This is a genomic window from Edaphobacter modestus (genome assembly GCF_004217555.1).
GTDB classification, from domain to species: Bacteria; Acidobacteriota; Terriglobia; order Terriglobales; family Acidobacteriaceae; genus Edaphobacter; species Edaphobacter modestus.
Window position 1 is genome coordinate 403,701 of sequence record NZ_SHKW01000002.1, and the last position, 57,671, is coordinate 461,371.

At 56.2% G+C, this 57,671-nt stretch carries 46 protein-coding genes and 2 pseudogenes (2 of these 48 cut by a window edge); 33 read left to right on the forward strand and 15 right to left on the reverse strand.

Annotation, left to right across the window (positions count from 1 at the left end):
• The 7 genes from BDD14_RS27545 to BDD14_RS27580 all read right to left on the reverse strand — a co-directional run.
• Positions 1-166, reverse strand: partial view of a VOC family protein gene (locus BDD14_RS27545; RefSeq protein WP_242618331.1) — the 5' portion only. Its footprint begins 140 nt before the window's first position; the window shows 166 of its 306 coding nt (coding positions 1-166); its start codon is at positions 164-166; the stop codon falls past the left edge of the window.
• A 323-nt stretch (positions 167-489) separates the two neighbouring features.
• Complete coding sequence (locus BDD14_RS27550) at positions 490-888, reverse strand: single-stranded DNA-binding protein (protein WP_130424181.1); 399 nt, start codon at positions 886-888, stop codon at positions 490-492.
• Between the two features lie 311 nt (positions 889-1,199).
• Positions 1,200-2,054 (reverse strand): RepB family DNA primase, encoded by an 855-nt coding sequence (locus tag BDD14_RS27555; protein WP_130424183.1) that lies wholly within the window; start codon positions 2,052-2,054, stop codon positions 1,200-1,202.
• A 133-nt stretch (positions 2,055-2,187) separates the two neighbouring features.
• Positions 2,188-2,571, reverse strand: coding sequence for an ImmA/IrrE family metallo-endopeptidase (locus BDD14_RS27560; protein WP_130424185.1), 384 nt, complete (start codon positions 2,569-2,571; stop codon positions 2,188-2,190).
• Positions 2,572-2,577: 6 nt separating this feature from the next.
• The gene (locus tag BDD14_RS27565; RefSeq protein WP_130424187.1) at positions 2,578-3,051 is read right to left on the reverse strand and encodes an ArdC family protein; all 474 of its coding nucleotides are present in this window, start codon (positions 3,049-3,051) and stop codon (positions 2,578-2,580) included.
• Between the two features lie 1,007 nt (positions 3,052-4,058).
• Positions 4,059-6,782, reverse strand: coding sequence for an ADOP family duplicated permease (locus tag BDD14_RS27575; protein WP_130424189.1), 2,724 nt, complete (start codon positions 6,780-6,782; stop codon positions 4,059-4,061).
• Between the two features lie 11 nt (positions 6,783-6,793).
• Entirely contained in the window at positions 6,794-7,126 is a 333-nt protein-coding gene (locus BDD14_RS27580; protein WP_130424191.1) for a PadR family transcriptional regulator, read from the reverse strand.
• 369 nt (positions 7,127-7,495) lie between these two features.
• On the opposite strand from BDD14_RS27580, the gene BDD14_RS27585 reads away from it, so the two are divergent.
• From BDD14_RS27585 to BDD14_RS27600, 5 genes and pseudogenes are all read left to right on the forward strand, one after another.
• Positions 7,496-7,924 (forward strand): recombinase family protein, encoded by a 429-nt coding sequence (locus tag BDD14_RS27585; protein WP_479724025.1) that lies wholly within the window; start codon positions 7,496-7,498, stop codon positions 7,922-7,924.
• Between the two features lie 72 nt (positions 7,925-7,996).
• Positions 7,997-8,128, forward strand: a pseudogene (locus tag BDD14_RS35080) (helix-turn-helix domain-containing protein); the annotation flags it as partial.
• Between the two features lie 57 nt (positions 8,129-8,185).
• Positions 8,186-9,259 (forward strand): annotated as a pseudogene (locus BDD14_RS27590) (DUF4158 domain-containing protein); the annotation flags it as partial.
• 100 nt (positions 9,260-9,359) lie between these two features.
• On the forward strand, positions 9,360-9,929 hold the full coding sequence (locus tag BDD14_RS27595; RefSeq protein WP_130424193.1) for a hydrolase: 570 nt from the start codon (positions 9,360-9,362) through the stop codon (positions 9,927-9,929).
• 75 nt (positions 9,930-10,004) lie between these two features.
• A complete protein-coding gene (locus BDD14_RS27600; RefSeq protein WP_130424195.1) occupies positions 10,005-11,417 on the forward strand; it encodes an MFS transporter in 1,413 nt (470 codons plus the stop codon).
• A 441-nt stretch (positions 11,418-11,858) separates the two neighbouring features.
• Here the strand turns inward: BDD14_RS27600 and BDD14_RS27605 are convergent, their stop codons facing one another.
• Positions 11,859-13,469 (reverse strand): MFS transporter, encoded by a 1,611-nt coding sequence (locus BDD14_RS27605; protein WP_130424197.1) that lies wholly within the window; start codon positions 13,467-13,469, stop codon positions 11,859-11,861.
• Positions 13,470-13,947: 478 nt separating this feature from the next.
• Here BDD14_RS27605 and BDD14_RS27610 point away from each other — a divergent pair, with 478 nt between their 5' ends.
• The 7 genes from BDD14_RS27610 (at position 13,948) to BDD14_RS27640 (ending at position 21,462) form a co-directional block, all read left to right on the forward strand.
• Positions 13,948-14,160 carry a hypothetical protein gene (locus tag BDD14_RS27610; protein ID WP_130424199.1) on the forward strand — a complete coding sequence of 71 codons (213 nt, stop codon included), beginning with the start codon at positions 13,948-13,950 and terminating at the stop codon, positions 14,158-14,160.
• 82 nt (positions 14,161-14,242) lie between these two features.
• Positions 14,243-14,893, forward strand: a complete 651-nt coding sequence (locus BDD14_RS27615) for a YbhB/YbcL family Raf kinase inhibitor-like protein (RefSeq protein WP_130424201.1) — start codon at positions 14,243-14,245, stop codon at positions 14,891-14,893.
• 764 nt (positions 14,894-15,657) lie between these two features.
• Complete coding sequence (locus BDD14_RS27620; RefSeq protein WP_207231909.1) at positions 15,658-17,058, forward strand: CoA transferase; 1,401 nt, start codon at positions 15,658-15,660, stop codon at positions 17,056-17,058.
• Between the two features lie 141 nt (positions 17,059-17,199).
• A complete protein-coding gene (locus BDD14_RS27625; RefSeq protein WP_130424205.1) occupies positions 17,200-18,141 on the forward strand; it encodes a 3-hydroxyacyl-CoA dehydrogenase NAD-binding domain-containing protein in 942 nt (313 codons plus the stop codon).
• Positions 18,142-18,186: 45 nt separating this feature from the next.
• Positions 18,187-19,134, forward strand: a complete 948-nt coding sequence (locus BDD14_RS27630; protein WP_130424207.1) for a 3-hydroxyacyl-CoA dehydrogenase — start codon at positions 18,187-18,189, stop codon at positions 19,132-19,134.
• 134 nt (positions 19,135-19,268) lie between these two features.
• The gene (locus BDD14_RS27635; RefSeq protein WP_130424209.1) at positions 19,269-20,540 is read left to right on the forward strand and encodes an NAD(P)/FAD-dependent oxidoreductase; all 1,272 of its coding nucleotides are present in this window, start codon (positions 19,269-19,271) and stop codon (positions 20,538-20,540) included.
• A 274-nt stretch (positions 20,541-20,814) separates the two neighbouring features.
• A complete protein-coding gene (locus BDD14_RS27640) occupies positions 20,815-21,462 on the forward strand; it encodes a response regulator (RefSeq protein WP_130424211.1) in 648 nt (215 codons plus the stop codon).
• Between the two features lie 154 nt (positions 21,463-21,616).
• Here the strand turns inward: BDD14_RS27640 and BDD14_RS27645 are convergent, their stop codons facing one another.
• Positions 21,617-24,166: a PAS domain-containing protein gene (locus tag BDD14_RS27645; protein ID WP_130424213.1), complete on the reverse strand. Its 2,550-nt coding sequence runs from the start codon at positions 24,164-24,166 to the stop codon at positions 21,617-21,619.
• Positions 24,167-24,441: 275 nt separating this feature from the next.
• On the opposite strand from BDD14_RS27645, the gene BDD14_RS27650 reads away from it, so the two are divergent.
• The 9 genes from BDD14_RS27650 (at position 24,442) to BDD14_RS27690 (ending at position 34,119) form a co-directional block, all read left to right on the forward strand.
• Entirely contained in the window at positions 24,442-25,083 is a 642-nt protein-coding gene (locus BDD14_RS27650) for a TetR/AcrR family transcriptional regulator (protein ID WP_130424215.1), read from the forward strand.
• Positions 25,084-25,463: 380 nt separating this feature from the next.
• Positions 25,464-26,450: an NAD(P)H-quinone oxidoreductase gene (locus BDD14_RS27655; RefSeq protein WP_130424217.1), complete on the forward strand. Its 987-nt coding sequence runs from the start codon at positions 25,464-25,466 to the stop codon at positions 26,448-26,450.
• 51 nt (positions 26,451-26,501) lie between these two features.
• The gene (locus BDD14_RS27660) at positions 26,502-27,047 is read left to right on the forward strand and encodes a hypothetical protein (RefSeq protein WP_130424219.1); all 546 of its coding nucleotides are present in this window, start codon (positions 26,502-26,504) and stop codon (positions 27,045-27,047) included.
• A complete protein-coding gene (locus tag BDD14_RS27665) occupies positions 27,044-27,904 on the forward strand; it encodes an alpha/beta fold hydrolase (protein WP_207231910.1) in 861 nt (286 codons plus the stop codon). The genes BDD14_RS27660 and BDD14_RS27665 overlap by 4 nt, the downstream gene beginning before the upstream one ends.
• Positions 27,905-28,277: 373 nt before the next feature.
• The gene (locus tag BDD14_RS27670) at positions 28,278-28,781 is read left to right on the forward strand and encodes a MaoC family dehydratase (protein ID WP_130424221.1); all 504 of its coding nucleotides are present in this window, start codon (positions 28,278-28,280) and stop codon (positions 28,779-28,781) included.
• Positions 28,782-29,061: 280 nt separating this feature from the next.
• Positions 29,062-30,423: a TolC family protein gene (locus tag BDD14_RS27675; protein WP_165420345.1), complete on the forward strand. Its 1,362-nt coding sequence runs from the start codon at positions 29,062-29,064 to the stop codon at positions 30,421-30,423.
• Positions 30,420-30,677: a YtcA family lipoprotein gene (locus tag BDD14_RS27680; protein WP_130424225.1), complete on the forward strand. Its 258-nt coding sequence runs from the start codon at positions 30,420-30,422 to the stop codon at positions 30,675-30,677. The genes BDD14_RS27675 and BDD14_RS27680 overlap by 4 nt, the downstream gene beginning before the upstream one ends.
• A gap of 14 nt (positions 30,678-30,691) precedes the next feature.
• On the forward strand, positions 30,692-31,909 hold the full coding sequence (locus BDD14_RS27685; protein WP_130424227.1) for an efflux RND transporter periplasmic adaptor subunit: 1,218 nt from the start codon (positions 30,692-30,694) through the stop codon (positions 31,907-31,909).
• Positions 31,910-32,226: 317 nt separating this feature from the next.
• Positions 32,227-34,119, forward strand: a complete 1,893-nt coding sequence (locus BDD14_RS27690) for an FUSC family protein (protein ID WP_423201818.1) — start codon at positions 32,227-32,229, stop codon at positions 34,117-34,119.
• A gap of 267 nt (positions 34,120-34,386) precedes the next feature.
• Here the strand turns inward: BDD14_RS27690 and BDD14_RS27695 are convergent, their stop codons facing one another.
• Positions 34,387-34,866 carry a winged helix-turn-helix transcriptional regulator gene (locus BDD14_RS27695; RefSeq protein ID WP_130424231.1) on the reverse strand — a complete coding sequence of 160 codons (480 nt, stop codon included), beginning with the start codon at positions 34,864-34,866 and terminating at the stop codon, positions 34,387-34,389.
• Between the two features lie 237 nt (positions 34,867-35,103).
• Between BDD14_RS27695 and BDD14_RS27700 the strand changes: the two genes are divergently transcribed.
• A complete protein-coding gene (locus BDD14_RS27700; protein ID WP_207231911.1) occupies positions 35,104-36,246 on the forward strand; it encodes an MFS transporter in 1,143 nt (380 codons plus the stop codon).
• A gap of 140 nt (positions 36,247-36,386) precedes the next feature.
• Here the strand turns inward: BDD14_RS27700 and BDD14_RS27705 are convergent, their stop codons facing one another.
• The gene (locus tag BDD14_RS27705; protein ID WP_130424235.1) at positions 36,387-36,827 is read right to left on the reverse strand and encodes an ester cyclase; all 441 of its coding nucleotides are present in this window, start codon (positions 36,825-36,827) and stop codon (positions 36,387-36,389) included.
• Between the two features lie 472 nt (positions 36,828-37,299).
• Between BDD14_RS27705 and BDD14_RS27710 the strand changes: the two genes are divergently transcribed.
• Positions 37,300-38,958 carry an outer membrane protein assembly factor BamB family protein gene (locus BDD14_RS27710; protein ID WP_165420347.1) on the forward strand — a complete coding sequence of 553 codons (1,659 nt, stop codon included), beginning with the start codon at positions 37,300-37,302 and terminating at the stop codon, positions 38,956-38,958.
• A gap of 274 nt (positions 38,959-39,232) precedes the next feature.
• On the opposite strand, the gene BDD14_RS27715 is transcribed toward BDD14_RS27710, so the two are convergent.
• The gene (locus BDD14_RS27715) at positions 39,233-39,667 is read right to left on the reverse strand and encodes a hypothetical protein (protein ID WP_130424239.1); all 435 of its coding nucleotides are present in this window, start codon (positions 39,665-39,667) and stop codon (positions 39,233-39,235) included.
• A gap of 153 nt (positions 39,668-39,820) precedes the next feature.
• On the opposite strand from BDD14_RS27715, the gene BDD14_RS27720 reads away from it, so the two are divergent.
• The 3 genes from BDD14_RS27720 (at position 39,821) to BDD14_RS27730 (ending at position 44,470) form a co-directional block, all read left to right on the forward strand.
• Complete coding sequence (locus BDD14_RS27720; protein ID WP_130424241.1) at positions 39,821-40,852, forward strand: IS110 family RNA-guided transposase; 1,032 nt, start codon at positions 39,821-39,823, stop codon at positions 40,850-40,852.
• 455 nt (positions 40,853-41,307) lie between these two features.
• Complete coding sequence (locus BDD14_RS27725) at positions 41,308-42,336, forward strand: IS110 family RNA-guided transposase (RefSeq protein ID WP_130424243.1); 1,029 nt, start codon at positions 41,308-41,310, stop codon at positions 42,334-42,336.
• A 538-nt stretch (positions 42,337-42,874) separates the two neighbouring features.
• Entirely contained in the window at positions 42,875-44,470 is a 1,596-nt protein-coding gene (locus BDD14_RS27730; protein ID WP_130424245.1) for a serine hydrolase domain-containing protein, read from the forward strand.
• A 114-nt stretch (positions 44,471-44,584) separates the two neighbouring features.
• Here the strand turns inward: BDD14_RS27730 and BDD14_RS27735 are convergent, their stop codons facing one another.
• Positions 44,585-45,859, reverse strand: coding sequence for an IS110 family RNA-guided transposase (locus BDD14_RS27735; RefSeq protein ID WP_165420348.1), 1,275 nt, complete (start codon positions 45,857-45,859; stop codon positions 44,585-44,587).
• Between the two features lie 361 nt (positions 45,860-46,220).
• Between BDD14_RS27735 and BDD14_RS27740 the strand changes: the two genes are divergently transcribed.
• Positions 46,221-46,406, forward strand: a complete 186-nt coding sequence (locus BDD14_RS27740; protein ID WP_130424249.1) for a hypothetical protein — start codon at positions 46,221-46,223, stop codon at positions 46,404-46,406.
• Positions 46,407-46,888: 482 nt separating this feature from the next.
• On the opposite strand, the gene BDD14_RS27745 is transcribed toward BDD14_RS27740, so the two are convergent.
• On the reverse strand, positions 46,889-47,827 hold the full coding sequence (locus tag BDD14_RS27745; RefSeq protein ID WP_130424251.1) for a ligand-binding sensor domain-containing protein: 939 nt from the start codon (positions 47,825-47,827) through the stop codon (positions 46,889-46,891).
• A 1,700-nt stretch (positions 47,828-49,527) separates the two neighbouring features.
• Complete coding sequence (locus tag BDD14_RS27750) at positions 49,528-51,042, reverse strand: PAS domain S-box protein (protein WP_130424253.1); 1,515 nt, start codon at positions 51,040-51,042, stop codon at positions 49,528-49,530.
• A gap of 355 nt (positions 51,043-51,397) precedes the next feature.
• Between BDD14_RS27750 and BDD14_RS27755 the strand changes: the two genes are divergently transcribed.
• The 6 genes from BDD14_RS27755 to BDD14_RS27775 all read left to right on the forward strand — a co-directional run.
• The gene (locus BDD14_RS27755) at positions 51,398-53,029 is read left to right on the forward strand and encodes an FAD-dependent oxidoreductase (protein ID WP_130424255.1); all 1,632 of its coding nucleotides are present in this window, start codon (positions 51,398-51,400) and stop codon (positions 53,027-53,029) included.
• A gap of 10 nt (positions 53,030-53,039) precedes the next feature.
• Positions 53,040-53,129 (forward strand): cytochrome c, encoded by a 90-nt coding sequence (locus BDD14_RS33440; protein WP_165420350.1) that lies wholly within the window; start codon positions 53,040-53,042, stop codon positions 53,127-53,129.
• 77 nt (positions 53,130-53,206) lie between these two features.
• Positions 53,207-54,766, forward strand: coding sequence for a TolC family protein (locus tag BDD14_RS27760; RefSeq protein WP_242618333.1), 1,560 nt, complete (start codon positions 53,207-53,209; stop codon positions 54,764-54,766).
• Positions 54,763-55,026, forward strand: a complete 264-nt coding sequence (locus BDD14_RS27765; protein WP_130424257.1) for a YtcA family lipoprotein — start codon at positions 54,763-54,765, stop codon at positions 55,024-55,026. Before BDD14_RS27760 ends, BDD14_RS27765 begins: the two co-directional genes overlap by 4 nt.
• 10 nt (positions 55,027-55,036) lie before the next feature.
• Positions 55,037-56,236: an efflux RND transporter periplasmic adaptor subunit gene (locus BDD14_RS27770; RefSeq protein ID WP_130424259.1), complete on the forward strand. Its 1,200-nt coding sequence runs from the start codon at positions 55,037-55,039 to the stop codon at positions 56,234-56,236.
• Positions 56,237-56,241: 5 nt separating this feature from the next.
• A protein-coding gene (locus BDD14_RS27775; RefSeq protein ID WP_130424261.1) for an FUSC family protein crosses the window boundary here: on the forward strand, positions 56,242-57,671 show its 5' portion. It continues 637 nt past the right edge of the window; the window shows 1,430 of its 2,067 coding nt (coding positions 1-1,430); its start codon is at positions 56,242-56,244; its stop codon lies beyond the right edge, outside the window.

Genomic DNA, 57,671 nt, shown 5'->3' on the forward strand with positions numbered 1-57,671 from the left:
CCAGGTCGTCCACCTGGAGATTGATCATTGCTTTCTGTGCCGGAGGGAAGTATGCATCGTCTTGTTTGAAAAAGGCGAAGACGACCTGAGCGCGTTGCGTCGGGGCAGGAAACGCGAAAGATCCGTCGGACTTCACCAGATCGAGATGCCGCTCGTACCATTTCATACAGAGCTTTTGGATCATCCGCTCGCAAAAATATACCGCCAAAGCCAGTAATTGAAGCCATGCAGTCTCCTATGAGCAACATTTCTCCAGAGCTTACGCCTCAAGAATCATTGTGTACCGGACAGTTCGAATAGCACCGATGGAATAGTAACGCAAAACGCCGATGTCGCCAGGAACGATTCTCGGTTGATGCAATGGAGCAAACCCAGCAACGCTGACACACCCGAGACGATCTGAGCCTACTCGATCTCACAGCCAGCCTCTATCTTGACAACAAATTGTGGATGAGACCTTCTCTGTCTCATCCACCTGAAAGCCGGCGATTACTCGTCGCCGGCTCCGTCTGCTGGATCATCAGCGGCTTCGATCTTTGAAAGCCGCTTCATGCTGGTGGCGTGGATCTCAGCGATCCGGTGCTTGAACGTGGTGCCCTCAACCTCATCTTCGACCTCGCGATACCGCAAAGTGCCTTCGAGAGTGATGAGCTGCCCCTTCTGGAGCGTCTTGGCGAACTTCGAGAGATTCCTCCAGGCAAAGACGCGGTGCCATTCGGTGCGGGTTTCGTAGTCGTCTTTGTCGTTCTTCCAGCTTTCCTGGGTTGCGATGTTGAGGACGACGTACTCGCGGTTGTTCTGAGCGGTTTTGGCTTCTGCGTTCTGTCCGAGGCGGCCTGGCTCCGTTTCTTTTGGTTTGTCCGCTGTCTGCGGTACATGCTTGCCCAACGGGTGTGCCGTCGCGACCCACTCCCTCGGCGACTGGACAGAATCTGAGGAAGGGGACCCAAACTTGCTTTGGGGCAGGAGTCCGCACCTTGCAGAGGCGCGTAGCGGATTCTGGGAAGGAGAGCGTGCGTCCGAAGGGCGGGGGTGCTTTGAGCGCGGCACGCTGAACGCAGATAGAAAGGCAAACTAGAAGGGAGCCGCTCTGTTCAACGACCTCTCTCATGGCGCGAGTAGCAAAAGCCAGCTCAGAAACTAGAAGAGTCACTCACAAGCTGGGAGGAAGAATGACAAGGCGAATCGAAGCAATGATGCTATCGCTCGGCCCATCTCCTCGCCTTCTCCATAGTTCTCCGGATGTAGGTAGCTCGCTTTGAAGTGCTGGGATCGCGGGATAAATAGTCGTCTTCAAGGGCACGCTCGATACGGTCCTCGGTCATGCCATTGGCATAAGCGGCGACGCAGAACGCTATGTCTGCGGCGGCGGGTCGGTCCTGGTACTTGGTGGAGGTGCGGAAACGTTCAAGAGACAGATTAGATAACCTCGGTCCCCGTTGGGGAGAAAGAGAGGCCTGCAGGCGTCTCGCCTCGCGCTCCTGTTCGCGCTCTTCATAGAGTTTCGTGATTTCCTGCACGAAGACTTCGGCCATTGGGTACTGTTCGCCGCTGTTACTTTTGAGCCGAACGAAAGGGAAGAGACCATCGGGCTTGCGGTACTTGGGTTTGCAATTAGTGAAGCCAGGGAGCCGCTCGAACCGCCTCCAGTCCGCCGCGCTTGGATCGGCATCGTAGCGACTGGCAAGCGTCTGTGCGGCGAAAGATCCGATGAGCTTTGGAAACACAGCGGAGTGCTTCAGCCAGGCTTGGAAGTTGCCGGCACTTGTCTCAACGACGGCGCAAGGATTGAAGCCATCCGCCGCGAGTCGCGCGAGCGTGGCCTCGTTGAGGTCGTCAAGTACGGTGAAACGATGCTCACCTGAAGGACGGATATAGATATGGGAGCCGCGAACGTTGCGATACTTGAGTGGCGAAAGCCGGTCGAGCACCGCCGCGGCGGGGATGCTGTCGAGACTGGGAAGCATTCCCCGATCGCTCAGGACGCCGACATCGTAGAGCGGCGCTTCTACTGCTGTGAGCATGTTGCGAACTGTGGATTCGGTCTTGTCCATCGACGTCACCCTTCAAATGTATTTCACCGTGGGAGGGGTGCCGGGGAAGGAACGGCCCCGGCAAAAGGGGTTTGGGCGACCCTTTCCATTAGTGGGAAGGGTCGCCGCGTTTGCTCGCGGGCAGGGAGCGCGTCTAGGCGGGGATGACGAGCGGGGCGGGGGACTGTTCGCCCTCGCCCTCCTCGATCTGTTTGCCTGAGTTCTCTATCAGGCTGATAATCTTTTTCGCGGCGTTGCCGATCGACTGAAGGGAAGCGGTCAGCATCTCGGCGGTTACGTCATAAGTTGCAAGATAGAAGCGGCTTTCGGAGTGGATACCGAAGTGAGCGAGGACGGCATAGGATACGGACTCGGCCTCAAGCTCTCTCTGCTGGCGTGTGGTGCCTTCGCGGTTGGTTCGGTGCATCAATTCGTGGCCGATTTCATGGGCGATTACTCCGCAACGTGCGGGGGTGTCTAACGTCTCCTCGATCTCGATCAAACCGCCTTTGCTATAGCCTTCTGCGCTACCGGCGATGGCCTTTTAAACGAGCGTGATGTTGAGCTCGGCCGCTGCCCTCTCCAAAAGCGGGAGAAGGGTTTCGCCCCCTTCTGTGGCGTTGGTGTTCAGTTCGGGGAGTGGTTGTCCGTCCGTCTGTTCCTGAGCGAAGACCGACACGGAACGGAAACCAAAGGGCCGGGATAACTTCTCCGTGGTGCCGTCTTTCTCCTCGTCCACCTTACGAACAATGGGAGCAAGGATGCGGATGCCGGTCTCGCCCTTCTTCACAAATCGGCCTAATGATTTCCAAGTGTTGAACCCGGCAACGCGGGTTGCCTCTGGTGCTTGCGTCCAGATGAGGAGGCAATTGCCAAACGAATATTTATAAAAGCGGCTCACGGTGGAAAGCCATGCGAGATAAGTTTCTGACTGCTTCGCGGCGTCGGTCTCGGCGCATAGTGCGGTGATAGATTCGTTGATCCTTGCGGTGAGTTCCTGTGCTTTGTCGTTGCTCATGTTCAGTGCTCCTTGGCTTTGAATGGTTTGGCCGTGGCTGTTCTCACAGACACGCCTTGGCCCCCGGCCATCCGGGTGTGGGTAGCAAGCGCAAGGGGAGGGGAATCACCCACCCTTGTCGGCGGAGCAGAAGGCGGAGACGCAAGGGCAAGCGCAGCGAAGGTCTGCACAAGCGCAGCGCGGAAGACTGCGGGAAACCCCTTGCACGCGCGGGGAGCGAAGCTCCTGAGCGTACTTAGCACTTGCGTTACAAAACAGACCAAAGACATGCGTTACAGCGAAGAGAAACCCTGATGGTTCCTCAGCTTTGGTCTTACGCACGATGATGCGGTATGCCCTGGAAAGAGAGTCGGATCGTGGATCAACGCCTGCAGTTCCTTTCGAGTTACCAAAAGAAGGAGATGTCTCTATCGGATCTTTGCCGTGAGTTTGGGGTGTCACGGCCAACGGGGCTATCGTTGGATCAACGGCTACAAGGAAGTTGGTCCGGAGGGGCTTCTGGACAGGAGCCGTAAGCCAGACGGGTGACTCTCACGCAACTTCAGAGAACGCGATCCTAGCGCTTCGGAGCAAGCAACCGAGTTGGGGAGCACGGAAGCTAAAGGCACGCTTGGAGAAGGTTCAACCTCGTGTGAACTGGCCGGCAGCAAGCACCTTCGGCAACATCCGCACAGGGCCGGCCTAACTAATCCCAGGCAGAAGAAGCGCAGGACGACTCCTTGCTTGGAGCCCTTCTCTGAGGTCAACGCACCAAATCAGCTTTGGTGCATGGATTTCAAGGGCTACTTGGGGTTTGAGGCGCAGTGGAACGGAAAACCGGGTTAAGGTCTGTATGTTGCGCAATTACTGCAGTTTGCAGCAGTCCAGTAATTCCGGGGAGGATCGTGCCACGCTGGATTATTTCCTAAGCTTCGCATTAGCCACTTCCGTCAGTCGCCAAACGTGGTCTTCCTCTTTACCAATGAAGATACGCAACCCTGCATCCTCGCGGCGAGTCGCGCCACACCTCACTCCATCCGCAGCGCCTCCAGCGGCTCAATCGCCGAGGCCCGCCGCGCCGGAAAGTAACTCGCCAGCACCGCCGCCACCACCATCGCGCCGCACGCCGCAGCAAGCGCCGTCGCCGTACTCCACGACACCGCCGAGGCTCCCGCACCGGCCGTGTACATGCTGCTGTCCAGCAGAGAGCGCAGGAGCCGAGGCAGCATAAGGCTGGCTCCGGTGCCTACCACCAACCCCACCATCGTCAGTAACAATCCACGCCGCAGTACAAAGCCCAGAATCCTCGCGCGTGTAGCCCCCAGCGCAATTCGCACGCCGATCTCCCGCGTGCGCTCCGACACTTGGTAGCTCAGCAGGCCGAACAGCCCGATCACCGTCAGCACCAGCGCAAACCCCGCAAACACCGTCACCAGGGATGAGAAGAACTTCGGCCGCGCCAGCGAGTGGTCGATGATCGCCTGCATTGTCGTATAGCGCGAGATCGGAATCCCCGCATCCGCCTCGCGAATCGCAGCCTCAGCCCCGGCGGCCATATCGACATCGGCCGCGCTGCGTATCGCAAAGCTCGTGCGGAACCATCCGTTCAACGCCTTCATCGTCTTGTCCGGCTGCTGCTGAAACGCCTCGTAGATCAACAGCGCCGGCGGCTCCGCCAGCGAGTGCGAGCGCGCATCGCCCACCACCCCCACCACCACCGGCGAGCCCCCCACCGTGTCGCCCAGTCGGTCGATATGCTCGCCGATGGCGGACTTTCCTGGCCACAGCTTCTTCGCGAATGCCTCGCTCACCACCACCGCCATAGGGCCGCCCGCCTTGTCCGTCTCAGCAATATCGCGGCCCGCCAGCAGCAGCGTGCCCACGGCAGCAAAGTACCCCGGCGTCACCAGCCGAAGCTCTATGATGTACAGTTTCTGGTCCTTGCCCTTCGGCGGGATCGCGATATTCAACCCACGATCCAGGAGAAGCCCATTTATCGCGGCCACGTGCTTCACACCCGGCTCACGCTCCAGCCTTCCCAGCACCTTGTCGATAAACTGCGTCGTCGCCAGCGTCGAAGCATACCCCGCGCCCTTCAGGTTCACCTGCGCCACCGTCAGATGCTCCGGCTGCACTCCCGAAGGCGTTGCGCGCAGCCGCAGAAACACCGCCAGCAGCAGCGAAGCCGCCGACAGCAGCACCACTGCAATCGCCGTCTGCGAGACCAGCAACACTTTGCTCATACGCCCATCCGCCGCCGAAGCTCCCACGGTGTGCCCCGCCTTCAGATTCGCTGCCGTGTTGCGCCGCAGCACCATCCACGACGGAGCCAGCCCACACACCAGCGTCACCGCAAACACCAGCAGCGGCGTCAGCAACGCAGTCGCGGCTATGCTCGCACCCGCACGCAGAATCGGAACCGGCGAACTGGCCAACAGCACACGCAGCATCGGCACCGACGCCGCAATGCCCAGCACCGAGCCGCACATTGCCAGCAGAAAACTCTCTGCCAGCAGCAGCCGCACCACTGCACCCCGCGAAGCTCCCAGCGCGCTGCGCAGAGCCATCTCTCTCTGCCTCCGGCTCGCCCGCGCCGCATTCAACCCCGCAAGATTCAGGCACGCCACCAGCAACACCGCCACAACCGCGGCCGTCAGCGTAACGATGCTCGAGCGAACATTGCTCACCATCACCTCCCGCAGCGGCCGGACGACGAACACAGGCAACTCCTTCGAGACCGTCAGCCAATCCTTCAGATAAGGAAACCTCTCATAGAGCGGCTTATCCAGCGCGGATACCTCCTCCTGCGCCTGGGTCACCGTCACCCCATCACGCAGCCGCGCAATCATGTTGTAGTTCTTGCCCGGATATCCCGGGTTCTTCTCATCGAGCTTCAGCGGCTGCCACACATCGGCCACCGCACTCAGCGACCGCGGATCGTCGCTGCCGAACGCCATGCTCTCCGGCATCACGCCCGCAATCACGAAGCTCTCGCCGTTCAGGTGGACTACGCGGTCCACCACGCCGCGATCGCCGCCGAACATCCTCTGCCACAACCCATAGCTCAGGATGATCGCCTTCGGCCCGGTCGCGCGGTCCTCCTCCGCCGTAAAGTTCCTCCCCACCACCGGCACTACGCCAAGCGTCGGAAAGAAGTTGTGATCGACCGCCTGCACCGCGACCTGCACCGCACCCTGTGCGTTGTCATTACCCACCGCAAGGTTCGCGCCCGAGGTCGTATCGGCGTACACCGCAGTTGCCGCAAACGACCGCGCATGCTCGATCAGAAAGTCCGCCGTAGCGCCCGTCTGCTCATCGTTAGCCGGCTGCCCCGGCTGCGTAAACGCCACTCCCACCAGCCGGTCTTGCTGCGGATACGGCAACGGAGCCAGCAGCACCGTGCGTACAAGGCTCACCATCGTAATCGTCGCGCCGATCGCAAGCGCCAGCGTCACCAGCGCCGTCAGCGTGTACACCGGCGAGCGCCTCAACTGCCGCAGCGCAAAGCGCATGTCACGCACAACATCATCCACAAGCCGCACGCCGCGCCCATCGCGAACCTGCTGCCGCACCTGCTCCGCGCCGCCAAAAGATAAACGGGCACGACGCATCGCCTCAGCTTCAGGCACGCCCGCACGGCGATGCTTCTCCGCCTCACGCTCCAGGTGATACGCCAGCTCTTCGTCCAACTCGCCGTCGAACCTCTCGCGGCCCAGCAACACCCGCAGCCGATACAGCAGATCGTTACCCATGCGCCCGCTCCTTAAGTCGTGCGGAGAATCTCGCTCACCGCGACCGCCAACCGGTTCCAGTCGCTCGCCTCAAGCGCAAGCTGCTTGCTGCCCTTCGCCGTCAGCTCGTAGAACTTCGCCCTGCGGCTGTTCTCGCTGATCGCCCACTGTGCCTTGATCCATCCGCGCCGCTCCAGGCGGTGCAGCGCCGGATACAGCGACCCCTGCTGCACCTGGATCGCATCCCGCGACCTCTGCTGCAGCCGCTCCGAGATCCCCCACCCATGCATCGGTTGGAGCTCAAGCGTCTTCAGGATCAGCAGGTCCAGCGTCCCCTGCGGCAGCTCCAATCTCTTCTCGCCCATCACTCACATCTCCCCTGTTACTTCGACAACAGCAACCTAACAGAGCGTGCTGTCGAAGCGCAAGGGGGAAGAAATTGTGGAAGAAAGAGGGGGCCTTTGCCTTCTCGACCTAGGGCCGCAGTGCCTCGACCGCTTTAGATCCGTACTTGCGAACTTCAGCGATCGCACGTCCGACGGTTACTACTTTCTCCTGGACCATCACCTGGACCTGCTTGTGATCTCTGGTTTACTTGTGATCTTTTCAGGTTGAAAGACTGCAACCATCCTCGCAGCCAAGATGAATAGCCAAAATCGGGGTAGCCAAGTAGAGTTGGCATTCGCTCGTGTTGGCTAGATGGTTTAGAGTAGGTCGATTGATGTGTACCCATTTTGGCTAGCCTTTCCATTAAAGTCGCCCGCATCTACCTGCGCGTCAGCACGGAAGAGCAGGATCTCACTCGTCAGGCGGAGATTGAGCAGAGCACACGGGGTGCCGGCTACTACGTCGCCGGTGTATACCGGGAAAAGGCTTCAGGTGCTCGCTTCGACCGACCTGAGCTACTGCGAATGATCGGTGATCTGCAGCCCGGCGAAGTCGTTGTTGCTGAAAAGATCGACCGCATCAGCCGACTTCCCCTCCCGGAGGCGGAACAGTTGGTCCAGTCGATCCGGGCCAAGGGGGCGAAGCTGGCCGTTCCGGGTCTGGTCGATCTGTCCGACTTGGCAGCCGAGGCCGATGGTGTCGCAAAAATCGTATTGGAGTCGGTACAGGCGCTGCTTCTTAAGTTGGCACTGCAAATGGCCAGGGACGACTATTAGACGCGCCGCGAGCGGCAACGCCAAGGGGTCCAGCTCGCCAAAGCCGGAGGCAAATACGCCGGCCGGACACCTGACATCGCCAACCATCAACGAATCGTTGCGCTGCGCGGTGCCGGTCAAACCATCCAGCGAACTGCCGAGTTGACTGGTTCGAGCGCAAGTCAGGTCAAGCGAATCTGGGCAATTCATCTGGCCAAACCGTAAAGCGGTGCGTAGAGCTGTGTTTCCATCCAACTGGAAGCTAAGGAAAAGGAAAGCACGATGCCTGTTAGCTTCCTCTCGAACGAACAGCGCGAGAACTATGGCCGCTACACCGGAGTTCCTTCGCTTGACGACCTCGCCCGCTACTTTCATCTGGACGATGCCGATCATGCGGTGATCGCAAAAAAGCGCGGCGACCACAACCGGCTCGGCTTCGCCGTGCAACTCAGCACGGTCCGCTACCTCGGCACTTTTCTTGACGATCCGATGGCTGTGCCCGCGGTGGTACTTCACACGCTGGCTAAACAACTGTGCATGAACGTTGGGGAAGGCGGGTTGACTTACAGTGCCGGCGAACAGCGCTGGCTGCATGCAACGGAGATCCGCGTTGCTTACGGTTATGTAGAAATCACCGAGCAGAGGGCAGCCTTCCGTCTTACCCGCTGGCTTTATGCGTTGTGCTGGACAGGAACCGATCGGCCAAGTGTGCTGTTTGAGCGGGCGACTACATGGCTGGTGATGCACAAGGTGCTGCTACCAGGTTGTACGACCCTTGAACGTTATATCGCTCGCCTGCGCAGTCGGGTCGAGGAGAGGCTATGGCGTTCTCTCGCCGATGGCATTGGCAAGGAACAACAGACGAAACTTGAAGATTTACTGGCCGTGCCAGCGGGCAGCCGCGGTTCGCAACTCGACCGTCTGCGCACGGGACCGGTAACCGTGAGCGGTCCATCGTTGATTGAAGCCTTGCTGCGTCTGCGCTCGGTGCGCGAACTACGCATCAAATTGCCGCCGGCCACGCACATCCCGGCGGTTAGGATAGCAGCCTTGGCGCGTTTTGCCGGTGCCGCAAAGGCAAGTGCGGTTCTGCGCTTACCGAACCCACGCCGCTTGGCCACGCTGGTTGCCTTCGTGTATTGCCTGGAAGCGACCGCACTCGATGACGCGCTGGAGGTGCTCGAAGGCCTGCTGCGAGATTTGTTTGGTGATGCCGTCAAGGCCGACAAGAAATCACGCCTGCGTACGCTGAAGGATCTTGACCAGGCCGCGGCGACTCTGGCCATTGCCTGCCGCATGCTGATCGACCCTGAACTGCGGGATGCCGAGGTCCGCTGGCGGTTGTTTGAGGTGATCCATCATCGTTGCGGCTTCCCCGTACAGAATTTGACAAAATCGAGGGCATCTTCGTATTTTAGATATTAAGTCGAGGGTCTCCTCAATTTTTGGAGCTACGTTGAACTCATTGAATCTCGACTCAAAAAAAACCGCTCTCGTCATCATCGACCTGCAGAATGCTATCGTCGGCATGAATACTGCGCCCCATCCCGCCGCTCAGATCGTTGAAAATTCAAAAAAACTTGCCGAAGCCTTCCGCGCCAAGGGCGCATCGGTCGTTTATGTTCGCGTCGACCTGAATGATTTGCTAAAGTTTCAAGTCGACGAGCCGCACAACATGGGTGATAAGCCAATACCCGCTGTGGCCTCGGAGATCGCCGCTTCCGCGGGTTTCCAACCCAGCGACATCCTCATCACAAAGCGCCACTGGGGCGCCTTTGCCGGCACAGACCTTGAGCAACAGCTCAAGAGCCGTGGCGTCGACACAGTTGTCCTCACCGGTATCTCCAGTAACGTCGGCGTCGAATCCACCGCCCGCCAGGGCACCGGATTCGGCTTCGCCTTTGTGGTTGTCGAGGACGCCTGCTCTGCTCAGGACGCTGATCAGCACCGCTTCGCCTTCGAGAAGACCTTTCCGCGTCTGGCGAGGGTAAGGAAGACCGATGAGGTCATCGCTGCCCTTGCTTAAGGTGTCCAGTGAAATCGGAAGGGGGTATGCATCCCTCGTTTCCACCGTCGAATTGATCCGGCGTTTGGAGCCCTCGTGAGCCTCGATCCGGCTACCGACGTCGAGCAGGCAAATGAATCTTCTTCAAGGCATCACGCAGACTTCGGCTTTCGTTTCGTCACGCCGCTCGCGCTCGGGTCGACGCTAAATCCGATCAATTCGACGATGATTTCAACGGCGCTGGTAGCGATCGCGAGGGACTATCAGGCGAGCGTGACTCAGACCGGATGGCTCATCGCGGGCCTCTATCTAACCAGCGCCATTGCCCAGCCCGCGATGGGGCGCCTGGCGGACCTGTTTGGTCCGCGCCGAGTCTATCTTTTCTCGCTCTGTGTCGTGGCGGTCGCTGGCATGGCCGGGGCAATCGCTCCGTCATTGGGCACGCTGATCGCTGTCCGTGTCTTGCTCGGAATAGGAACCTCGGGGGCCTATCCGTCTGCGATGCGCATCTTCCGCACGCAGGCTGACCGTATTGGTGCGGACCCGCCGCGTCTCGCCATGGGCTTTATGTCGTTTGCCGGGGCCGCGACGACTGCCATCGGGCCTGTGCTTGGCGGGGTTCTGACCGGATACTTCGGGTGGCACTCGATCTTCACGGTGAACCTTCCCCTCTCGCTCCTCACCATCCTCCTCGTTCTACTGTGGGTTCCCAAAGATGAGCAACCCGCCGGCAGCTTTGTGCTCCTGTTGGAGGAACTTGATCTGATTGGCATCGCACTGTTCGCGGCCTTTCTGTTGAGCCTGATGCTGTTCCTGATGAATCTCGACCATCCCATGTGGCTGGTCTTGCCTGTTGCCGCCGTTTTTGGAGTCATGCTGGTCATTCACTCCTTGCGCCGAAAGCAGCCATTCATCGACGTGCGCATGCTGGTCCGCAACCGCCCTCTGACTGTGACTTATCTGCGTATTGCCGCGATCCTGCTGATCGTCTATTGCATCCTCTACGGCTTTGCTCAATGGCTTGAGGCCGGAGCTGGCTTCAGCAGTTCCAGAGCAGGCCTCGTCACACTGCCGATGTCCGTCCTAGCCGTTGTGGCGTCGCTCGCGGGCGCGCGCACCAAGGGAATCCGAACCCCCTTCATCGTGAGCACCGCAGCAGCCCTGATCGGCTGCTTGTGCCTGTTCCTTATCAACCACGAGACGCCTGTGTGGATGATCGCTGCGGCCGTCATGCTCTTCGGCCTGCCGACTGGTCTAGCATCCACCGCAACGCAGGCAGCGGTCTATATCCAGGCGCCGGTGAACGAGATCGGCACTGCCTCCGGCTTGCAACGAACGGCGACTTATATCGGCGCGATGACCTCGACCAGTCTTCTCGGTCTCATGTACGGTCGCCACGCGACCGACCACGGCCTCCATAACCTCGCCCTGGTTATGGGAGCGCTGAGCGTAGTTCTTCTCGTCGGAACTATCTTCGACAGAACGCTTCCGCGCGGTTACATCGGCTAACCGCTGGTGCACCGTGAGGTTTTCACTGAGCATTTTGATCGCTCTCTCAAGTCGGCCACAATGACGACATAAGGAGAGATTGCATCAACATGAAAGAATGTCTTCGCCGAATGCCAGAAACAAGAAGCATATGTGCCATCATTTCCGAGCGATGTAGATATCCATCTAAATTGGGACGATACCTATTTGAGACACTCTTCTCCCCAAACCCACTCACAGCAACCGCTCAAACCAGCCCTTAACGATTCAGCATCTTCCAAAGTTCGTTTGTACGCCAGGCTACCAAGTGGATGAACCTTGGTGAGGTGCCCGGAGTCATGCCGAAGGGTCTGAGTGTTCGCCGCTGCACAGTCTTGGTAAGGGACAGCGCGTACTGGTAATCGGGAGAGCGCCAACGCAGACCGAAGAACTCGCTCCGCCTCGGTTATATCGAGGCTCGATTCATTGCATCTTGCTAAGGTCATTGAAGGTGATCTTGCCTGGCCTTAGAAACAGCATTAGTAGGAGATAGGCAATCACCACCCACACGATGAGGACGAATCCATCTGACGTCGCCAGCGTGTAGGCCTGCGCCCGCACTTGCAGGCCAAGAATAGCGGCTGCACGTTGCTGTGCCTCTAGCCCATCCGTGGACCGCGACAGTACTCCGCCCGTCAGCATCCGTAACCGTTGATCGGTAAGCCAGCTCCCCCTTTGTACATAAAGTCCCAGCATGTTGGAGTGAAACTGCTCCCGCACGGCAATGAAGCGAGTCATAGCAGCTACGCCGATCTGGCCGCCGAAGAGTCTCATCAGGTGCATGAAGCCGGAGTATGTGGCGACGTTGGAGGCGCTTGTCAGCGCTCCCGATTCGAGCGCTTCTAAGACAATGCTACCGACCAAACCGATGTATGCGCCTGCCAATCCGAGAGACAGCAGAAGCTCCACTATTTCGAAGCTATTTCCTGACCACGAAGTATCCACGCGGGACCAAAGCCAACAGCATATCCCGCACATGGTAAGTCCCAGGACCAGGACCGGCCGCGAGTTCGTGTAGATGATGATTGTTGCCGCCACCCACACCATCGCGAACATCGGTAGGGCCACCCAGGCAAGCGCATGTCCGGTCTCCAGCGGCCGGTAGAGTTGAATGTTGGCGAGGAAGCCTGGTACAAGCACCATCGTGGCCAGGTGCATGAACTTGAACACGAAGATGGATGTGGCCAGGATGATGATGTTCCGGGTGTTCAGGAATTTTAGATTCACGATTGGATTGGGCTGGACGAGACGTCTCAGGATGGTTGCCCCAAACAGAAAGAGTCCTGCGACGAGCATGCCGACGATCGTAGCGGAGTTTAGCCAGTCCAGCCGCTGTCCTTGATCCAGAGCCCCGTATAAAAGAGCAAGGCTCAAGCTGAAGTAAGTGAATCCGCGCCAACTCGGCCTTGGTTCCGTATTGGTCCGATGTGGAATGCCGAAGTGGACACAGACCATCATCAATGGGGTGAATAGTGCGGCGGTCCAGAAGATCCAGCGCCAGGAAAGATAGTAGATGTACCATCCCTCCAGCAAAGATGCAAAGTTGCTGACGAAGACGATGTCCGCTGCATAGGCCGCAATCCCGAAGATGATCAGCCGCTTCGGAAGGTTGGTCAAGACGAAGGTCATCGTGAGGGAGTAGAAGGTGCCTGACGCGAGGCCTGCGACGATCACCGGCGCCAACATCACTTGGTAGTTCGGCGCAAAGGGGAGCAGAAAAGATGCTGCCGCGAAGATCCCAGCAGCGGGCAGGAGAATCCTACGCGGACCCCAGAAGGCGTTTACGAAGACGACAAATACGCCACTGAACATCGTCGCCATGTTGAATGCGGTTGGAAGCCAGGAGGCATCATCGAAACTTATGCCGAGGGCGCCTCGAAGATCGGGGAGACCGACGCTAAGTAATCGGCTGCTCAGTGTAGCGAGCCCCGCGCCCAAGAAGACCGCCAAAATTCCTACGTATGGGTTGGTGGTGGATTGGGGCTGAACCGGTTTTGAAGGGGGAGATTGACCTGGGGTCTCTGAGGTCGTCATTTAGAAAGGCCCTTTTCTTTGCACCTTCACGCGGTGGAAGTCGTAGGTTCGAATCCTGCTGTGCCCACATTCGAGCCCGGGCGGTCTTGTCTCACGGTGAAAGCCAGAGGGTGGATGAAGATGGTACATAGAACCGCGTCAGCACCCACGGTCAAAGGACTGACGACGGCGACTTGAAGAACCTCGGTCATCGATCTCTAGCTTGTCGTGATATTAGATACAGCGCAGCAACTGCGCCTATTACATAAAGCTGGTATCGCACGGCTAGGTTCTTGGTTATAGAGTTTTTTCAAGGACCAGTTTTAGGTGGTATCTGGCACTAGCGGTCGCATCTGCCGGGCAATGTGGATATTCCATGTTTCGATCGAGCAATCGAGTGTCCGCAGTATGAAAGCGTCTGATCGAGGTTTAGGGAACTCACTGCGGTTGGCATTTTGAAGTTTATAGGATTCGTACTTCTCGACGTGGAGCATCGTTCATGAAGCCGCAACCTGAAATCGGCGATACTCAGTTCTCGGGAGAAGAAAACAAACTTGCCGAACTTGAGCGTCAGAAAAGCATAATCGAGACTGAGGAACATCGCGGATTCGGCGATGCCATTCGCCTTATCCAGCTTAAGAGTGAGATGGAAGCTCTCGAAAAAAACATTATGCACGACGAGCGACGAGCCAAAGACAATCGTGCCGGATGAGAATAGTTATCCCGATACCGCTGGCCGAGTTTTAGTCTGACCGGTCCCGCCTCAACGGAAGTTACGAAAGGGAAAATTCTCCATGCAGCTAAGCAGTCAAAGCTTTCAAAACGGGAGTCCAATACCCGCCGAGTTCGCCTTCGGACGGATTGATCCGATCCACCACTTCGCGTTCAGCCAGAACCGCAATCCCCAACTCGAGTGGAAAGATGTTCCCGAGCCCACTAAATCCTTCGTCCTCATCTGCCATGACGTGGATGTCCCCAGCCGACCCGATGACGTAAACCAGGAGAGCCGCGAGGTTCCCGCTTCTCTTCCTCGTATTGAGTTCTTTCATTGGCTTCTCCTGGATATTCCCGTTGCGACTCGACAAATTGCTGCTGGCAGTTACAGCGACGGAGTAACGGCGCGCGGCAAGAAGGGCCCCGAGGCTCCTGACGGCCTGCGGCAAGGTATCAATGACTTTACAGGTTGGTTCGCGAACGACCCCAACATGAAGGGCACCTACTTTGGATACGACGGCCCCGCTCCCCCCTGGAACGACTCCGTCGTTCACCATTACATATTTACCCTTTACGCTATCGACGTGGCTAAGGTTGAAGTGAAGGGTGATCTCACAGGCACCAACGTCCGCGAAGCTCTGAATGGCCATATTCTGGCGCAGGCCAAGATCTCGGGCACCTATACGCTTACCCCCCGACTGGAAAGGTCTAAACACGACCTCTTGCAGTAAACTTCCCGACACGCACAGAAGGTTCGCATTTGATGAGACGTTCATGGAACGCCTCATCGAGTTCCTATGGGACCCTTCCGCGATTCATTGAGGACTGCTCGGATCGGCGAAAGCTCCACTGCTGGGAATGGTGCGCTGATCCTTTCGGCAGGTGACCAAGGAATCACAGCGTCCTCCTTTTCGTTACTTCGACAAGAGCAACCTCGCCGAAGTCGTCAAGAATTCTGACGCGTTGCATAGCGGTACGTGATGATGAGCGGTCTCCTTGCTTGGCTCATCTGGATATTGATCCACATACAGTCTCTGGCTGAGGGCAGCTTGCGGTTCAGCGTCTTTTTTCACTGGGTCGGGGACGTACCTCGGTGCAAGCCCGGCTGTCTTTGAAGTGCTCATAACTGCAAATCTGCGCCATCAGCTCAACATCATGCTTGCCATAAACATGTAATAGATCAAGGGTGTCCAGTGACATATTGTCTTATTCATAAAGTCGAGGTGGACCTCGATTATGGAGCTACGTTGAACTCATTGGATCTCGAACGACAAAAGACCGCCTTCGCATCCAACGGGCGTCCGGAACTGAGACGAGGCGTAGCGTTTCAGAAAAACACGTTGCACTCACATCATCCAGGAGTCTAGACATGCGATCTGTATCCGCGATTAAGGAAGAAACGCAAGCCTCATCTCATTTGACTGAGACTATCGTCGACAAATTAAGCAATCCCTCCACCTCTTCGGATTTTGATTTACATGCAGGAGTGAATCAAGTGCTTGCAGATGTGGGAATGTCAGCCGCGGACAGCGGTGGGCAACTAACTTTCTATGGCCAGGACCCGATCGTTCCCAGTCGGATCCGGTTTGCTACGACGGCAGGCATAGGACTTGCCGCAAAAACCATTGCTGCCGCGGCGATTTGGAGAGACCGAACCGGGCAGGGCCAGGACATTCATGTCGACATCCGAAAGGCGTATCGACGCTTCAGCGGCTTCTTCGATGGGATCTGGGAGACCATAAACGGGCGCTCTCCCGCAATGGGAGTCTTTGAAAATAGTCCCTTCTTAAAGTTTCCCCTCTTCCGTGAGACACGTGATGGCCGGCATATCACGTGTCTGAGTTTCTATCCTAAAGCGCATCAACGCGCACTCAAGTTCTTCCGTTGCAGCGACAGCCTCGAATCACTTCAGAATTCCATTCTGCAGTGGCGCGCCGATGACCTTGAGGTCGCTGCAGCGGAAGAGGGTTTGATCCTTGGCAAAGTTCGCACATTTGAAGAGTTCAGCAAAGAGCTGCAGTACACCGAAGTGCTTGCGAAGATGCCCCTGATCTCCGTCGAGAAGATCGGTGAAAGCGAGCCTGTTCCATTCAAGCCAGACGCCAAAGCACCACTTGACGGCATTCGGGCCTTCGGAATGGGCCATGTGATTGCTGGCGCTGGAATGGGGCGGGATCTGGCCTTCTATGGTGCCGACGTCCTGAATATCTGGAGGCCTGACAACGCCGAAGTAGAGGCCTTCTTCTGGGACGTTCAGGTTGGCATGCGTTCTACCATTCTGGACTCCTCTAAGGAAGATCGCGCCAAATTCGATACCTTGCTCAAGGATGCCGACATCTTCTTCGCAAACAAACGCCCTGGCTATTCGAAGTCCAACGGGCTGGATGCGGAAGAATTATGTGCGAAAAAGCCAGGACTGATCCACGCCAGCATCGTTCTTCACGGAGAAACAGGGCCGTGGTCGAACCGGCCTGGCTTTGACGAGACTGGTGCAACGGTGGCGGGTATTTTTGCTGCCGAAGGGTCTCTCGCCAGTCCGAAGCAGCCGCCTATTAAGCCCATCTGCGACAACGTTGTGGGCTGGCTCGGCACTGTGGGCATTCTCGCAGCGCTGCGCAGGCGCGCCGTGGAGGGAGGAAGCTACAAGGTTGTTGTCTCGCTCACTCGCACTGTGCTCTGGCAGCTGTCGCTCGGCCTCTTCGATAAAACTTTTGCGCAAACGGCGGCCGGCTCCACGGAAGAACGGACCAATGTCGCCCCGGATGTGTTCACCGCAGAGACTCCGCTCGGCACCTACCAGGGGCTCGACGAGCAGGTCTACCTGTCCAAATCACCCGGATCGTTTAGGACCGTGCTCGTTCCGCGAGGATCGAACAAACCTGAGTGGCGGAGTTGACTCGGATATTCGTATTCCATTTCGGACCGCCATCAGTCGGATTTGACAAGAGAGCGTGCAGGCAAAGGTAGGCGGTCAAGGGAACGCAATCGTAATTCTTGCGGCCCTCGCTGAGAAATTCAAACAACAAGGAGAATTATTATGGCAAAAATCGAAGAGATTCAGAATATAGCTATAGTCGGCACAGGAGTCATCGGTGCAAGCTGGGCGGCTTATTACCTGTCCCGCGGATTCAGCATAGTTGCAACCGACCCCGCGCCGAATGCGGAGGCTAATCTTCGCAAGTATGTTGACGAGGCCTGGACAATCCTCAGCAAAAGCGGCCTGTCCCCCAACGCTTCGCGTGCCCGGTTGAGCTTCGCGCCAAGCATGGCTCAGGCGCTCGCGAAAGCGGACTTTGTTCAGGAAAACGGACCCGAACGCCCTGACTTCAAGGTGAAGTTATTCGCAGAGATAGACGATGCCACCCCTGCTGGCTCGATCATCGCCTCAAGTTCCTCAGGCATCACGATGGATGTTATCCAGTCCGGGTGCAAGCGTCCCGAGAGGTGTGTGATCGGACATCCGTTCAATCCGCCTCACGTCATTCCGTTGGTTGAAGTGGTAGGCGGAGCCAAAACGTCGCCCGAAACGATCGAGAGGGCCATGGCGTTTTATAAGTCGATTGGGAAAAAGCCGATTCGTCTGTTTAAGGCGCTTCCCGGTCACGTCGCCAACCGGCTGCAGGCGGCTCTCTATAGAGAGGTGCTCTACCTAATTCAGCAGGGCGTACTGAGCGTCGCCGATGCCGACATCGCAGTGAGCTATGGGCCCGGACCTCGATGGGGCGTGATGGGACCTAGCCTCCAGTGGCACCTCGGCGGAGGGCAGGGCGGGATTCAGCATTTTATGGACCACATCATGGGTCCTATGGAGTCCTGGATGAAGGCTCTCGGCACCCCTGACATTACGCCGGAGTTGAAGCAGACCGTCATCGACGCCGTCCTGCAAATAGCGGGCAATCGCACGGTCGAGCAGCTGGCTGCAAAAGAGAACGAAGTCGTTACTGGGCTCCTCAGCAGTCGCACGAAGGCCGGTCTCTAGCCTTTGCTTCGAAGGACATTGAAAACACAACAAGGAGATTTGTACATGAATACGGTAACTTCAACACCAATCAACGCAGGAGCTGATAAGTCAACTGCGCCCGGGCGCCTCTTTTTCCTGGATAACGGAGCCGGCCGCGTGTTGACCGCAAACCCGGACGGTTCTGATTTGAGGACCCTCATCGACAAAGGCCCCAAAGGGCCGGACGGAGTGGTGGTCGACGCCGCCGCCGGACACATCTACTGGACCAACATGGGCAATTTTAAAGAGAATGATGGCGCCATCCTCCGCTCGGATCTCGATGGCAAAAACGTCATCACCATCGTTCCTCCAGGTGGCACATTCACGCCCAAGCAGATCAAACTCGAGAAGAAGAGCGGCAAGCTCTACTGGACAGACCGCGAAGGAATGCGGGTGATGCGAGCAAACCTGGATGGGTCGAAGATCGAAACTCTCGTGGACACGAGCCACGGGGATTTACGCCCCGGACAGGACGTGAGGAAATGGTGTGTCGGCATCGCCGTGGACGCTGAAGGCGGCAAGTTTTATTGGACCCAGAAAGGGCCTGCCAACGCCGGTGATGGCCGAATCTTTCGGGCTAACATCAGTATCCATAAAGGTCAGTCACCCTCGAATCGCACTGACATTGAACTTCTTTATGAAAAGCTGCCTGAGCCAATCGATCTCGACTTCGACCTCGCCAATCGGAACCTTTATTGGACCGACCGCGGTGATCCGCCGCGTGGCAACACGGTGAATCGTGCGCCCATGGACCCGCTTCCAGGAAATCGCAAGGAGCCTGAGATCCTTTTCACCCATTTAGAGGAAGGCATAGGGCTGGCTTTAGACCTGAAAGGCGGTCGCATGTTTATCACGGATTACGCCGGCTCGCTCTACAGCGCCAATCTCGACGGATCAAACCGGAAAACGTTGGCGTATGCGGAAGGCAACCTCACTGGCATCGCATATGTAGAGCTGCCGGCCTGGCACTAACCCAAAAGCCGGAGTTCACCCTAATCGACAGTACATGCTTACGAGCTCGTAATGCGGGACAAGCATTACGAGCCTGGAAGCAATCTTCCAAGGCAAAGTACTGTCTCAAAAACTAAAGATCTGAGAGCAAAGAGATGACAACGAAAGCTCCTCTTGTGGTAATTGTTGGCGGCGGATTTGGCGGACTAGCCGCAGCAAAGGGATTAAAGTGCTCTCCGGTCGAAGTGCTACTCATCGATCGCTCCAATCATCACGTCTTCCAGCCCCTTCTATATCAGGTGGCAACCTCGGTCTTGGCCCCGGGTCAGATCGCATCGCCCATCCGAAGCCTCCTGGCTGAGCAGGCAAATACATCGGTGATGTTGGGTGACGTGACCGGGGTCGATTCAGTTTCAAAGCAGGTGATCGTGGATGCCGACGACAAGGTCGGAATCAGGATCAGCTATGACTATCTGATTCTTGCGACTGGGGCGACTCACAGCTACTTCGGTCATGACGAGTTCGCCGCGTTCGCACCGGGACTCAAGAGCCTCGCGGATGCCGAATCTCTCCGGAACCATTTACTGGAGGTCTTTGAGAAAGCTGAGATCGAAGACGATCCGGCACGGCGCCAGGCTTTGATGACCTTTGTGATGGTCGGCGCAGGACCGACCGGGGTCGAGATGGCGAGCGCGATTGCAGTGATGACTCGAACCACACTACGAAAAGACTTCCGTCGAATCGATCCGAAGTCGGCCCACATCGTTCTTGCGGATATGGCATCCCGCCCTCTTGGCACCTTTTCGGAGAAGCTGTCTGAAGCCTCGAGGCAGCACCTGGTGTCGCTTGGTATCGATGTCCGTCTGGGAAAGCCGGTTAAGACAATCAACGAAGATGGCGTGGTGATTGGAGATGAGCGCATTCAGGCAAAAACAGTAGTATGGACGGCCGGTGTTGCTCCTTCGCCGGCGGGAAAATGGCTTGGGTGTGAAGTGGACCGTGCGGGGCGCGTTCGAATTCAGCCCGATCTTACAGTGCCCAACCATCCGGACGTCTTTGTCGTTGGAGACACAGCATCGCTCGATCAGGGCGGACGGCCGCTCCCCGGGGTCGCGCAGGTCGCGATGCAGCAAGGCAAATATGCAGCCTCTTCCATCTTCCGCATGGCGGCTGGCCAACCTCCACTGCCACCATTTCGTTATTTCGATAAGGGCAATCTTGCTGTTGTGGGCAAGAATTTCGCGGTGCTGCAGAGCGCCGGATTCCAGTTCAGCGGCTTTGTGGCATGGCTCGTATGGGCTCTCATCCACATTCAATTCCTGGCCGAGACCAGTTTGAGGTTCAGCGTCTTTCTGCAATGGGTGTGGACCTATCTGAGCGGTAAGCGCGGTGATCGGCTGATCATCCGACAGCGGTCAGGCAGTTGATGGACAATTGATCTAAAACTTGATCGTCCCGTAGAAATGGGGAAGAGGGAACGGCACCAGCCCTAAGCAATTATTTGCTAAAGGCTGCGCAGCCTGTTTCATAGGCGCCGTGAGAGTTGCTGCGGACTAGCGCCACATCCGGATACTGGAGAAGTTAGCAGTTGACTCAGCTGTCTCTTTTGACCCTCGCGCGGGAAGAACTGAAAATTCGGTATCTCCAGTCGCGGTAGGCGGACGGCAATCTTGAAGCGCGGAGCGATGTTAGGAGGAAACAGTGAGGAATGAAGTGACCGATATCCTGGTGGTCGACGATAACCCGCTGCTTGCTAACGTGATCTCGGAGATATTCAAAGAGTGCGGTTGTACAGCTCGAACGGCCTCAGATGGGTTTGCGGCACTCGCGACAATACGCGATCGTGTTCCGGATATTCTGATTTCGGATTTAAACATGCCTCGCATGTCGGGGTTTGAACTTTTATCAATTGTGCGACGGCGCTTTCCTGCGATTGCCGTAATCGCGATGAGCGGAGCTTATTCAGGCATGGCCATTCCTCAAGGAGTTGCAGCCGATGCGTTTTATGCCAAAGGCACAAGTAGCGTGGCTCAACTTTTCGAGATACTGAGTGCCATTAAGGATGAGGTGACGCGCCATTCCGTACGCGTCGCGGCACCAATCTGGATACCCGGTGTGCCGATCCACCGTGGCTGTCTTGCAACTATTGCGGTCGCATGCCCAGAGTGTTTTAGGACGTTTCCTCACCGCCTCCATGACGCGAAGTTGTTGGCCACCGAATGCTGTTGCCCCCACTGCCATCATGTGATGCAGCTAGCGATGGTCAGGCCGGCGGCCGATATGGATCAAACCGGCTTCGGAATACCAGCTAGGACAGTGCAGATCACCGTGCCTGCATATATACGCTGAGTATGTTGAGGTCACCATGCGAATCATAAAATCGGCACTGTCGCGCTGGCGAGCCGCGCCGTTGCTAGCAGAGCTCTTCGCAGAGATCGGCTATGAAGCTACAACGATGGAATGGTGTCGCCGAGCCAAGGGGATTTCTGCGCTCAACTACTGGTCAGCTTTCAAGGCGGGGCACTCGCCGCGCGCCACAGGGAAGTTTAACGCTGAACTTGGCTCCATAGTCTGGATTATTCTCAGCCCATAATTGTCCATCGTGCGCTTCAACAATAGATCGTGAAACGGCGAGACCTATCCCCATGCCCTTTTCTTTGGTAGTGACGAAGGCGTCAAAAATACTCTGAGTATCCTTCAGGCCTGATCCATTGTCTATAACTTCAATTAGAAGCTCGCTTTCATTGACGAGAGTGGCCCTAATCATGAGACGGGGCGGTCGGGCCCTGCTTTCCATCGCCTCGATTCCGTTCGAGATCAAGTTGATCAATACTTCCTGAATTTGAATTTGTTCAACTACGATTGGCGGAAGATTACCCGCAATTTGTACATCGATTGGAATCTCAGTTCTGTTCGCGTCCTCTTGAACAAATCGTATGGCTTCGCGGATGATCTGCGAAGGCCAGGCGTGCTTCTTCCTGAGCGGTTGCTGTTTGAACAATGCCCGAATGTGCTGCATCCTCTCGTCGGCAACGCGCCCGTCGCGCAGCACTCGTTCTATGGAAGTCATCGCTTCATTGAAATTCGGTGGACTGTTTGATAGCCACCGCCGGGATGCTTGCGCGTTTGCCATTACAGCAGTCAGAGGCTGGTTCAGTTCGTGCGCGATAGATGCGGACAACTCTGCTACAGTGGCGACGCGCGATGCTCGCGCCAGTTTGTCACGAGTTTCCCGTAAATGATCCTCCGTTCGTTTTCGCTCGTCGATATCAATGTCGAGCCCAAACCACTGTACGATCTGCCCGTCTTCGTCTCGCAGGGGTTCTCCGCGACATATATGCCATCGATAAATCCCGTCCGCTCGCCGGGTCCGATGTTCGATTCCGAAGGAGCTCCCGCTTGCAAGAGCTTTCTTAAATTCCTGGACAACGTATTCCCGCTCCTCCGGGTGAATGACTTGAATCCATCCCCAATCCTGGATCTGATCCACTGTTAATCCGATATAGTCTCGTGCCTTCTTGTTGATGAACACGGTTCTGCCATCAGGTGCCACCGACCATAAGATCGAAGGAACCGTGTCCATCATCCGTTGCATCTGCTGCTCAGATTCTTGGAGGGCAAGTTCTGCAGCCTTCTGGTCAGTCGTATCGAGCATGATTCCGTGAAACGCGATGGTCTTTCCGGTGTCATCGCGGTAAGCGGCAACGCTGGTGTGAAACCATCGGTATTGCCCGTCAGCGCCGATGAAGCGATTGACTGTATCATATCCAACGTTTTCTGTGAGCAATCGATTGCAAAGGTTTGAAGTTTCCTCAAAATCATCCGGATGGATCAGATCGGTCCAACCCTTCTGCTGTAGATCCTCAGCTGTTCTTCCGCAGTATTCGATCCCTTTTTGATTGATGTAGACGATCGACCCGTCCAGTGCCGCCTTAAACAGAACCGCAGGAAGATTCTCGGTAAGAAGATTCAGTTGTAGCTCTCTCTCCCTGAGCAACTCTCTTGAGCGGTAGAGCTCATCGATATCTGTCGCGACGCCGTACCAGCAATAGGACTTTCCATCCGCGCTTGGATATGGTTCTGCGATCGTCCGGAACCAGCGATACGCCCCATCCGCTCCTCGGAGCCGGTATAAGTGATCCATGGGTTCCACTTCTTCTGTTGAACGTGTCTGATTTGCCAACGTACGTTCGCGATCTTCAGGATGGATATACTTCTGCCAACCCGCACCTCGTAATTCTTCCTGTCCAACTCCGATGTAGTTGTGAATACGTTGATTTGTGTACGCAATACCTGCTGCAGTTCGAAGAGAAATCAATGCAGGCACACGTTCCAGTAATTCTCGCGCCTCATGCTCCGCGGCACGCAGCTCTTCCTCGGCCCGTTTGCGATCTTCGATGTCGGTGCCAATGCCGTACCACTTTAGAATCCGTCCCTGCTTGTCCCGGAACGGCTCGGCAGCAACAACAAACCAACGGAATTCCCCGTCGGCGCGACGGAGCCGTACCTCATCCTCAAAGGGCACGCCTGCAGCCGAGCACTTTAGGAAAGCGGCAAAATGCCGTTCAAGATCGTCGGGGTGAACTGCGGCCTGCCAGTTCAAACCGGTCGGGGAGAGACCCGCATACTCGATCCAACGCCTGCTTATAGATACCACCGAGCCGTCGGGAAGCGCGATGCACACCATTGCCGGAACGGTGTCAATTGCCTCGCGCAGCTCTTTCTCGCTTCGGCGAATGACCTCTTCGGCACTATCGCGTTCCTTTGCGATCGCGATGGTGATCCAGATACAAGCGATGGACAGGGCAGTTTCTGGGAACCCTCCATCGACTTTGAACTGAGAATGAGGTGCGAGTGCAAAGAGGACTGCCACAACGGTAAAGGTAGTCGCAGCTAGGTGCGCCTCGAATTTGCCAAAACGCTTGACAAGGACCGAGATGAAGAGAACAGCAACTACTCCGATTGCTTGAACAAACCAGCCGAACGTTGCTGCCAAGAGCATGATGAGTAGCGGTTTACCGAACTGTCTCAGTTTCCGGGAACTCGTGTTCATCACGGTTCGTCTTATTTCCTATCCACATTTCGTTTGGCGTTGGCTGATTCGCTTCCAGGAAGAACCACTAACGCGGCGGTGGCATTCTGGTCGCCCGCTGGATGCATTGTGATTCTTTTCGGTTCGAGATCCGACAAGTTCAGAAGCGAGGACATCCTCTACTTTATGTAGATAAACGATATGTCACTCGGCACCATTGGATCCATTACATGTTTATGTCAGCATGATGTTGAGCTGAGAGGAGATTTGCGGCTTTGTTCGCATAAAATGTGAGAATGCTCTCGACTGTCCCAAATTCTGTCCGAGTGGAGCCGCAGCAGGAGCGTTCAACACGGCGGCTTGCGAATTTTCTGGATGTTGCAGAGGTTCTCTTCGTAGAGATCGGCTATGAGGCCACAACGATGACTGCTATCGCCGAGCGTAGCGGTTCCGGGATTGGCACGCTTTATCACTATTTCCCAGACAAACAATCCATGGCCTTCGCTCTTTTCAACCAATACACACAGAAGGTCGAGGCTTATTGGAAGCCTTTGATAGAGCATGCAGAGACGCTGTCCCACACCGCCTTTGCGGAGACCTTCTTGGAACGAGTCGTTGAATTCCTAAGGGAACGTCCCGCTTATCTGCAGTTATTGGCAGCGCCGATCCGGTTTTCTCGTGATCCGGCTGCGCGCAGGGCTTTGCGCATTGCTATCGCTGACTCCTTTAGAGCGAAGGACCCATCGCTAACCAGCGAAAAGGCTATGTTGGCCGCAAACATCAGTCTCCAGATGGTCAAAGGGATGACAACTCTCTATGCGGAAGCTTCTTTGAGGGAGAAGCCTCTGATCATCGCAGAGTTTAAGAAAGCCCTGACGCTGTACCTGGGAAGCGTTTTGTCCGAAGACGAGCGGTCTTCAACAGAGAGACGACGGTAAGGTTGGCCGTTTCTCGACACAACACTGCTAGCGTTGAGGTGCTCGCAGTGGGGGAACCTTGCCGTATTCGTGGAGAATTTGCCTTGTGCAGTTCGCGAGCGTGATGATGAGCGTTGCGTGGCTTGGCTCATCTGGGTCTTGATATACCTACAGTTTCTGGCTGAAGACAGCTTGCGGTTCAGGGTCTTTTTCCAGTGGGGTCTGGACGTATCTCAGTGCAAAGCGCGGTTATCTTGGATGCGCTCCTAACGCAAATCTCCGCCATCCACTCCACATCAAGATGCCATAAATATGTAATAGATTGATGGGGCCAAGTGACATATTGTCTCATTCATAAAGTCGAGGATGTCCTCGAGTGCGGGGAGGTATGTTGAACTGGCATGCGGGCCATTCGTTTTGAAAACGCAGGCAATGCAGACGTGGTCAAGCTGGTGGAAGAACCAATTCCTCAAGTGCGACCACACGATCTTCTGATCCGCGTCCGCGCAGCCGGGCTGAATCGCGCCGACATTCTCCAGCGCCAGGGATTCTACGGAGAACGACCGGACTTCGGCGACTCTGTCATTCCCGGTCTGGAAATCGCCGGCGAGGTAGTTGATGTGGGCACTGCGACGACGGGCTTCCGGAACGGTGACCGCGTGATGGCCATCGTCGGCGGCGGAGCGCACGCGGAGTATGCCCGCGTTGACTCACGCATGGCCATGGCGGTTCCTGACCGGCTCGATTTTGCCGCCGCCGCCGCAATCCCCGAAGTCTTTGTCACGGCACACGAAGCACTAATCCATCTCGGAAAACTGACTTCGGGCGGATGGGCGCTTATCCATGCAGCAGCAGGCGGTGTTGGTTCCGCAGCAGTCATACTTGCGTACGCGCTTGGCGCAAAGACCGTTTTCACAGCTTCCGGTCAAAAACGCATCGAACGCGTCACCGAACTGGGCGGTACGGTCGGGGTGGACTACCGCAAACACAACTTCCTCGATGCTGCGCTTGATGCTACAGACCATCGAGGTGTTGATGTGGCTGTGGACTTCATCGGCGGCCCCTATCTGGACCGGAATCTGCGCGCTCTGGCGCCGGGTGGCAGGCTCATCCAGGTAGGAACGCTGCAAGGTGGTGAAGGCCAACTATCGCTGGATCTGCTGCTACACAACCATCTGCGGGTTATCGGCACAGTCATGAAATCACGCAGTTTTGATGAAAAGCTGGCTATGACGAATCGATTTCGCGAGCGTTGGCTTTCAGCCTTTGAGACAGGACAACTTGCACCGCTGATTGACCGCGTCTTCCCGCTGGCGCAGGCCGCAGAGGCTCATCGCTACATGGAAGCGTCGGGCAACCTGGGCAAGATTGTTCTCGCTATCGACTGATATCTCCTTGCTACTCCCACGTGAGACTCAATAACCGGAAAGAAGAACACTATGACCAGTGACCGCAGCCTCTCCAATTCAACTGTTACCGCCATCATGCACGTCCCCCTTGAGAAGGTGAACATTGCCGACTGGCTCTTGACTCTTCCCGACGCTGAGTACCAGCGCTGCTCCCATGCGCATATCGCCGCCGGCACTTCCACCACGGACGACGGCAGGATCATGTCCATCAATGTGGAGACTATTGGAGATGCGTTGATTGTGCAGCACTATGTGGCCGAAGTGAAAGAGCCTGCGCTCTGCCGCATGGTGTCGATATCGGATGCGATCAATAAGAAGGGACGCACTAAGGTGAAGGTGGAGTGGACGCTCAGTGCGCGGAGAATCGACGATCAGACGACCGAGTACACCAATTACATCCATGCCTCGGCCACGGACGAATTCATGGTCTTCATCCAGGAGCATGGAATCACACTTGAACAGGCTGCAGCGGCCCGCCAGATTGCATCCGATGCACACAACCGGGAAGAAACGCCCAACTTCGCAGCGAGCATCGAACGCTATGCGCTTAAGCAAAGCGCGGAGGGATCTCATTGAAAATCTCTAGTCGGGCAGTACACGCGAATGGGATACGCCAACATTACCTTGAGGCGGGTGATGGCCCTCCGGTTGTCTTATTGCACGGCTTTCCCGAAACGAGTTACGCATGGCGTTATCAGATTCCCGAACTTGCGAAGAAGTACCATGTGATCGCGCCCGATCTTCGCGGATACGGAGAGACTGACAAACCTTCATCAGGCTACGACAAGCGCACGATGGCAATGGACTTGCGCGAGTTGATGCTCGCATTGAATCTGCCGAAGATTTCGCTGGTGTCGCATGATCGTGGCTCTCGTGTCGCAACGCGCTTCGCCAAGGATCATCCGGAAGTTCTCGACCGTCTGGTCGTGATGGACAATGTACCGACCCGAATCGTTGGTCGAGAACTTGATGCGGCAAAAGCGAAGGGTTATTGGTTTTTTCTCTTTCACCTGGTTCCAGACCTTCCCGAGGCACTCATCACTGGCCGTGAGGACATCTGGTTGCGTCATTTCTTCTCCGACTGGTGCTTTGACCCACTGACAATTCGGGGCGAGGCGTTTGAGACGTATGTCAAAGCGTATCGGGCACCTGGCGCGATACGCGGCGCCATGGAGGATTATCGCGCCAACGCCTCCGATGTTGCCCAGGACAACGCCGATGCTTCAGTTAAGATCGCCTGCCCGGTAATGTCGCTTTGGGGGCGCGACTTTAAGTTAGTCGGCGAGATGTTCGACATGCCTCGTGTATGGGCGGAGATGGCAAGCGATCTTGTCACTCACGCCATTCCTGAATGCGGGCATCTCCCTCATGAGGAGAAGCCTGAAGAAATCAATCGTCTCCTGATCGACTTCCTCGCAGGCTGGAAAGGGTGACTGCAATGAGAAACCGCTGCATACAGGAACATGTGATTGTTTCGGCACGATGTGATTGCTACTCTCTGGCGGGAAGGTGCGCGCAGTATTGGTCACTTCGAGAAAGTCTAGGAAAGCAATCTACGAACGCTCAGCTTCACGGCCGGGCGCAACGGAGGAAATCGCTATGAACATACCAACGCAGACGAATGATGTGAAATCACGGATATCCCCGGACTCAGATCAAGAATCGAGCTGTTTATCCCGACGTAACGTGATTCTTGGCGCTGCAGCAGTTGTAGCAGCCATAAGTCTGCCGAAGAATAGCCCGGCATCAACGCCACTTTCAATGAAAGACCAGCCATTGAAGAACAACAATGAAAAGGATAGCAACATGAATTCGACAATAGACATACCGGAAACCGCGCAGACCTTTGACCCCACCAACTTCACCGTCGTACCTGCGCGAACGTTTGACGACCTGCGCGTCGGCGAAATCTTCCGCGCACCAAGCCGCACACTCACCGATGCGCATGCCACTGCTTTCCAAGCTGTTTCAGCTGACAATCATCCTATTCACTACGACGTAGAGTATGCGCAGCGTCATGGACACACAGCCCCGGTAGTACATGGCCTGCAGGTACTCGCGTTTACAGCTCCCGGTGCAACCCTCTTTCCTCAGTACATCGGAGACGTGTTCATCTCGTTTACCGAGGCGTCCTGCAAGTTTCTGAAGGAAGTACATGCCGGAGATACGCTCTATTCTGCTCTCGAAATCATTGCTCTCGCCCCGCAGGGAGATAGCGGTCAGGTAACGACCAGGGCCACAATCCATAACCAGCGCGGTGAACTCGTGCTCACTGGGGAACACAAGTATCTTCTACGCCGACACGCCTAATTAACTTCGAGCCCTTGTATGACGGCGCGCTTGCACTTGCTCAGGCGCCGATAGGAACAACCTGACGTTTTCGATGAATCTGAAGGCCTCTTTGAGAGGCGTCGACTTTGTCCAAGAAAACGGACCAGGGCGGTGGATCTCAAGCTCAGATAAGGAGAACACTCATATCTCTTTCCGGTCACAGTTGAGCTTCTGGAGGCCGCACCTTAGGCGGCTGTGTCTCGTAGTTGGGACACTGGTCATCTCCTGTCGCAGTCTGACGTGGTCCCAAACAGCCCCGATGTCACCGAACCTTCCCTGGCACCCGTGGCAGGAGAACTCCATACGCGACGAAGCAAAGCAGATTGCGTCTGAGAGGGTTACAGTAAACGCCTCGTCCACTTATTCTCTTGCCGAATTGATCGATTTGGCCGAATCGCACAATCCGGAGACGCGCGCCGCATGGGAAAGAGCCCGTTCGCTGGTGGATGCCTTCGGCGTCGCCCGCAGCGAGCTCTACCCAACGTTGGTTGCCGTGGCGCTCTCCCAAACAAGCCGTCAGCAAGCATTCCTCAATACGAGTTTTTTCCGGCAAGTCGTGCAATCCTCCGATCTGGCGTTCGACTTGAATTACACAATCTTCGATTTTGGGGGTCGGTCTGGTCGCATCGATCAGGCCAAGGCACGGCTACTTGCCTCTGACTTTGACTTCAACGATGTGCATCGGCGGGTGATTTATCAGACCCAAACGGCCTACTACCTATTGCTTAATGCTATCGGACAGGAGGAGGCAGCTCGTGCAAACCTGGCAAATGCGAATGCTGTACAACAAGCAGCCGAATCCTCCTTGAAGAATGGGCTCGCTACGCTGCCCGATGTCCTGGAGGCCAGAAGTGCCGTTGCCGAAGCAGTTTACAACGTGCAGGCGGCCATTGGTACCGAAGATGTGGATCGCGGAAATCTTGCAACCGCGCTGGGAACATCTCCGTTACAGCCGGTATCGGTGCAGTCGATGGATCAGATCTCAAATCCCGCAGAGATCGAGCCGTCTCTCGACTATGCTATCGATCGTGCGATACAACAGCGTCCTGATCTCTTGAAGGAAGTGGCCGAAATTCGCTCTGCGGACGCACGCGTGAAAGAAGCAAAATCTGCATACTTTCCTACTCTTCGCATGCATGCTTATCCCGACTTTCAGTCGCTCTATGGAATGCAACAGACACAGCCCTGGGGGCACACCGCAAGTCTCGATGGGCAAATCAACTTCAGTTTGGACTGGACGGTATTCGATGGAGGCGCCAGAAAACATGCCCTGGCGCAAGCCGAGCACGACGCACAAGCATTACGAGCACAGAGCATGGCCATGCGAGATCAGATTGAAAATAGCGTCTGGGCCGCTTACTCCGATCTGAAAACTGCCTTCCGCCAGCGGGAGGCAGCAAAGGCTCTCTTAGACGCAGCCACGCAGTCTTATGATGCCGCGTTCCAGTCCTATCACTATGGAGTCCGCAATCTGCTCGATGTAACCGAGGCACAAAAAACATTGGCGCGTGCAAGGTCGAAGGACATCCTTGCACGCACGCAGGTGCTGACCGCACTTGCAGACCTTTCCTTCCAAACCGCCGACTCCATTCAGTCAGTCAGTGGGAGTCGCCAACCATGATGCGCAAGACTGGAATTTCCGCAGCGATATCTTTTGTTCTGATGACGGTCATCGGTTGCTCACAGGCGCCGGCCGTCGACGTGATGGGATCGCTATTTCCGGCGTGGCTTTTGTGTATCGCCTTGGGGGCGATCTTCTCGACTGTTACGCACTGGATTCTGACGCGGCGCGTGATCAACCTCCCTTTCCCCTTTCTTACGTATCCCTGTCTTGGGGCCGTCTATGCCTTCACCATTTGGCTCGCTTTCTTCTGATCTAAGGAGTTGGGATGACAATATTCGATAATGCCGGTCCTACGCATCGTTCGCCAGAACATTGGGCGAGCGCTGGGATCATTGTGGCTGCCCTATTGCTAGGCGTCATCGTATTCTGGCGAGCAGAGCGTCATCCGCGTACCGACGATGCAGAAGTTTTTGCGAACTTGATTGGCATTGCACCTCAGGTCGAGGGCCCTATCGTTGAACTGAAAGTCCACGATAACCAGTTCGTCAGGAAAGGCGATCTCCTGTTCATGATCGATCCACGTCCATACCAGTACGCGCTGGAAAAGGCGGAATCTGTCCAATCGTCGCTGGAAGGTCAGATCTCGGATGAACAGCGCAGAATTGCAGCTCAGGTGAGCGAAGTGTCTGTCGCTAACGCCGGTATCGGCACAGCTCAAGCCGATGTGAGCCATTGGGCAGCAGGAATTGAGCAGGCGGAAGCCGACATCTCCAATGCCGAGCGCGGTGTAGATAAGGCAAAGGCTGAGTGGCAATACGCGAGCAACAATCGGCACCGTCTGGAGCCTTTGCTCGAAAAGCAATTTGTTACGGTGGATCAGGTTGACCGTGCACAGAGTTCAGAGGAGGCGGACGCCCAGTCGCTGAAGCAGGCAGAGACCCAATTACTTGTTGCAAAAGCCGCTTTAAAATCGGCTCATGCGCAGTATCAGCGCGCCGAAGCCTCACTGGAGGAGAGTCGCGCACATCACCAACAGACGCAGCACGCGGTCCTTACTCTCGAACCCCTGGTGAACCAGCGCGGTGAGCGCACCGCGGAAGTGAAGAATGCAAGCTACAACCTTAACAACTGCCGAATCTACGCTCCATTCGATGCGATCGTCACCAATCTTACGCTTGCCGAAGGGCAATATGCACACGTTGGCACGCAGGTTTTTACACTCATCGATGCACGTACCTGGTGGGCGCTTGCAAACTTCCGCGAGGGACAATTACGTCATATCCGGCCCGGTATGCATGCATCCGTATATCTGATGTCCCGGCCTAATGAGAGGTTCAACGGCGTGGTCGATAGCATTGGCTACGGCGTAACTCCCGACCCTGACGTCGTCGGTCGTTTCGGTCAAGGCTTACCGGATGTGCAACGAACTCTGAATTGGGTCCATCTCGCTGCCCGTTATCCGGTTCGGGTGCGAATCGAGAACCCACCGGTAGACATCTTTCGCATGGGTGAAACGGCGGTTGTTACGCTGGACAGGCGCTAGTAATGGCCACGGCAGCCTCCCCGATATCGCCTCGTCCCAATTCACTGGCCTGGTTGCGCGATTTGTTGCGCGAAGAGTTGTCCCCCTATCCGGGTCGAGGAGCGTTAGTTGCTCGAATGGTTTCTGCCGCGAGCATCGTCATGGTCATTAATATGACCTTTCAGATCCCGTACGGTATATATGGTGCAGTCTACGCCCTGATTCTCTCGCGTGAACACCCGGGTGCGACACTCCAGGCCACAAAGAACTTGATTGTCTCATTTTCATTTGCGGCTGTTTATGCACTCGTAGGAGCAGTGTTCTTCTCCGGAGAACCCATGCTTCGTCTTCTTTGGGTCTTGGCAACCCTGTTTCTGATCTTCTTTGCGCTCAAAGCGGTATCCAACTACACGGCAGCGTTTAATTTCGGCTACTTGGTTATCGTCACCATTCCCATCTGGGACAGTCAGATTTCCGCAGAGCAAAAGGTCGTCCAGACCTTGTGGACGGTTGGAGCAGTTGCCTTCGCTACCATCATCACCACACTGATGGAATTTGTTTATGCCCGATTACGGCCCGTGAATAGTCTCGCCAGCGCCATTGTCGAACGTCTGCAAAGCACAGCATTTTGGCTCCGCTCCCCATCAAGAGGAGTTGCGTCCCCTTCAGCCGAACACCAGTTGATTCGGCTCGCAATACTTGGAACCTCGCGAATGCGGCGTGATCTCCTGCACTCCAGCTATTCCCCCGAATCAACTCAGCAGATGGGGGCCATTGTGGCATTGGTGGGGAGGCTTGTTGATCTTGGAGCTAATCTATCTGGTCTATCTACAGAATTCTCGAAGACAGATCTGCAGAGACTCGGGCGTCTTGCAGATCGAATCGAAGCGTTATGCGATGACATCTTAAGTCGGCGAACTCCGCACCAGTTCGAGACCCTGGAGGAATCCCCGGCTACAACAGTCCCGCTGCTCGAGGAAATGGAGGAGACGGTGTCCCTCATCGCCGAGGTGACGAGCGGTTCCGACTCTCTACCAGATAACCAACCTCGAATGACCCGTGATCAGACGCCGAGCCCATTCTTTGTTCCAGATGCATTCTCAAACCCTGCTTACGTGCGGTTCGGCATTCGAGGCGGTCTGGCCGCAAGTTTTTGCTATCTGATCTACAACCTGGTTGCGTGGCAAGGCATCAGCACAGCAGTCACAACGTGCCTTTTAACCGCTTTGACGACGATCGGTGCCTCACGGCAGAAACAGATACTACGCTTCGGCGGAGCGATCATAGGCGGGATTGTTATCGGCTTCGGTGCACAGGTGTTTGTGTTGCCCGCCCTCGATTCTATCGCCGGATTTCTTATGTTGTTCGTGGCGGTGTCCGTCTTCTCAGCATGGATCATAACCTCAGGTCCACGGCTCTCTTACTTTGGTGTGCAGATTGCAGTTGCCTTTTATTTGATTAATCTTCAGGAGTACAAATTTCAAACATCCCTTGCCGTCGCGAGGGATCGTGTAGCCGGTATCCTTTTGGGCCTCGTTGCTATGTGGATGATCTTCGATCAACTCTGGGGAGCATCGGCCCTGGTCGCGATGCAGCGCTCGTTCGTCTCTACGCTGCGGTTACTCGCGAAACTAATGACGCCTGTCGCCAAAGCACCCGGCGTAACAGTCGAAGAGGCTTACAGGCTTCGCGAAACGATCAGCACAAATTTCGAAGAACTTCGGCAACAGGCTGACGGACTGATGCTTGAATTCGGCGGCAGCCGTGAACATAATCTTGAGACTCGGTCGCATCTCCTTCGATGGCAACTTCAGCTTAGGATTATCTTCGTAACACGAATCGCCTTGCTGAGGTATCTCCTTCGCTTGCCCGGCTTCGAGATTCCAGAGCCACTCCTTCGAACCCAGGAGATCGCTGACGGCCAACTCGCGGAACGGCTCGAGAGACTAGCAGACCGAATTTCCGAGAAAGTGCCTTCCTCACTTGCAACGTATGACACACAGTTGTCCGTTGCCTCAAGAATCCTGTACGATTCAAACTCTGATACAAGTCTCGCTCCACACTCTCGCAGCTTTCTTCTTCTTGCTTCACGAATAACATCCCTGCTGACGTCGCTGGAAACGGATATGGTTGCGCACGAATTGCAATTTGCGAGCGCCAGTCCCTTACGAAATGCCGGACGGCATAAAGAGCTGGGAGGTTCATTGCGCTCGCCTCCCAACCGAATTTGAAATGGAATCTACTCTCTTCTCTTTATCTTTTCCGCTTCAGACGGAGTCGGTTTGAGGGGCTTAGGGGGCGCGCGCCAGTGTTCCAAGTTGCTGTATAACCGGCTATCCGGAAAGGTGAAACCGAACTGCTTGAAAAGTCGTGCGCTGGGTGTCTTAGTTCCCGCGAAACGGGGTTTTCGCCAAGTTCACCCGGCCCAGAGACGCGCCAACGCGAACTTGGTCAAAACCCGACTTTTGAGGCACAACCGGATAGCTTCGGTTTGCCCGTTATTCGGGTGAATCTTTCACCAGCTCTGAGCGGACACCGACCTTCTTGACAACAACATCGTTCGGAGTGAGGAGTTTTCCACGCTGAGAATGGAGTTCGAGTGTGCGAACCGGCTTCTGCGAAGTGAGGTCCACCATAACCGAATGTTCTTCGTTTTGCCTAAAAAGAAAAGTTTCACCCCACTGCCTCAATCCAACCACCACATGAAATAAGCCGCGGCCCTTCTCCGTCAATCCGTATTCCTGATAGGCGCTTCCATCTTCGGACGGCTCGACACGGAGGATACCGTTCGAAACGAGAGCATGAAGGCGGCCGGCCAGTACACTCTTCGAGAGTCCGAGATCTTTCTGAAACTCCCCGAATCGGCGAATTCCGTCGAATGCGTTTCGAATGATGAGGAGTGACCAACGGTCGCCAACCACCTCCAGCGATCTCGCAACTGGGCACTCCTCTCCATTAGAGTGTTGTCGCTTTCCCATCAACTGCTCCTGAACCAACCATCTGAAAACCCGGTATCACAACAATACGCTTAATCTGGTTTGATTATCGAACCAGATTGTGTCACGATCAACTAGTTCTACTTTAGAACCAGATTAGGGTGAAGCTTTATGAAAACTGAAGTGACCGCAATCGACGAGCCTTCGATTGGAGACGTGCACGGACATCTGGCCGCTCTGACTGGCTCGGTTGGTACCCCTACCCTCAAGCGATCCACATTGTTTCTGTTCGCCATTGCCGCGGGCCTGAGCGTTGCGAACGTCTATTTTGCTCAGCCGCTCCTGGATGCTCTATCCATACAATTTGGTTTCAACACGGCATCGGTCGGTTTAGTGATAACGGTCACTCAGATAGGCTATGCCCTCGGACTTTTTTTGATCGTGCCTCTCGGGGACTGGCTGGATCGCCGTCGTCTTGTGCTGAGTCAACTCACGTTGTCGGCAGTTGCCCTGATCGTTGTGAGCTTCGCTACGAGCAAAGCCACGCTGCTCATCGCAATGTTCCTCGTTGGCCTCTTTGCCGTAGTTGTACAGGTGCTGGTCGCCTTCGCGGCAAGTTTGGCTTTGTCTGAGCAGCGTGGGAGTGCTGTCGGGACTGTCACAGGCGGTGTCGTTTTAGGCATTCTGCTGGCCCGTACGATTGCTGGTGTACTCAGCGACGTTGCGGGCTGGAGGTCTGTCTATCTTGGCTCTGCGGTACTCACTTTTCTACTGGCTTGCTCACTGTATCGCGTTTTGCCAAGTAGTCCTGTCAACGACGCGAGTCGTTCCTATCCGCAACTTCTCTTTTCTGTTGTCGAGCTTTTTCTATCGAGCCGGATCTTACGGATCAGGGCATATATTGCGCTGTTGCTGTTCGCCTCGTTCGGCACGCTGTGGACATCTTTGGTGCTCTCCTTGAGTTCATCTCCTTATTCACTTTCACGTACCGCTATTGGGCTGTTTGGCCTGGCTGGAATGGCTGGCGCTATTGCAGCAGGGCGCGCAGGCCGCATGGCGGATCGAGGGCGGGGACAGTGGACTACTGGTATCGGTCTGGCTTTGCTGCTGGGATCGTGGTGGCCTATTGGATATTTGCACAGATCGCTCATCGCACTCACGGTGGGAATCGTCATTCTCGATTTCGCTGTACAAGCAGTACATGTGACGAATCAGAGCATGATCTTTGCTGCGCATCCGGCAGCGCGTAGCCGGGTAGTTGCCGTATATATGATCTTTTACTCCATCGGGAGCGGCATTGGCGCTATTGCTTCGACAAAGGTCTATGCGCAGTTTGGCTGGACGGGAGTATGCGTCTTAGGCATATCCATCAGCACCATAGCATTCGTCTTTTGGGCTTTCACTGCATTTGTTTCCGAGTAGTCGGCAATACGGACATTAGAACCTGGCACTCGCACCCCTGCCTGTTGTTTCCGTATTGCCGGTGGACAGCTCGGAACGCTGTGACAGAAATGCGAGTGGATAGCGCCGCAGCACTTGCTCCCCTTCGAAGTAGATCCCATTTACTGGATCGCGCCGAGCTGCTTCAGGACCGTCGCATGGTCGAAGTACACACGCTCACAGATGAGGCCGTCGCCATCGAACAAGAAGAAGAGCGCGGCAGCAACTTCCATCATGCGACCCGTCGCAGGAATGCCAGCCCATTCGCCCTGCTGTGTTCCGCCAAAGACACATTCCACAATGACGGCATCGTCGGCGTGGTAGTGCGCGCCCTCGCGGAGCCAGAAGTCAGGGTAGGCAGCGAGCAGAGCGTGAAGCAAACCATCAACGCCCTCGACACCGTTCACAACACCGCCAAGGGCAGGAACGTCATACTTCGGATGTTTGAACGTGGCCAACGCCGCGGCGACATCATGGTGAACCGCCTCAGCTTCAATGTGTGCTTTGACAATAGCTTCGCGCCGCGCGCGAAGGGTGCTGACATCGTATATCGTCGTGCTCATCGGCTTTCTCCGGGAATCTGAGGATGCGCTTCAGCATAGTTCGGAAAGCGAGGGCCGACAAGCACGAATCATCCAGAGTCGCAGAATGGGGCCAATCGCTCAACCCGTCGTCGCGGATCACCAAAACCCAGAGTCGGACGACCTGAAAGTGTCTCTGGTCTTTGCATGGCTGGTCCGCATTTCGGACATTTCAGCCCACCCCGGCACCCCAGCCCTCACCCCGTTATTTCCGTGTTGCTCGTGACTCGCCAGGAACCAAGCGACACTTCCGAAAAGCATGACGCGAAGCTCATTTGTAAATACTTGCCGACTTACGAGTACTAATTCGTGGCAAACCACAGCGAGGAGCCGCTATCACCGTTCAGAAGGCGAAAAGTGCTTGACATTGGCCAGATACTTCGGGAGCATGTTGGCCAGTCGCTCTGCAGTTGTGCTCGTGTTGCGGCTTCCCAGAAGAAAGGATGATCCCCTTGTGAACCGCTTTATGGGAGCGCTATGCCTTGCTCTTCTTGTCCATGCAATGAACGTATCCGCACAGGTTCAGGAGGCATGGACATTTCATACGGGTGCTGCAGCTCCAAACGGCCGAGCTTCACGTCTTGCAGCTTTTGAGGACACACCCGTCCTGGCTGACGGCCGGCTCTTCGTCATCACGCCATACGATCAGGTGATTGCCCTTGATCCGGGATCAGGTAAGCCCTTCTGGACATACGATCCAAAGATCAAGGACAAGGACGATTACTCGGAAATGACCGCTCGCGGCGTTGTCGTTTCCAAGGGAGTTGTGTTCTTTGGAACGCTCGACGCCAGGCTGATCGCAATCCATGAATCGGATGGTTCGCTGCTTTGGCAGACCTACATCCATCCGGAGCCGAACAACGGCGGGTACCAGATCACCTCGCCACCCGTGGTCACACATGGATTGGTCATCATAGGCTCCGCAATCGCTGATGGACGGAGGGCTTCCGCCGAGCGCGGCATTGTGAACGCCTTTGACGCGAAGACCGGTAAGAAGCTCTGGAACTGGGATCCGACTCCGGAGGGCATCACCGGGGCAGCCAACGTGTGGGCTCCGATGTCGCTGGATGAAAACCGGGATATGGTTCTGTTGCCGACGAGCAGCCCCTCCCCTGATTTCTATGGTGGCATGCGTCTGGGCAATGACAAGTACGCCAATTCCGTCGTCGCTCTCCGCGCGTCAACGGGAAAGTTTCTCTGGGCCTTTCAGGCCGTTCATCATGACCTCTGGGACTACGACGTTCCATCGCGTCCGGAATTGGTCGAGGTACAAGGAAAGCCCGCCGTCGCTGTGCTGACGAAGATGGGGCACTACTTCTTACTGGACCGGATGACTGGCAAGCCGCTTCTCGCGATAGATGAGCGCCCCTTCCCGCAATCGGATGTTCCCGGTGAGCATACGTCGGCAACACAACCTGTACCTCGTTCCGGGGTTTTCACTGAGCAAACGTTCACTCCTCGTTCCGGCTGGTGCACCGACCAGTTCCACAAACTGCGGTATGACGGCATCTTCACACCGCCCAGCCTTCAGGGAAGCCTGCAGTTCCCAGGTAATTTCGGTGGTTCAAATTGGGGAAGCGGCAGCTATGACAGGGGTACCGGAATCATGGTCGTAGCGGCAAATCGGCTCGCTACAGTTATCCGACTCATCTCTAGAGCGACCTTCAACCAAGCAGGGCATGGAGACACGGGCGAGAGATGGGGACAAGAGTACGGCCCTCAGCTGGGCTCTCCCTATGCCATGTCGCGGCGCACGTTTGTGGATGCTGAGGGGAAACCATGCAACGTTGAACCATGGGGGACAGTGACAGCGATTGAGGTCGCCTCAGGCAAGGTTCGTTGGGAGATCCCTGCGTCAGTTAGCCTCGGAGGCCCACTTGTCGTGGATGGGTTGGTCTTCTTCGGCGCCAATGTGTTCGAACATACGCTTCATGTCTACTCTCTGGCAGACGGGCACGAGGTCTGGCACACAGAGTTGCCCTTTTCCGCACAGTCAGTCCCCGGTACGTACATGTGGCATGGGAAACGTTACGTTGTGATTGCCGCAGGCGGGCACGGGAAAATCGATGGAAGCAAGCTGGGCGACGCAGTCATAGCCTTTCGGGTTGACTAACCGAAAACTTTTCATGAATAAACGCCTACTACAACAATCTCCTCGCCGGGAGATGAGCTCGGCACTTCGAGGATTAATTAGTCCCCGGAAACGCGCCAGTGTCTTGCGTCGGACTTCGACGTCGGCCTAGCGTGGCGAATGTGCTCTAAGATCCAGTTCCGGGTGTGTGGTCGGCAATACGGACATTTCGACCCGATACCACGAAACTTCCCGGTTTGCCGGTAATACCGCCAAAAGGACGGGTTCTCCAGAATCTAATCGCCCGGTATTTCGTCTACCCCGACACGTCGAACGTGATCTGCCGGTTGTCGTTTGTTGCGTCGGGTCCGGTTACGCAATGAGAGTACGTCAGGCCCCCACCGCCGTCCACAAGCCGCATTCGCTCTTCGATAACAAGCTCGTGGCCTGCATGGTACCGGTGCGTCGTCACCACCACGGCGTCGTCCTCCCAGTGACTATGCGAATGGTGGCCGTACTCAATCCGGCCACCAGGCCCCATGAAGTGACCGCCGCCGCCACCGCCGGTGCCTAGCGTGCCGGGCTGCATCGATCGACGCATCCGATCCATATTCGCTTTCTCAATGGCAGCTAATTGTGCAGGTGGTTTTGGGGGCCACGTTTGAAAGTTCTCCAGTGCGCCCTGAGCGACGGCGAGCGCGGCTTCCGGCAAGCTATCAATAAGTTCGTGGAGACGAGAGCGGTTGGACATGGCTGGATTTTATGCCAGTCGTATCGTCGGCAATACGGAAGTAACCAGTGTCACCCCGCGTGCGCGTAAAACGGGGTTACTGAGATGGTCCGCCGCTTGAACTCCACTAGGGCGTGGAGGATCTTGTAGGCAGGTTCAAGGAGGATCATCGACATGCAGATTCGTTCAGTAGGGATTGATCTCGGCAAGACGACCTTTCACTTGGTAGCCCTTGATGATAACGGCAAGGTGCTCCTGAAGAAGAAGTTTACGCAGAAGCAGCTGATCGTATTCACAGCGAACATGCAGAGCTCGTTGATCGGGATGGAGGCGTGCGCAGGAGCACACTTCCTGGGCCGTGCTTTGCGAGCCCAAGGGCACGACGTCAAGCTTATCCCCGCTCAGTTTGTGAAGCCCTTCGTGAAGTCGAACAAGAACGATTTCATTGACGCAGAAGCGATCGCCGAAGCCGTGGGTCGTCAGAACATGCGGTTTGTTTCTATCAAGACCGATGATCAGCTGGATCTGCAGGCGTTGCATCGCGTCCGGGAACGAGTGATGCAGCGGAGAACCGCTGTGATCAACCAGATTCGCGCATTCCTTCTGGAGCGAGGCATGGTGTTTGCTAAGAGCCCGATTCGCCTCAGAGAAGCGATACCAAGCGTGCTCGAGAACGTGGAGGAGAACCTGACTCCAAGGATGCGCAACCTGATAGCGATGATGTGGAGCGAGTGGAAGGAGCTGGAACTTCAGCTTGAAGAGATGAACGCGGAAGTCGAGCGGATTGCCTCCAGCGATGCCGCATGCCAGAGACTGCGACAGATTCCGGGCATCGGACCTCTGGTGGCAACCGCGATCGTAGCTTCGATCGGCAACGGTTCGGCCTTCCGGAAGGGACGAGAGTTCGCCGCCTGGATGGGACTGGTACCCAGACAGCATTCAACAGGAGGCAAGGCACGGCTCTATGGCATCAGTAAGCGGGGCAACCGTTATCTACGGATGATTCTGGTTCACGGAGCCCGTGCCGTTGTCCTGCGATCCAAGCGAGATCGTATCGCAATGGGTGCATGGCTAACTTCACTCGAGGGCAGAGCCCCGCGCAACGTGTTGATCGTCGCCATGGCCAACAAGCTGGCTCGCATCGCATGGGCTGTGCTCTCGACTGGCCAGGACTATCGGGTCGTGCCCGCCGAAACTGCTGCCTAGGCCAGCGAAACATAACCGGTTCCAAGCCCTCTCACCAAGGTCTGCACGGACGAGTGAAGATGAAAGAACAGTCATAACGGCGTCTCTGAAACCTGTTTGCTCAAAAGGCCCTCGCGGCCGAGGGGTTTCAAAGGACAGACACGCGGCGTATCTCATCATGTGCCAGGAGATCTTATTCTCCACAAACAGGCCGGATACATTAACGCAGACTCTCTTCATCCAACCACTTTTCTCTTGCAGTCAGACGGCGGACCATACATTTGACCAACTTCATATTCTGCTCCCACCCCTGAAGCAGGCCATGGAAATGACAGAGTATGGAAAGCATGGAAAGCCATGAAGCCGGCTTCCACCGTTCCCACACTCTTTGGAAATCCCTTCAGGATTACCACTATTGGAATGGTCCGCCGCCTGTACCATCCGGACGATTATCTTAGCTGGCAGGAGGTTTCACCATGGAGATTTCGACCATCGGCATCGACCTGAGCAAGACCACCTTTCACCTGATTGGCCTCAGCCCTCGTGGTGATATTGTGCTTCGCAAGAAGCTCTCACGGAAGCAGCTCCTGACTTACACAGCAACCCGCAAGCCGATGCTGATCGGAATGGAAGCCTGCGCAGGTGCTCATTATCTCGCTCGCGCCCTTCGGGATCAGGGGCACGATGCCAGACTCATGCCGGCGCAGTATGTAAAGCCCTACGTCAAGACGAACAAGAACGACTACCTGGACGCGGAAGCGATTGCGGAAGCCGTGCAGCGGCCGACGATGCGTTTCGTGCCGATCAAGAACGACGAGCAGCTGGATCTGCAAGCGCTACACCGCGTGCGCGATCGCTGGGTCGCGAGAAGAACGGCCGTAATGAATCAGATACGCGGATTTCTCCTGGAACGTGGGATTGCTATCCGAAAAGGGCCTTCTTACCTGGTGACGCAACTGCAGGTCATCTTTACCGAGGGCGATTCTTCCTTTTCCGGAAGGCTGCTGCACTTGATTCGTGAGTTGAAGCATGAATGGGACGAGCTCGAAAGGAAGATCGAGGAAGCCAGTGCTGAGCTCGCCCGCATCGCGAAGAAGGATGATGGCTGCCATCGCTTGATGGAGGTGCCGGGCTTCGGGCCAATTGTGTCGACGGCACTCGTTGCGGCGATTGGTAACGGCATCAGCTTCAGAAAAGGGCGGGACCTAGCCGCTTGGTTAGGGCTGGTTCCGCGGCAACACTCGACAGGCGGCAAGACCAGACTGCTCGGCATCAGTAAGCTGGGCAATGAATATCTGCGACGCATGATGCTTCACGGCGCCCGATCCGTGGTGATGCAGATGGAACGAAAGCCTTCCGCTCTCGGCGAATGGCTGACCAGCCTTTCGGCGCGACGTCATCGCAACGTAACGGTCGTCGCTTTGGCCAACAAGATGGCTCGAATTGCATGGGCCATCTTGAGCAAAGGCACACACTACTCTGCACCGGCATTCGTGGCGGCTTGAACCGAGGCTTGGAAAAGACGCCCGCCGTACGGGCTTGGAAATCGCTTCGCGATTCCACACTTTTCCAACCCTCCGACGACGAAGTTTTCCTCTCAAGTTTGCGAGACAAATCGATGTGTGAGTGAACGGTCTCAACCGGCGTTGCTCAAGCCTGTGTGGGAATGAGAACCCTTAGGAGTTCGACCCACTTTGTAGACCAGCGACGCGCGGACTCCATTATGGCCAGGAGCTCAGCTCCACAAACAGGCCGGATACATTTGCGCAGACCCAAAACACTCGCTACAAAGATTTAGCTTGCAATCTGACGGCGGACCATACATATTCCCACAACCACGACGATGAGATTAATTAGGAAAAGACAAGCAGCAGCTTGTGCTTCACTTGAAGCACAAAGGGAAGCAATCCAATGTGGGTTCTTGCAGATTCGAGGCGGGAGCGGTATTCCAGCACACCCAAGGCAAGGTTCGATGAGCGCATCGGCCTGAGATCGCCAGATGAGAAACTTTTACATGGTGCACGAGGTTATGATGTTGATGATATGGTTCGACCGACTCTGATTTCTGCGCTTCTGCTTATATGTAGTGCCGCTGTTTCTCGCGCAGCCGTGCTCAGTCCATGTGATGCTGCCACCGCAAATCCTACACAGGTAAGCAAAGGCCAGACATCCGATGCTCCCATACCAATTTCATGGGAGAACCGTCTTCGTCCCGCTGTTCTCGAATCCGGCGAGCCGCTGCCTCATTGGTCGTTATGCGAACGTATGGCGTACTACCACGTTCCTGGAGTGGCCGTTGCGGTGATCAGGGACGGGAAAATCGTACTAGCCGCTGGCTATGGCGTACTGGCGGAAGGCAGTAGCCAGAAGGTGAATGCCGATACGCTGTTTTCCGTCGGATCAGTCAGTAAGGTGGCCACAGCATCCATCATCCTGCGCATGGTGGCTGCGGGTAAATTGAATCTCGATAGCAATGTAGATCGTTACCTCACGAGTTGGCACGTACCCCGAACGAAGGACGTCCCTGATCCCGACGTCACGCTGCGAATGCTGATGTCACACACATCCGGTTTCAACGTCGGCGGCTTTCCCGACTTCATGCCAGACGAGCCTGTTCCCACCCTTATCGAGACACTGGATGGCAAACCGCCAGCCAAACATCATGCCGTCCGCCTGACCTCGGTTCCCGGTACGCGTTACAGCTACTCGGGTGGGGGAATCATGGTAGAGCAGCAACTGCTTGAGGATGTGACAAAGACAAACTTCGCGGATACAGCAAAGACGTGGTTGCTCGATCCGCTGCATATGGATCGCAGTACATTCGTCAGCCCGCTGCCTGCATCGACGATCAACGTTGCCAAGGCGCATGACAACGACGGCCACCTCGTCGCCCTGCCACGCGGATGGCAGACATTTCCTGAACAAGCAGCCTCCGGCCTATGGAGCAATGCTCAGGAACTAGGAAGCTGGGTTGCGGCGCTCATCGAGAGCTATCGCGGACAGAGCAACTTTCTTCCGCGTGGATTGGCAACGCAGATGATGACCCCGGTCTCACCGAGCCCCCAGGGATTGGGTCCCGAATTACTCGGTTCTGGCGACGCAAGAGGTTTTTTTCATAGCGGGTCCAATGACAACTATCGTGCCTGGATCGAGGGCTATCTGCAATCCGGCGATGGCTTCGTTATTCTCACTAACAGCAGCAATGGTTCACTCCTGCGCCTCGAAATCCGGCACGCGCTTTCGGATGCAATCGGTCTTGGCGTCGATCCCGTTTTGCGAACAGTCGACCTAGACGCGAACGACCCCGCCTATACCAACTACAAAGGGACCTACCGCCTCGATAGCGACATACCGATGAATATCCGGGGACGGTTTGCGGATGACTTTGACGTCGAGGCGTTCGTCATAAACATCTCCGGAGGGAAAGTTGCATTACGCGTTCCCGGCGACGATCACGTTCATCCGCTAAAAGCTCTATCCCCTACTCGGTTCGTAGACGCGGAGTCGGAAACCGTGCCCCTGATGCAATTTGAATTTCACCGCGACGCACATGGGAAAGTGCAGGCTGTCAGCATTACAAGCGGCAACTCACTCGCATATTACCGCCACGATTTGTCTGCGCGACCCGGTGCTCGATAAGATTTTTGCTTTCGCTAAGAATGAGCACATAGTCGCCAGTTCAGTCACTGAGAAGCTCCTCAGGCGGTGTTGCGCAAACGATCACCGTTGTGAGAGCGTGTGGTGACCACTAAACTATCGGCAAGCTAAAGCGACGACCGGAAGGTTCTTTGCTGAAGCGTTGCCGTCCCGTCGTGCCCGATCAAAGGCTTTCTGCGATTTCAGTAAAGCGATTAGAACACCGAGCAGTCTATCGGCTATCCCCCGCAGGGCTCGGGCATGATGGTGTCCTGACGCCCGCAAGCTGTCATACTGCCGTCGACTCTTGCTATCACAGCTGAGGCTGCTCGTCGCCCAGTGGTATACCGCGTTTCGCAACCGGGGGCTGCAAGCATGACGCATGCCGACGGTCTTTCTCTTGCCACTTTGCCTGGTTACTGGTGCCGTTCCTGCGTAACAACGCAGAGCCTCATAATCCCGTTCCCGAATTGGCCTTGAGGCTTCAGTCAGAAGAGCGGCGGCGACCGCAGGACCGATCCCAGGGATTGACAGGATCAGGCCAGCATCACACGGTGGCTGGTCTGATCCGGTGATCATTTCAGTCATCGTGCCCAGAAGGCGTGCGATGCGGTTGCCGACTTCCCGAAGTTGATCATCGAGCAGCTTCACATGAGGAAGTAGGAGCAGAACATGCTCACAAGCCGCTTCTGCTGAGCCTGGAGCCAGTGCAAGCGGCGCGGTCCTGAAAGCGGAAAGCACCTCGTCCGCCGAAAGCCTCCGGATACGGTTCGCTTTGAGGATGCGCTGAACGCGAAGAGAACTGATCCTCGCGCCTTCAGCAGGCGTAGGTGCCACAGTCAGCAGGTCCCACATCAACCGATCGTCAGCAGCGGGACTGATCGCCAACATTTGTGGATAGTACCGATGGAGTTGTTGCCACAACCTGTTGGTGGCGCGTCTGAGTTCGACTTTCAGCTCATCTTCGAACCGTGAAAGCTCTCGCAGCCGAAGCAAATCGGGGCAATCGATGTTTACTCGCTTGTAGCTTTGCCTATCTGTGCGCAAAGAGCTGGCCAAGACAAGCGCATCTCGGGCATCGTCCTTTGCGCCGGCGACGGTGAAACGGTCACGAAACCGGTCTACCTGCTTAGGATTGATCGAGAACAAGGTGAAGCCACTCTCGACAAGAGTTTCGACGAGGGCACCCCAGGCGACCTCGATGCCGATAGCGACCCGGGCAGGCGCGCATTCTGTTCGTTGTTTAAGTTTGTTGATTAGGGCGACGAGGCCGTCGCCACTATGGGCTGCGTCATACTGTTCGACCACTCGCCCGTTACCGTCAAGCACAGCGACGCGGTGGGTTTGTGTTCCCCAATCAATCCCGACAAAGTATTGAAACAGTTGATCCACGATTTGCCTCCTTGGATTGCTTTGTGATGCCCTCGTCATCCCTGTACCGGCACTCACCCAAGGTGCGGTAGTGCTACTCCCCACTGGACGTTTGCATCACCGCTCAACCGTCAAGGCGCAAGTCCCCAAATGGTGATCGAGTCACTGCGTTGCGGAGGCACTCTTGACGGCCAGCTACGTGAGACTCACCCGGTAAGGGAAAAGTCTTCAACAGCGTACAGGCGTTGCGGGGTGTCCCCGCTAGATTGGGGAGTCGGAAGACGAGGCCGGTTGCTTCTCGCCGGCGTCGGCTGGAGCTGGGGCAAGGGCATAGCCCTTACCCCGCCAAAGTATCTAGGATGGAGTAAAACTCGGAGAACGGATGACCTATCAGAAAATTACACTGGCCGTAGTCGTGAAAGAAGACGACTCGGAAATGTTTACGCAAGCACTGAACGACGCCTTGGATCGAATTGAAAAAATACAAACTGTCTTCAGCAGCGAAATTCGCACCGAGGAAGTAGGGAAGCCCGAGAATGCAGAGGAAATTGAGAGTATTCCTCAGTAACGGCTTATCGTAAGGCGGATCATGGCAAAAGCGGCGAAGGCGGTTGGCTTTTTAAAGACGATGGATTGTTTGGCGGTTCCAAAGATCCCCGAAGGCCCGGAATGGACGTATGAAATCTTATGTTGATCAGCACATAAAAGTTCTTATGTTGTGTTGCGGGTTATGTTGTGTTGCATTCGCTGACGTCTTTCTTGGTGCGTTCCAATCATGGCGGCGCACAACCGCGCTGGCGTGCAGATGGAAAAGAAGCCATTTTCCGTCATTCCTACCAGACACTCCGATGGGTCAACTTCCTTGACGGAGTAGTGGTCTTCCAGATGGAGCAGCCGCCAACGAACACCAATGGAAACCGATAAACGTGTTGCGTTTAATAACCCACAGAACACCGAGGGCCAACTCCCAATCTGGACGTGAGCCGTAGTTCACGAAAAACGGGGCGGTCTCAACCGGTCGGGTTATCGGAAAGTTCAAAAGCCGAGACTTCACTTCTGACGCAGAACTGATTGTGGGACGAGACGAGTCGATGTTCCAAAACTTCCGGTGGCTGCGCCGAACCACACCCGGCCAAGGCTATCGGTGAACGCAATCATCATCCATGACTTTGGTAGGTCGTCGCGGCCACCGTAAGAGGTCCAACTGCCATTAGCTAAACGGTATAACCCGTGGCGGCCGAAGGAGACCCATATTCCTCCTTGTTGATCCTCGGTAATCGTCTGCAAGAATTCAGATTGGTTCACGTTTTCCGGGGGAAGGTTCACGCGAACGAAATCGTCTCCGACAAGATGCCAAAGACAACGTTCCCCGGAGAACCAGAACGTATTGTCAGGTGCGCGGTAGATGAAGAACGGTGTCACCTGCGGGAGACGACGCTCTGCTTTGCCGCGCAGAACATGATAAAGGTCCGCTTTTACATTAGCGCCGCCGCTATTGAAACTGATCCATACCCCCCCATTCTCATCTGGGGCCACGGCGAAATCCGAACTCGCCGATTTTTCTGTCGGGAATTCCTGTCTGATCAACGGGGTGTAGAAGAATCGATGTATACCCCTGATGTCTCCAAACCAGATATTTCCTTCACGATCCACCAACTCTGCATTCTGAAATGGGTTTACGTTATAGGTTTCAGAAATAACTGTGGACGCGTTCTTCTGGACATCACGCAAGCTGTCTTTTGGAAGACGCATCACGACGGGCTTATACCAGGGTGAGATCCAAACACTGTTGTTTCGATCAGCAATTTGAAGGTTGTCTTTTACGGCCGGGTAAGCAGGTAGCCTCTCATCAGAACCTTTGCTGGAGTCGGACCCACGTGGGGCTACGGGCGCGGTCAGGACGGTTCGATCCAGCTCCCTGGAGAACCCGTTGACTGATAAATTGCTGCCAGCTGTTTTAAAGTGTCTGGTCGCCGGTATCAGGTACATGAGGTCTTTCGGGGCGTCAACACCGCCCACCAAAGCCCAAAGTATCCCCTCTGAATCAAATCCAACCTGTGTAACGGGTCCGGCCGGAGCGTTCCACTCAACCCCGAGATGCTGCCACCCCGAATGATCGAATCTCCATAGACCACTGGATGTGCCTGCCCATACAACTCCATTCCGATCCTGGACAAAACCGAAAACACTTCCAGTCTCGCTCGCATAATTGGTCACTCGCCCCTTATCCAGGAAACTGAAGCCTCCGAACGTGTAGCCGATCCAGAGGCCACCAGACGTCGGTGCGAGCAAGGAGTACAGGTTGTTCGAAAGGAGCCGATCGCCAAACGGCGAGTTGAATGGTTCGATTCGCGTTCCATCAAAGCGAAATAATCCGTTGGGGCTACCCAGCCATAGGAACCCGTCATTGGTCTGGGATAAACACTGGACCTCTGCGGGCGCTCCCTCTTTGAAGGTCCAGGAGTTGTGACCCACCTGCACGTTCGCCGATAGGGGCGGTTGCCCAAACAACGATGGACACCCAACAGAGGTAACGACCATTAAGACAAAAAGCCAGCACAGCTGCGAGGCTGTGATACGAACTGAGTGTGCTGAACGGTCGCAATCTCCGACGGGAACGAAGGACCGCGCTCGTTCGGGTATTTTCCACAAAGTATGCATACGAGCTTGTAACCCACTACAGTGAACACGAGATGACACGGGAGAAGAAAACCTACGCTAGGTTTGCAAGATAGTGGGAGTTGGTCCTCAATCGCAAAATCCGTGAACACAACCGCACTCTAACAGTGCATCGAATTCTGCGAATCATAACAGCCATTTCGATGGTGTTCGTCAATACCATAAATATGTATGTCGATTGCGAATCTATCCGGCGATGGTCTGTGTCTAAGTTTGGGAGATGGCGATTCATCAAGCTCTATCCCCCGAATGATTGCCGCAATCCGTTACCTTGATGCCTTACGAAGATAGTCAGCAGGTGGTACTTCCCTGAGCGCAAACTCCCTGTCGATTGGAGAGAGACTCGACCCGGCGAGTCTGTGCAAGACAAACGGGATTACGCGAGATCCTATGCACACACTATGCAGCGAATAGAGAAAATCACGGGAGCACCCTTCCGAGTGAAGTGCTCGCGCCCGACGTAATCGCCAGTTTGATCCGAATGAGCGGCGGGAACTTCCGACTACTGACCCGCCTCTGACTCAGATCGAACGCATCTTGAAGGTCAATCAGCTCGATAAGGTCTCAAAGGAGATTGTCGCGGCCGCACGAGACAGCCTGGTCATCGGACAGGTCTGACCTGCGCAAAGTTCCCGCTTACGCCAGATAGCGCTCAAATAATTACGCCACATTACGCTCCAAGCTACGCACGAGGCAGACGCGCCGGCTGCTGACCGCGGTGATGGTGGCGGCGGAGCGCTGATCCACAAGGCTCGTGGCCGCACCTCGAACAACCGGCTTATTCCTGGCATACGCGAGTATGTGATCGAACTGGTTCGGTCGCGCTATTCCGATTTCGGCCCGAGCCTGGCAGCGGAGGTTCTGTTCCATGAACAGCCAGAATTGGGTTCCCTGATCAATCGAGTGCCGAACGCTGTGAGCTCGACTTTAGACGGAATGCCGTCAAATCCCACAACGCGAACCCCAGACGGTTCGAGGTCTCGATGTCAATTTTAGCTGTTATAGCGTGACTACGAAATTCTAACCGATCGTGGAACTGCGGCTTGCGGTGAGTTGAATCGAGGTAGCTCGATGCGAACACATGTCCCTCCTCCTTCTCGTCGAATAGCTTCTAGCGCGCCCCCTTGCGCCGCGATGATGGAACGACTGATTGCCAGGGTCACGACTGTTCCCCGTGATTCATCCGCGACGACCGCTTCAAGCATATGCTCTACACTTGTGACACAACCACCGTTGTTCTCGACTTCGAGGCTCACGTGATCGTCGGTGAAGTCGGTTCTCAGCGTTAGCTTCTTCGGTTCCTCGAATCGACACGTGGCTTCGCAGGCGTCCTCCAGCAAATTGAACAGCACCTGCTGAATCTGGGCTGCATCTGCGAAGGCGACCGGCAGGTCCGGCTTCAGTTCGCAATCGACTGCGACTCCCTTGTCACGAACGTCTAGGGCCTGAAGGCTTATCACCTGCTCAATCAAAGTATTTAGGTCGATTGCCCGTGGATTGGGACGACGATCGAAGAATTGGCGCATCTCGTGAACGATATTGCCAACAGACATTCCATCTCGAACCACCCCTTTGAGTGCGGCATTTGCCTGTGAGATGTTGAGGTTGTCAGAGGAAAGCCAATTGAGCGCTGCTCGCGTGTTGGCTACGACAGCCGCTAATGGCTGCACAATCCTGTCAGAGAGGGACGCAGAGAGTTCAGCAATTGCTGCGGACTGTGTAGCACGACCGATTCGCTCCCGCGCTGCGTCGAGAGCCTCGCGTGCTCGTTTCTTGTCATCGATATCGATGTTCACGCCAACCCAATATTTGACTTTGCCATCCGAATCCTTGAGAGGCTCCGCTCGCGTAAGAAACCAACGGTATTTGCCATCGGCTCCCAATACGCGGAACTGGTCGTTTCGCGGGCGCCCCGTTTGAATTTGTTCTGCCCAATTCCTGCTCGAGGTGGGCCGGTCCTCAGGATGCAGGAAGACCAAATGGGCGTTCCATGGTGCTTCGAAATCTGCAGCAAACCGAAGCGGGTGATCTGATGGAAGGCCCAGGTAATCCGCCGTAGCCCCGTTGACGAACGACAGAGCCCCCGACGCACGGGCGTACCAGGCTTGAGCTGGAAGAGAGTTAAGGGTTATTTGAAGATTCGCCTCGACAGGCGGAAGCGCGTTGCGCGATGGTATTGAGACGATGGCGGTGAAGAGCCACACTTCTGAGCCGTCGGGGGCTATATGTCCCGTTCCGACCGCATCCACCGCACTTCTTCGTGCAGAATCCCTGGCACGGAAAAAGAAACGAGCGCGATAGGGCTGATGATGAATCCGCGCTTCCTGCCATAGAGTGGAAGACATTTGTCTGTCTTCTTCCGCTACAAGTTCGAGCCAATTCAAGTCCCCGAGCTGAGCCTCGCTCAGGGCAGTGATTTCTCTCAACTCTTGATTGGCGTAGACACACCGGCCGTCGGAATCTGCCAACCAAGTGGGATTCGGAGAGTACTCAAGGAAGGCACCCAGAACAGTTGTATCCATCATTTCCGCCACGCGTCGGGTTAATCCACAGGAAGAATCTCACGCCAAGAGTCGCCAAGGTGGTTTCCGTTTGTATTTCCGACTCGTTGAGCGTACTACGGAGAGAACATAAGGGGCATTCCATGTTTATGGTAGCGGGCGGATTTCTACGTTGAGCACGCCGACAATCCACATAAAGATGTAATGGCATGGTTTGGAGCCTTTGGATATCGTATGGTTGCGGGCGACGCAATCCCATATAGGCATCACTGATGCAGTCGAATTTGCATGCATGTCTCTGTACTTCACAGACCCGGCGCCCAGCTGGTCGAAATCTTTGAATCTCCTCGCGCACGCGAGGGGTAAGGAAGCGGATACGATGCGTGACAATCCCAATTTGACTCCAGAGCAGATAGACCGCATTCGGTCCGTCGCCCAGCTTCGGTCGGTACAAGCCGGTGAAGTTCTTTATGAACCCTCGCAACCGGATGTGCCTCTGTTCATCGTGCTGGAAGGTAACGTCTCGATTAGCAGGACCGGCGAGGACGACAAGATTCTCGCGGTTCGTGAAGCAAACCAGTTCACCGGCGAGATGTCCGTCATTTCCGGAAAGCGATCGCTGCTCAAGGCTCGCGTTACTGGGGACGGCAGCGTTCTGGAACTCCGTCGGGATAAGGTACTTTCTCTGATGGCTAAAGACACCGAGTTGGGCGAGATCTTCATGGAGGCCTTCGTCGCCCGGCGCCTATTGATGATCCAATTAGGCGAGGGAAATGTCGTCCTCTTCGGGACCAAGAGTTCCGCCCGCACCCTCGCGCTGAGGGAGTTCCTTACGCGGAATGCACACCCATTTAACTATGTAGACATCGATTCAGACTCCTTCGCCGGCGAATTGATGGAAAAGCTTGCGGTTCGGAACAGCGAAATACCAGTTGTGTATTGCAACAACCGCTATGTCCTGCGAAACCCCTCGATCGCTGAGCTAGCGCAATGTCTTGACCTGAACATCAATACGGACAAGAGCGTGCGCGACGTTGTCGTTATCGGTGCCGGCCCGGCGGGACTCGCGGCAGCTGTCTATGCAGCGTCTGAAGGGTTAAGAACGCTTGTTATTGAAAAGTCGGCACCTGGTGGCCAGGCGGGTTCAAGCTCCAGGATCGAAAACTATCTCGGTTTTCCCACGGGAGTCTCAGGACAAGAGCTCGCAAACAGATCCATCGCGCAGGCCCAGAAATTCGGTGCGCAGATCATGGTCGCTCAGTCGGTAGTCCACATCGATACGAGCCGCCAGCCATACAAGGTCATTCTTGAATCTGGGCTCAAGTTCAACGCGCGCGCCGTAGTGATCGCCACCGGAGCGCAGTATGCGCGACTTCCCATTGAAGATGCAGATGCGTTCACAGGCAGGGGTATCTATTACAACGCGACGCATATGGAGGCACAGCTGTGCGACTCCGAAGAAGTCATTGTGGTGGGAGGAGGCAACTCAGCCGGCCAGGCCGCGGTTTTTCTTGCCCAGTCGTCGGCGAAGGTGCATCTCTTCGTGCGTTCTCAGAAGCTTTCCGATTCCATGTCTCAATATTTGATTGGACGCATTGAGGCGCACCCCAGGATAGATATTCACTATCGGACGCGAATCACAGGTCTTAGCGGCGCCGGTCACCTCGAACATGTCGAATGGCGAGACGATGCGCTCGGAGAAACCAAATCCGGTCCCATTCGCCACGTTTTTGTGATGGCCGGAGCAGCACCACGGACAGAATGGCTTGAGGATTCCCTTGTGCTGGACAACAGGGGATTCATCACCACCGGCCCCGATCTTGCTGCGTTCGCGGGTGGGGATCAATGGCCGCTAAAACGGCCTCCACTCATGCTCGAAACGAGCGTTCCAGGGATCTTTGCGGTTGGCGACACGCGGGCAGGAAGTGTGAAACGGGTTGCCTCCGCAGTCGGTGAAGGTTCAATGGCAGTACACCTCGTGCATCGATATCTTGCCGAGTGCGGAGATTAAATCACCGGACATGTTCAAGCGCGGCGCGTTGATGCCCGCGATGCAGCTTACGGATGAGCAGTTTGATCGAGTCACTGCCTATCTCGAAACCCTGAAGTGACGACGAGCCGGGGTGCATAGCCGCCGGCCTTTGTGGGATCTGAAGCACCCAGACGATCCAGATTGGGAGTACGAGTCATGAGTTCTATGCCCGTCAGTCGTCCAGGGCGTACTGTCGAGTGGAGGTTTCGGCACCTTCCGGTGCTGATCCTGATGCTCTGTCTTCGTCAGACTGGTGCGGGGCAATGTAGCGGCATCGCTTCAACACCGCAGGCAGCCGCCGATTGCGCCGCCTATGCTGTTCCCCTGGGCAAAGTCGTACCGCTGGACTCCATGCATTCGTATTCGCTGGCCGAGTTGATTGATCTGGCCGAACGCAACAACCCAAGCACACGGGTTGCGTGGGAGCGGACATGGCAGCGAGCCGATGAGCTCGGCATCGCCAAGAGCTCGTACTATCCTTTGCTGGCCGGTGCAGCGGTATTTGGCGATCAGCGGGGCATCACTCCATTTCCAAAGCCGATCGCTCCACGTGGCTATGTGATGGTCGAGGTTCCAAGCGTCATTCCACAGGTTTCGCTGGAGTATCTGCTGTTCGACTTTGGCAGACGCGGGGCCGAGGTGGATGCCGCGACGGCGGAGAAGCTGGCCGCCGGGGCGAACTTCATCCAGGCCAATCAAACGGTGGCTTTTCGCGTCGCCAGTGCTTTTTACCAGTTGCTGACGCAGCAGGAGCGGCTGGCCGCTGCGGAGGCGACGTTGAAGACCGCGCAGACGACTGCCGATGCCGCTGAGTTTCAGTTACGCAACGGTAGGGCTACGCTGCCCGACGTTCTCAACGCTCGTGCGGAGGCATCGCAGGCCGCCTTCGACCGCGAGTCGGCCGATGGCGATGAGAAGGTTGCGCGCGTCGCTCTTACTGAGGCTGTTGGCGTCGAGCCATCGCCCAACGTCGTTATTGACGCGGCGAACTCCGCTCCTATGCCGTCTGAGCTGGCGGCTTCGATCGATGTGTTGATCGACCGGGCGATCGCCGACCGCCCGGACCTTGCGGCGCAGGCGGCTCAGATCCGCGCCGCGGATGATGCGATCCGCGCTGCTCGTTCCGATTACTGGCCGCAGATCGTGTTGCAGGGCTCGGCGGCGCAGACCTCGATCTGGCCGACGGCGGACTACGGCCAACTGGGCTACGCGAGTCAGCCGACATGGGCTACGGCGCTCTCCGTCCGGTGGAAGCTCTTTGACGGAGGCGAACGGAAGAATGAGGTCGCCAGAGCCGAATCGAAGAAGCGCGAGGCTCAGGAAACGATGCGTGAGAAGCGCGACCAGGCTACGCGCGAGGTCTGGACGGCCTATATTGGTTTTCGAACAGCCCTTCGCAAGCAGCAGGCCGCGGTCGCTCTGCTGGACTCGGCGACGGCGTCCTACTCTTCCTCGCTGGATGCGTATCGGTACGGCGTGAAGAACCTGATCGACGTAGTGACAGCCGAACGGCAGCTGGCGCAGGCACGGCTTTCGAGCGTTTCGGCGCGATCGCAGCTTTTTCTTGAGGCGGTCAATCTTGAGTTTGTTACCGGCAACCTTCTACGGACGGGCCCGCGGGCGACGACGAACTCGCCTTCGGCGCCTGCGATTCCGGCTCCATCTCCCGCACCTCCACCTTCTTCGAATCCACCTCAGGACGACCGGCAGCGATGAACAGAACAGCAGTAAACTCTCTCGGCATCGGCGTCTGCCTCTTGTGCATCGGTTGCGGACGCGCGCCGGCGATCGATGTCATCGGCTCGTTTTTTCCAGTCTGGATGGTCTGCCTTATCATCTCGATCGTGCTTGCGTCGCTGCTGCGGGTGTTCCTCCTGCGACGCCAGCTTGAGCCGGTGGTTGAACCGGCCGCACTTTTCTATCCTTCCGTCGTTCTTCTTCTCAGCTGTTTGTTGTGGCTGATCTTCTTCCGCTAAGGAGCTTCCTATGGAAACCGCTACGGAGACCGCGAATCGCAGACGAACCGGGCGCCGGGTCGTTCTCGGCGTAGTGATCGCAGCCGCGATCGCTCTGCTGTTGGTCGCTTATGAGGTGAACCGCTCACCTCGCACCGACGACGCCAGTGTGTGGGCGAACTACATCGAGATTGCTCCGGAGGTCAGCGGCCGCCTGGTGGAGCTTCCGGTCAAGGACAACGCTTACGTGAAGAAGGGCGACCTTCTCTTCGTGATCGATCCCCGGCCCTACGAGTACGCTCTCTCGCAGGCGCTCTCTGACCAGCAGGCGCTTGAGGAGCAGATCATCGATCTGGGGCGGCGCATTGCCGCGCAAAATAGTGCCGTCCAGGCTGCGGGCGCCGCGGTGTCGACATCGAAGACCAATATCCGGACTGCGAGCAGCAATATCGAAGGAGCCCGCGCGGCCGTTACTCGCGCCAAGGCAGCGGCGGCCGCAGCCGAGGCGAAATTGAAGTTCGATACGAATGACCTGCATCGCATCGAGCCGCTGCTTCAGAAACAGTACGTTACTGCGGAGCAGGTCGATCAAGCCAATACCGCGGTGCGCGTCTCGCAGGGGAACTATGACGCAGCCCAGGCCGCGCTGGCGCAGGCGCAGGCGCAGCTGGACGAGTCTATGCTGCACCAAGAGGTGGCGGGCTCGCAGGCCGCTGAGTCCCAGGCGAAGCTCAGCCAGAGCATCCATGCTATCGACCGGATCGAGACGTTGGAGTCGCAGCGCCCTGCAAAGGCGGCGAAGGTGGACAGTGCGCGTCTCGATCTCGAGTGGACTCGCGTCGTCGCACCCTTCGATGCCTACGTCACGAGCATGAATATCTCTGTCGGAGCTTACGCCCACCCGGGCACGCAGATGTTCACGCTGATCGACACCCGCAAGTGGTATGTCATCGCGAACTACCGCGAGTCCAAGCTCAAGAGGATTCCCATCGGCGCGCCTGCTGACGTGTACCTGATGGGCCATCCCGACCGCCGCTTTAAGGGCAGGGTCGAGAGCGTAGGATTCGGCGTGCTTCCTGAAGATGGCAAGCTGGCCAATGGTCTTCCCAATATTGAGCGCACGTTGAACTGGGTGCATCTCTCGGCGCGCTTCCCGGTCCGTGTGCTCATCGAAGACCCTGATCCGAACCTCTTCCGTATCGGCGAGACCGCCGTGACTGTCGTGAGGTAGCGGCCGTGGCCACGATCGTCTCTGCGTGGATTGACCGGTTCCAGCAGGATCTCGAACCCACGCCCGGTCGCTGGAGTAGTTCGCTGCGCATCGTGCTCGCTTCGGTGATCGCGCTGCTTCTGCTGATGACACTGCGCATGCCCTTCCTCGGGCTAAGCATGTACTTCGTGTTCCTTGTCGGGCGTGATTCTCCTGCCGTCTCCTTCCGATCGGGCTTATTGTCGCTTCTTGCGCTGGCCGCGTCGGTCGCGGTAGCGCTGGGAGTGGTTATCGCTACGGATAACGATCCGATGGCGCGAGTGCTCAGCATCGCGATTGTCACGTTTGTGGCGGGGATGTTCATGTTGTCGAGCACGCTGCCGGCGCTTGGCTCGACGTTCGGCTTCGTTTACTGCACACTCATCGCAATGTGGGAAACGAGTTACCCGGCCGGTACGCTGGTCAAGCAGATGCTCTATCTGCTGGGATCCATCTCGATTTCTATTGGCTCTGTGGTTGCAGTGGAATATATCTTCGCGAGCCGGCATCCTGCTGAGGACCTCCAGCGGGAGCGCATCACGCGCTACTGCGCACTGGAGGAGATGTTCCGTCTGTATGCCGAGGGAGCGGACTCGGCCCGGATCCGCCAGGCGGTGGCTCGCGTTTCGCGTCTGGCCGCGATAGGACAGAGCGGTATGCAGCGACTCTACAACACCCTTGTCGAACGCAACCTGGACATAGGCTCGCTTCCGATCGGCACGAGAGTGCGCATTACCATGCTGGCGCAGCTGATGGATCTCTCGGCCGCATTTGGGTGGCAGCATGCGTCGGTCTCCGATCCGGATCTCCGGCAGCGCTGTGCGCATATTGCTGAGTTCTGCCGCTGTATGAGCACCGGTACCGTTCCGCCGGACCGCCGGCAGGAACTGCTGACGGAGCGTCGCGTCGCGGCCTATCCCTCGCTGTTCGAGCGGGTCGAGGGCATGATGCACTCCATCCTCGATATGCCTGTCGAGGGAGGCGCCGGCACGGAGAAGACGCTGGTGGCGCTTCCTTCAGTGAAGATTCCACTTCTGGTTCCCGGAGCCATCCGTCAGCCCCAGACTATTGCCTATGCCTTGAAGATCAGCCTCTGCGCAACGGTCTGCTACATCATCTATTGGGCGATCGCGTGGCCGGGCATCTCGACTGCGGTTACGACCGTCATGATCACCGGGCTCAGCACGAGCGCAGCCACGAAACAAAAGCTCATCTTCCGTGTCGTCGGATCGATCATCGGGGGCCTGATTCTCGGGATTAGCGCGACGGCCTTCCTTCTTCCGCACATGGACTCGATCACGTCGCTGGTTGTCCTGGTCGTTGCGGTTGCTCTTCTTTCTGCGTGGGTGAGTGGAGGGACGCATTTCAACTACATTGGCCTACAGATGGCCTTCTCGTTTTACCTGGTGGTCTTTGA

Coding starts and splice junctions, on each gene's coding strand:
- BDD14_RS27645 (WP_130424213.1), bottom strand. CDS start 24,166: ATGAACACGAGTTCCCGGAAACTGAGACAGTTCGGTAAACCGCTACTC.
- BDD14_RS27635 (WP_130424209.1), top strand. CDS start 19,269: ATGACAACGAAAGCTCCTCTTGTGGTAATTGTTGGCGGCGGATTTGGC.
- BDD14_RS33440 (WP_165420350.1), top strand. CDS start 53,040: ATGTTCAAGCGCGGCGCGTTGATGCCCGCGATGCAGCTTACGGATGAG.
- BDD14_RS27690 (WP_423201818.1), top strand. CDS start 32,227: ATGCTTCGTCTTCTTTGGGTCTTGGCAACCCTGTTTCTGATCTTCTTT.
- BDD14_RS27720 (WP_130424241.1), top strand. CDS start 39,821: ATGCAGATTCGTTCAGTAGGGATTGATCTCGGCAAGACGACCTTTCAC.
- BDD14_RS27670 (WP_130424221.1), top strand. CDS start 28,278: ATGAATTCGACAATAGACATACCGGAAACCGCGCAGACCTTTGACCCC.
- BDD14_RS27575 (WP_130424189.1), bottom strand. CDS start 6,782: ATGGGTAACGATCTGCTGTATCGGCTGCGGGTGTTGCTGGGCCGCGAG.
- BDD14_RS27770 (WP_130424259.1), top strand. CDS start 55,037: ATGGAAACCGCTACGGAGACCGCGAATCGCAGACGAACCGGGCGCCGG.
- BDD14_RS27615 (WP_130424201.1), top strand. CDS start 14,243: ATGCAGCTAAGCAGTCAAAGCTTTCAAAACGGGAGTCCAATACCCGCC.
- BDD14_RS27580 (WP_130424191.1), bottom strand. CDS start 7,126: ATGGGCGAGAAGAGATTGGAGCTGCCGCAGGGGACGCTGGACCTGCTG.
- BDD14_RS27555 (WP_130424183.1), bottom strand. CDS start 2,054: ATGGACAAGACCGAATCCACAGTTCGCAACATGCTCACAGCAGTAGAA.
- BDD14_RS27565 (WP_130424187.1), bottom strand. CDS start 3,051: ATGAGCAACGACAAAGCACAGGAACTCACCGCAAGGATCAACGAATCT.
- BDD14_RS27745 (WP_130424251.1), bottom strand. CDS start 47,827: ATGTACCTGATACCGGCGACCAGACACTTTAAAACAGCTGGCAGCAAT.
- BDD14_RS27715 (WP_130424239.1), bottom strand. CDS start 39,667: ATGTCCAACCGCTCTCGTCTCCACGAACTTATTGATAGCTTGCCGGAA.
- BDD14_RS27725 (WP_130424243.1), top strand. CDS start 41,308: ATGGAGATTTCGACCATCGGCATCGACCTGAGCAAGACCACCTTTCAC.
- BDD14_RS27630 (WP_130424207.1), top strand. CDS start 18,187: ATGAATACGGTAACTTCAACACCAATCAACGCAGGAGCTGATAAGTCA.
- BDD14_RS27760 (WP_242618333.1), top strand. CDS start 53,207: ATGAGTTCTATGCCCGTCAGTCGTCCAGGGCGTACTGTCGAGTGGAGG.
- BDD14_RS27675 (WP_165420345.1), top strand. CDS start 29,062: ATGTCACCGAACCTTCCCTGGCACCCGTGGCAGGAGAACTCCATACGC.
- BDD14_RS27755 (WP_130424255.1), top strand. CDS start 51,398: ATGCGTGACAATCCCAATTTGACTCCAGAGCAGATAGACCGCATTCGG.
- BDD14_RS27655 (WP_130424217.1), top strand. CDS start 25,464: ATGCGGGCCATTCGTTTTGAAAACGCAGGCAATGCAGACGTGGTCAAG.
- BDD14_RS27685 (WP_130424227.1), top strand. CDS start 30,692: ATGACAATATTCGATAATGCCGGTCCTACGCATCGTTCGCCAGAACAT.
- BDD14_RS27610 (WP_130424199.1), top strand. CDS start 13,948: ATGAAGCCGCAACCTGAAATCGGCGATACTCAGTTCTCGGGAGAAGAA.
- BDD14_RS27680 (WP_130424225.1), top strand. CDS start 30,420: ATGATGCGCAAGACTGGAATTTCCGCAGCGATATCTTTTGTTCTGATG.
- BDD14_RS27650 (WP_130424215.1), top strand. CDS start 24,442: ATGCTCTCGACTGTCCCAAATTCTGTCCGAGTGGAGCCGCAGCAGGAG.
- BDD14_RS27705 (WP_130424235.1), bottom strand. CDS start 36,827: ATGAGCACGACGATATACGATGTCAGCACCCTTCGCGCGCGGCGCGAA.
- BDD14_RS27730 (WP_130424245.1), top strand. CDS start 42,875: ATGGTTCGACCGACTCTGATTTCTGCGCTTCTGCTTATATGTAGTGCC.
- BDD14_RS27765 (WP_130424257.1), top strand. CDS start 54,763: ATGAACAGAACAGCAGTAAACTCTCTCGGCATCGGCGTCTGCCTCTTG.
- BDD14_RS27695 (WP_130424231.1), bottom strand. CDS start 34,866: ATGGGAAAGCGACAACACTCTAATGGAGAGGAGTGCCCAGTTGCGAGA.
- BDD14_RS27605 (WP_130424197.1), bottom strand. CDS start 13,469: ATGACGACCTCAGAGACCCCAGGTCAATCTCCCCCTTCAAAACCGGTT.
- BDD14_RS27660 (WP_130424219.1), top strand. CDS start 26,502: ATGACCAGTGACCGCAGCCTCTCCAATTCAACTGTTACCGCCATCATG.
- BDD14_RS27750 (WP_130424253.1), bottom strand. CDS start 51,042: ATGATGGATACAACTGTTCTGGGTGCCTTCCTTGAGTACTCTCCGAAT.
- BDD14_RS27625 (WP_130424205.1), top strand. CDS start 17,200: ATGGCAAAAATCGAAGAGATTCAGAATATAGCTATAGTCGGCACAGGA.
- BDD14_RS27740 (WP_130424249.1), top strand. CDS start 46,221: ATGACCTATCAGAAAATTACACTGGCCGTAGTCGTGAAAGAAGACGAC.